49 protein-coding genes (2 of these 49 running past the window's edge) are annotated in these 57,671 nt (G+C 41.7%); 30 read left to right on the top strand and 19 right to left on the bottom strand.

Annotated elements, in window-relative coordinates; translation table 11 throughout:
- The 3 genes from DQ356_RS06540 to DQ356_RS06530 all read left to right on the top strand — a co-directional run.
- Nucleotides 1–299, top strand: the 3' end of a protein-coding gene (locus tag DQ356_RS06540; protein WP_114303672.1) for an ABC transporter ATP-binding protein. 415 nt of this gene lie to the left of the window's left edge; only the last 299 of its 714 coding nucleotides appear in the window; its start codon lies beyond the left edge, outside the window; the stop codon is at nucleotides 297–299.
- Nucleotides 296–1,063, top strand: coding sequence for an ABC transporter permease subunit (locus DQ356_RS06535; protein WP_114303671.1), 768 nt, complete (start codon nucleotides 296–298; stop codon nucleotides 1,061–1,063). The genes DQ356_RS06540 and DQ356_RS06535 overlap by 4 nt, the downstream gene beginning before the upstream one ends.
- Before the next feature lie 157 nt (nucleotides 1,064–1,220).
- Entirely contained in the window at nucleotides 1,221–1,775 is a 555-nt protein-coding gene (locus DQ356_RS06530) for a fasciclin domain-containing protein (protein ID WP_114303670.1), read from the top strand.
- A gap of 170 nt (nucleotides 1,776–1,945) precedes the next feature.
- Here the strand turns inward: DQ356_RS06530 and DQ356_RS06525 are convergent, their stop codons facing one another.
- Nucleotides 1,946–3,166 carry a hypothetical protein gene (locus tag DQ356_RS06525; protein WP_126723244.1) on the bottom strand — a complete coding sequence of 407 codons (1,221 nt, stop codon included), beginning with the start codon at nucleotides 3,164–3,166 and terminating at the stop codon, nucleotides 1,946–1,948.
- 37 nt (nucleotides 3,167–3,203) lie between these two features.
- Entirely contained in the window at nucleotides 3,204–3,809 is a 606-nt protein-coding gene (locus DQ356_RS06520) for a Crp/Fnr family transcriptional regulator (RefSeq protein WP_114303668.1), read from the bottom strand.
- A gap of 117 nt (nucleotides 3,810–3,926) precedes the next feature.
- On the opposite strand from DQ356_RS06520, the gene ppk1 reads away from it, so the two are divergent.
- From ppk1 to DQ356_RS06505, 3 genes are all read left to right on the top strand, one after another.
- Nucleotides 3,927–5,993 (top strand): polyphosphate kinase 1, encoded by a 2,067-nt coding sequence (gene ppk1 / locus DQ356_RS06515; protein ID WP_114303667.1) that lies wholly within the window; start codon nucleotides 3,927–3,929, stop codon nucleotides 5,991–5,993.
- 87 nt (nucleotides 5,994–6,080) lie between these two features.
- Nucleotides 6,081–6,971, top strand: a complete 891-nt coding sequence (locus tag DQ356_RS06510) for a Ppx/GppA phosphatase family protein (protein ID WP_114303666.1) — start codon at nucleotides 6,081–6,083, stop codon at nucleotides 6,969–6,971.
- Nucleotides 6,968–7,369, top strand: coding sequence for a hypothetical protein (locus DQ356_RS06505; RefSeq protein ID WP_114303665.1), 402 nt, complete (start codon nucleotides 6,968–6,970; stop codon nucleotides 7,367–7,369). The genes DQ356_RS06510 and DQ356_RS06505 overlap by 4 nt, the downstream gene beginning before the upstream one ends.
- 58 nt (nucleotides 7,370–7,427) lie before the next feature.
- Here the strand turns inward: DQ356_RS06505 and DQ356_RS06500 are convergent, their stop codons facing one another.
- Entirely contained in the window at nucleotides 7,428–8,522 is a 1,095-nt protein-coding gene (locus DQ356_RS06500; RefSeq protein WP_114303664.1) for a T9SS type A sorting domain-containing protein, read from the bottom strand.
- A gap of 211 nt (nucleotides 8,523–8,733) precedes the next feature.
- Here DQ356_RS06500 and pcaF point away from each other — a divergent pair, with 211 nt between their 5' ends.
- Both pcaF and DQ356_RS06490 read left to right on the top strand, forming a co-directional pair.
- Complete coding sequence (pcaF, locus tag DQ356_RS06495; RefSeq protein WP_114303663.1) at nucleotides 8,734–9,951, top strand: 3-oxoadipyl-CoA thiolase; 1,218 nt, start codon at nucleotides 8,734–8,736, stop codon at nucleotides 9,949–9,951.
- A gap of 554 nt (nucleotides 9,952–10,505) precedes the next feature.
- The gene (locus tag DQ356_RS06490) at nucleotides 10,506–11,564 is read left to right on the top strand and encodes an ATP-grasp domain-containing protein (RefSeq protein ID WP_126723243.1); all 1,059 of its coding nucleotides are present in this window, start codon (nucleotides 10,506–10,508) and stop codon (nucleotides 11,562–11,564) included.
- Nucleotides 11,565–11,669: 105 nt separating this feature from the next.
- Here DQ356_RS06490 and DQ356_RS06485 read toward each other — a convergent pair whose 3' ends face one another.
- From DQ356_RS06485 to DQ356_RS06475, 3 genes are all read right to left on the bottom strand, one after another.
- Entirely contained in the window at nucleotides 11,670–14,033 is a 2,364-nt protein-coding gene (locus DQ356_RS06485) for a hypothetical protein (protein WP_114303661.1), read from the bottom strand.
- A 213-nt stretch (nucleotides 14,034–14,246) separates the two neighbouring features.
- On the bottom strand, nucleotides 14,247–15,122 hold the full coding sequence (locus DQ356_RS06480; RefSeq protein WP_114303660.1) for a TolC family protein: 876 nt from the start codon (nucleotides 15,120–15,122) through the stop codon (nucleotides 14,247–14,249).
- 116 nt (nucleotides 15,123–15,238) lie between these two features.
- A complete protein-coding gene (locus DQ356_RS06475) occupies nucleotides 15,239–15,868 on the bottom strand; it encodes a Crp/Fnr family transcriptional regulator (protein ID WP_114303659.1) in 630 nt (209 codons plus the stop codon).
- A 250-nt stretch (nucleotides 15,869–16,118) separates the two neighbouring features.
- Between DQ356_RS06475 and DQ356_RS06470 the strand changes: the two genes are divergently transcribed.
- From DQ356_RS06470 to DQ356_RS06445, 6 genes are all read left to right on the top strand, one after another.
- Nucleotides 16,119–17,510 carry an MBL fold metallo-hydrolase gene (locus DQ356_RS06470; RefSeq protein WP_114303658.1) on the top strand — a complete coding sequence of 464 codons (1,392 nt, stop codon included), beginning with the start codon at nucleotides 16,119–16,121 and terminating at the stop codon, nucleotides 17,508–17,510.
- Between the two features lie 9 nt (nucleotides 17,511–17,519).
- The gene (locus DQ356_RS06465; RefSeq protein ID WP_114303657.1) at nucleotides 17,520–17,765 is read left to right on the top strand and encodes a hypothetical protein; all 246 of its coding nucleotides are present in this window, start codon (nucleotides 17,520–17,522) and stop codon (nucleotides 17,763–17,765) included.
- Nucleotides 17,766–17,775: 10 nt separating this feature from the next.
- Complete coding sequence (gene trxA, locus DQ356_RS06460) at nucleotides 17,776–18,072, top strand: thioredoxin (RefSeq protein WP_114303656.1); 297 nt, start codon at nucleotides 17,776–17,778, stop codon at nucleotides 18,070–18,072.
- 3 nt (nucleotides 18,073–18,075) lie between these two features.
- A complete protein-coding gene (locus DQ356_RS06455) occupies nucleotides 18,076–18,783 on the top strand; it encodes a thioredoxin domain-containing protein (protein WP_114303655.1) in 708 nt (235 codons plus the stop codon).
- Between the two features lie 37 nt (nucleotides 18,784–18,820).
- Nucleotides 18,821–19,117, top strand: a complete 297-nt coding sequence (locus DQ356_RS06450; RefSeq protein WP_114303654.1) for a hypothetical protein — start codon at nucleotides 18,821–18,823, stop codon at nucleotides 19,115–19,117.
- Between the two features lie 152 nt (nucleotides 19,118–19,269).
- Nucleotides 19,270–21,309, top strand: a complete 2,040-nt coding sequence (locus DQ356_RS06445; protein WP_114303653.1) for a dipeptidyl-peptidase 3 family protein — start codon at nucleotides 19,270–19,272, stop codon at nucleotides 21,307–21,309.
- Between the two features lie 107 nt (nucleotides 21,310–21,416).
- Here the strand turns inward: DQ356_RS06445 and DQ356_RS06440 are convergent, their stop codons facing one another.
- From DQ356_RS06440 to DQ356_RS06425, 3 genes are all read right to left on the bottom strand, one after another.
- On the bottom strand, nucleotides 21,417–23,510 hold the full coding sequence (locus DQ356_RS06440) for a heavy metal translocating P-type ATPase (protein WP_114303652.1): 2,094 nt from the start codon (nucleotides 23,508–23,510) through the stop codon (nucleotides 21,417–21,419).
- Between the two features lie 306 nt (nucleotides 23,511–23,816).
- On the bottom strand, nucleotides 23,817–24,980 hold the full coding sequence (gene alr / locus DQ356_RS06430; RefSeq protein WP_114303650.1) for an alanine racemase: 1,164 nt from the start codon (nucleotides 24,978–24,980) through the stop codon (nucleotides 23,817–23,819).
- 6 nt (nucleotides 24,981–24,986) lie between these two features.
- Complete coding sequence (locus DQ356_RS06425; RefSeq protein WP_114303649.1) at nucleotides 24,987–26,129, bottom strand: amidohydrolase; 1,143 nt, start codon at nucleotides 26,127–26,129, stop codon at nucleotides 24,987–24,989.
- A 326-nt stretch (nucleotides 26,130–26,455) separates the two neighbouring features.
- Here DQ356_RS06425 and DQ356_RS06420 point away from each other — a divergent pair, with 326 nt between their 5' ends.
- On the top strand, nucleotides 26,456–27,544 hold the full coding sequence (locus DQ356_RS06420; RefSeq protein ID WP_114303648.1) for a M23 family metallopeptidase: 1,089 nt from the start codon (nucleotides 26,456–26,458) through the stop codon (nucleotides 27,542–27,544).
- Between the two features lie 266 nt (nucleotides 27,545–27,810).
- On the opposite strand, the gene DQ356_RS06415 is transcribed toward DQ356_RS06420, so the two are convergent.
- The 5 genes from DQ356_RS06415 to DQ356_RS06395 are packed head-to-tail and all read right to left on the bottom strand — an operon-like array spanning nucleotide 27,811 to nucleotide 37,238.
- Complete coding sequence (locus DQ356_RS06415) at nucleotides 27,811–30,957, bottom strand: type I restriction endonuclease subunit R (RefSeq protein ID WP_114303789.1); 3,147 nt, start codon at nucleotides 30,955–30,957, stop codon at nucleotides 27,811–27,813.
- A 4-nt stretch (nucleotides 30,958–30,961) separates the two neighbouring features.
- Entirely contained in the window at nucleotides 30,962–33,505 is a 2,544-nt protein-coding gene (locus tag DQ356_RS06410) for a DEAD/DEAH box helicase (RefSeq protein ID WP_114303647.1), read from the bottom strand.
- On the bottom strand, nucleotides 33,505–34,389 hold the full coding sequence (locus DQ356_RS06405) for a HamA C-terminal domain-containing protein (protein WP_114303646.1): 885 nt from the start codon (nucleotides 34,387–34,389) through the stop codon (nucleotides 33,505–33,507). Before DQ356_RS06405 ends, DQ356_RS06410 begins: the two co-directional genes overlap by 1 nt.
- Before the next feature lie 31 nt (nucleotides 34,390–34,420).
- On the bottom strand, nucleotides 34,421–35,704 hold the full coding sequence (locus tag DQ356_RS06400) for a restriction endonuclease subunit S (RefSeq protein ID WP_114303645.1): 1,284 nt from the start codon (nucleotides 35,702–35,704) through the stop codon (nucleotides 34,421–34,423).
- Entirely contained in the window at nucleotides 35,673–37,238 is a 1,566-nt protein-coding gene (locus DQ356_RS06395) for a type I restriction-modification system subunit M (protein ID WP_114303644.1), read from the bottom strand. Before DQ356_RS06395 ends, DQ356_RS06400 begins: the two co-directional genes overlap by 32 nt.
- A gap of 614 nt (nucleotides 37,239–37,852) precedes the next feature.
- Here DQ356_RS06395 and DQ356_RS06390 point away from each other — a divergent pair.
- The 3 genes from DQ356_RS06390 (at nucleotide 37,853) to DQ356_RS06370 (ending at nucleotide 41,633) form a co-directional block, all read left to right on the top strand.
- Nucleotides 37,853–38,494, top strand: a complete 642-nt coding sequence (locus DQ356_RS06390; RefSeq protein ID WP_114303643.1) for a DUF6266 family protein — start codon at nucleotides 37,853–37,855, stop codon at nucleotides 38,492–38,494.
- A 707-nt stretch (nucleotides 38,495–39,201) separates the two neighbouring features.
- Complete coding sequence (locus DQ356_RS06375; protein ID WP_114303640.1) at nucleotides 39,202–39,483, top strand: hypothetical protein; 282 nt, start codon at nucleotides 39,202–39,204, stop codon at nucleotides 39,481–39,483.
- Nucleotides 39,484–40,766: 1,283 nt separating this feature from the next.
- Entirely contained in the window at nucleotides 40,767–41,633 is an 867-nt protein-coding gene (locus tag DQ356_RS06370) for a sigma-70 family RNA polymerase sigma factor (RefSeq protein WP_114303639.1), read from the top strand.
- 90 nt (nucleotides 41,634–41,723) lie between these two features.
- On the opposite strand, the gene DQ356_RS06365 is transcribed toward DQ356_RS06370, so the two are convergent.
- Nucleotides 41,724–42,509 (bottom strand): DUF4349 domain-containing protein, encoded by a 786-nt coding sequence (locus tag DQ356_RS06365; RefSeq protein ID WP_228420666.1) that lies wholly within the window; start codon nucleotides 42,507–42,509, stop codon nucleotides 41,724–41,726.
- 144 nt (nucleotides 42,510–42,653) lie between these two features.
- Here DQ356_RS06365 and DQ356_RS06360 point away from each other — a divergent pair, with 144 nt between their 5' ends.
- Nucleotides 42,654–43,286 (top strand): hypothetical protein, encoded by a 633-nt coding sequence (locus DQ356_RS06360; RefSeq protein WP_114303637.1) that lies wholly within the window; start codon nucleotides 42,654–42,656, stop codon nucleotides 43,284–43,286.
- Nucleotides 43,287–43,317: 31 nt separating this feature from the next.
- On the opposite strand, the gene DQ356_RS06355 is transcribed toward DQ356_RS06360, so the two are convergent.
- The 3 genes from DQ356_RS06355 to DQ356_RS06345 all read right to left on the bottom strand — a co-directional run bounded on the left by DQ356_RS06355 (nucleotide 43,318) and on the right by DQ356_RS06345 (nucleotide 45,244).
- A complete protein-coding gene (locus DQ356_RS06355; RefSeq protein ID WP_114303636.1) occupies nucleotides 43,318–44,040 on the bottom strand; it encodes a LuxR C-terminal-related transcriptional regulator in 723 nt (240 codons plus the stop codon).
- 186 nt (nucleotides 44,041–44,226) lie between these two features.
- Nucleotides 44,227–44,496 (bottom strand): prevent-host-death protein, encoded by a 270-nt coding sequence (locus DQ356_RS06350; protein WP_114303635.1) that lies wholly within the window; start codon nucleotides 44,494–44,496, stop codon nucleotides 44,227–44,229.
- 103 nt (nucleotides 44,497–44,599) lie between these two features.
- A complete protein-coding gene (locus DQ356_RS06345; RefSeq protein WP_114303634.1) occupies nucleotides 44,600–45,244 on the bottom strand; it encodes a protein-L-isoaspartate(D-aspartate) O-methyltransferase in 645 nt (214 codons plus the stop codon).
- Nucleotides 45,245–45,365: 121 nt separating this feature from the next.
- On the opposite strand from DQ356_RS06345, the gene DQ356_RS06340 reads away from it, so the two are divergent.
- The 11 genes from DQ356_RS06340 (at nucleotide 45,366) to DQ356_RS06290 (ending at nucleotide 56,600) form a co-directional block, all read left to right on the top strand.
- Nucleotides 45,366–46,331, top strand: coding sequence for a Gfo/Idh/MocA family protein (locus DQ356_RS06340; protein ID WP_114303788.1), 966 nt, complete (start codon nucleotides 45,366–45,368; stop codon nucleotides 46,329–46,331).
- A 27-nt stretch (nucleotides 46,332–46,358) separates the two neighbouring features.
- Nucleotides 46,359–47,183, top strand: a complete 825-nt coding sequence (locus tag DQ356_RS11325; protein WP_114303633.1) for a M23 family metallopeptidase — start codon at nucleotides 46,359–46,361, stop codon at nucleotides 47,181–47,183.
- A gap of 57 nt (nucleotides 47,184–47,240) precedes the next feature.
- The gene (locus tag DQ356_RS06330; protein WP_114303632.1) at nucleotides 47,241–49,697 is read left to right on the top strand and encodes an ATP-binding protein; all 2,457 of its coding nucleotides are present in this window, start codon (nucleotides 47,241–47,243) and stop codon (nucleotides 49,695–49,697) included.
- Entirely contained in the window at nucleotides 49,694–50,059 is a 366-nt protein-coding gene (locus DQ356_RS06325; protein ID WP_114303631.1) for a response regulator transcription factor, read from the top strand. The genes DQ356_RS06330 and DQ356_RS06325 overlap by 4 nt, the downstream gene beginning before the upstream one ends.
- Nucleotide 50,060: 1 nt before the next feature.
- Nucleotides 50,061–51,278: a YaiO family outer membrane beta-barrel protein gene (locus DQ356_RS06320; protein WP_114303630.1), complete on the top strand. Its 1,218-nt coding sequence runs from the start codon at nucleotides 50,061–50,063 to the stop codon at nucleotides 51,276–51,278.
- Between the two features lie 12 nt (nucleotides 51,279–51,290).
- Nucleotides 51,291–52,109, top strand: coding sequence for a hypothetical protein (locus DQ356_RS06315; RefSeq protein ID WP_114303629.1), 819 nt, complete (start codon nucleotides 51,291–51,293; stop codon nucleotides 52,107–52,109).
- Nucleotides 52,106–53,536: a glycosyltransferase gene (locus DQ356_RS06310; RefSeq protein WP_114303628.1), complete on the top strand. Its 1,431-nt coding sequence runs from the start codon at nucleotides 52,106–52,108 to the stop codon at nucleotides 53,534–53,536. Before DQ356_RS06315 ends, DQ356_RS06310 begins: the two co-directional genes overlap by 4 nt.
- A gap of 77 nt (nucleotides 53,537–53,613) precedes the next feature.
- Nucleotides 53,614–54,504 (top strand): 3-hydroxybutyryl-CoA dehydrogenase, encoded by an 891-nt coding sequence (locus DQ356_RS06305; RefSeq protein ID WP_114303627.1) that lies wholly within the window; start codon nucleotides 53,614–53,616, stop codon nucleotides 54,502–54,504.
- Between the two features lie 28 nt (nucleotides 54,505–54,532).
- Nucleotides 54,533–55,882 (top strand): hypothetical protein, encoded by a 1,350-nt coding sequence (locus tag DQ356_RS06300; RefSeq protein WP_114303626.1) that lies wholly within the window; start codon nucleotides 54,533–54,535, stop codon nucleotides 55,880–55,882.
- Between the two features lie 38 nt (nucleotides 55,883–55,920).
- On the top strand, nucleotides 55,921–56,163 hold the full coding sequence (locus DQ356_RS06295; protein ID WP_114303625.1) for a hypothetical protein: 243 nt from the start codon (nucleotides 55,921–55,923) through the stop codon (nucleotides 56,161–56,163).
- 5 nt (nucleotides 56,164–56,168) lie between these two features.
- Entirely contained in the window at nucleotides 56,169–56,600 is a 432-nt protein-coding gene (locus DQ356_RS06290; RefSeq protein ID WP_126723242.1) for a hypothetical protein, read from the top strand.
- A 67-nt stretch (nucleotides 56,601–56,667) separates the two neighbouring features.
- On the opposite strand, the gene DQ356_RS06285 is transcribed toward DQ356_RS06290, so the two are convergent.
- A protein-coding gene (locus DQ356_RS06285) for a TonB-dependent receptor (protein ID WP_114303623.1) crosses the window boundary here: on the bottom strand, nucleotides 56,668–57,671 show its 3' portion. The gene runs 802 nt beyond the window's last position; the window shows 1,004 of its 1,806 coding nt (coding positions 803–1,806); its start codon lies off the right edge, out of view — the gene reads right to left on this strand; the stop codon is at nucleotides 56,668–56,670.

The raw sequence follows: 57,671 nt of genomic DNA, 5'->3' as shown, positions 1-57,671 counted from the left end.
CCGTGCTGGCTTTTATGTTCAATCCGACTACGATTATTTTGGATGAACCCACTGCCGGCCTAGATCCGCTGGCTTCCGAAATCCTCAAAAATAAAATTATAAAGGAAAAAAATAAAGGCAAACTCGTCATCATCACCTCCCATCTATTGAGTGAACTGGATGACATCATCAGTGAAATTGTGTTTATGAATGAAGGGAAAGTGATCGTTCACCAGTCTGTAGACGACCTGAAAAAAGAAACCAACACCGGAAAAATCTCTGAAGGAATTGTTGCTATATTAAAAGAAATGAAGAAATGAACAAGATTGCACGTTTTATCTTATTTGATATTTTGAAAAACAAAACCATTATCCTGTACACGGTTCTGCTTTTCATTATTTCCTGGTCTGTACTAGGTCTGGAAAGTAATTTCACCAAAGCCACCCTCAGTTTACTGAATATTGTTCTACTCGTGGTACCTCTGATGAGTGTTATATTTTCTACGATTTATGTGTACAATAGTAGCCAGTTTGTAGAGTTGCTGCTCAGCCAGCCGGTTCCCAGAAGCAAAGTGTGGTTCAATATTTTTCTGGGACTTTCCACGGCGCTCGTTCTGGCTTTTCTTTTGGGTTGTGGAATTCCGATTTTGCTGTATTCATCTATAGAAACAGGAATGTCGCTCATTATCACGGGATGTTTTCTCTCGGTTATTTTTACATCACTGGCGATGCTGGCGGCCATTTTCAGCCGCGACAGAGCCAAAGGAATCGGAATCGCTATTTTTCTCTGGATTTTCTTTGCCATTATTTACGACGGAATTCTGCTGGTTTTGATATTCCAGTTTGCTGACTACCCTATTGAAGGCATCATGGCGACATTAACCGCCATCAACCCTATTGGGCTTTCCAGAATATTCGTCTTACTGCAACTGGATGTTGCTGCGATGTTAGGATATGCCGGTGCAGTGTTTCAACAGGTTTTCGGATCCGGTGGAGGAATGGGAATTTCGCTGGTGATTCTTTCAGCCTGGGCTATTGTTCCTTTTGTTTGGTCTTTGATCAAATTTAACAAGAAAAATCTGTAAATTCTGATTATTATAAAAAGATGATAAAACTCACGAAATCAATAACAAAAACATGATTCCAGTCATAAATTTGTTTGGTTTTTCGTTGTAATTTTATCTTCAGTTAAAAAGCTGTTCTCCTATACAATACCGAAAGAATTTTAAAAATATAGGTACTATGAAAAAATCTTTTTTTATTCTCGGATTGGCCACACTGGTTCTCATTTCATGCAAGAAAAATGAAACTGTGGCTACTACTTCAAACGCTGAAGTTACAGAAACACAGACCGTAGGCCAGGAAGGCGTTCTCGACAACGAAAGCACACCGGACATTGTAAAACTTGCCGCTTCCAATGAAGATCTTTCAACGCTTGTAAAAGCGGTTCAGTCGGCTGGCTTGGCTACTTCCCTTAGCAACGCAGGACCTTTTACGGTTTTTGCGCCGGTAAATGCCGCTTTCGACAAACTTCCTGCAGGCACCGTAGAGGATTTGCTAAAGCCTGAAAACAACGGAAAATTAAATGACATTCTGGGGCATCATACGTATGTAGGTGTTATCAAAACTGATCAGTTTTCTGACGGGCAAAATCTCGGTATGGTAGACGGAAAAAATATCACAATTAAAATGGTGGACGGCAAGCCTACCGTGAACGGAACGGTGAATATTATTGCATCCGTACCAGCTTCCAATGGAATTGTACATGTGGTGGACGGTGTTATTCTTCCTGAATAACTCCACTGGCGATAGTTAATTTGTTTAATGTTTTTGAATCCTTCCAGACTTTTTCGGAAGGATTTTTTAATACTGAAACGACTCAAAATCAAGAGAGTTGCACAGCAAGGAAATGTGTAAAAACTTTGCCAATGTTAATAGTGATTCTTCAGACCTGAAAAGCCCAATCTCTACTCCACTTTATCTGCCTTCTTCAACGTCAGTACCATCATCATAATTGCCAGCATCATAAGGACAGAAACGGCTAATAAAGTCTGGGCAGTATAAGGCAATGCAATGTATTTGATAGAGAAAATACCCATTAATCCGAGTACGGCTTCATTCAGAAAAATACCTAATAACAGGATTTTGAAGCTGTTCAGCACCATCGTATTCAGTTTGAAGATCTTGGAAGCAAGAATCTGATGAACCAGGAAAACTGAAATACACATCAATAGAATAAGATGGAGATAAGCAATCACCACATTTCTGAATCCGAAGGCAAACTGGCTGACCGCAGGAATATTGGATCCCAATTGAAGCGCTATTTTGACGAAAAATGCAAATCCTACATACAACAATGTAAACCGCTGTAAAGCAGAAAAATGAACCCTCAGCTGACCCCAATTTCTGCGGACAATCTGAAAAAGCTGCACCGAGGCAATGGTTTGCGCTATCGTTCCGATGACAATAAGGACGAAAAGCCAAACCGGCATTTTGAACCACAGTACTGATAAACCGTATCCTATAACACAACCCGAAAACATGAGCCAGAACATCCGCCTGTTTTCCAAAACCGGAATGGTACCACCTATATTTTTTAAAGTATTCAGCAGCAATCCAATGCAGGCAAACATGAAAAACCCGTTGTACTGAAAATGAAGATAATAATAGGTAGAACCTAAATAAAGATCCTGATTTACATTACCGGACATCATCATATAACTCAGCATAAAAACGCCTGCCGAAGAAATCACCGCGAAGAATAAACCTGCCAGAAACCAAGGTTTTGAAACGTCACGAACAGGTTTCAGGTCTCTCATCAGAAAATAGCCAAACACAAAACTTACCAGTAACGCTGCAGTGGAAGCCGCGATAGAAGCCCAGTAATAACCGCTGTACAGAAATGAAGGAATCATGGCATACGCGGAAATCATATTGATGATCAGTAAATAGTGATATTTTTTAAGCCGCTGTTCTTCCACAAAACCCTGAAGATAACGAATGATGAAAACATAAATAATTTGTGCAATCCAGCCGTAGAAAGCGAAATGCGAATGCGCTTCCTGTACATGCTTTTGGTCGACAAAAGGAAAAGAATAAGCTATTTTATAACGCATTAAAACCCCTAAGACGGCAACAATTAAAAAATTTATCAGAGAAAGCTTTAACCAATATGCTGTATTCTTCATAATAAAAATAAATTAATAGCGGAGATAAGGATGATATTTAAATGAAAATCTTTCCGCTGATGATTTCCAGTTTTCCTTCTTTTTCCATTTTTTTCACCGTACGGATGATGGTTTCAATGCGAAGCCCCGTCATATTTGACAATTCTTTCCGTGTAAGGTGGATAAAGATTTTTTCGTCTTTAGATTTTCCTTTTTCCTTTTTATAATCCAGAATCTGTTGAAAAACCCGTTCCTCGGGATTCAGAAAGACAATATTTTTAAGAGAAAGGCTTTTCCTTAGTGACTTTTGTGCCACAGAACAGGTGAATTCTAAAAGCTTTTGTGGGTGCAATAAGGCAAATTGTATGAAATCTTCGCGCTTTATTTTGACAATTTCCGCTTTTTCGGAGTACACCTCTACATTTCCGGGAAAAGGCTGCTGAAGCAACACCGCAGGTTCGCCAAAAAAATTCCCTGGCTGTACCTTATGCTGCAAAAACTCTTTTCCTTCTTCCGTAAAGTTGAATACATCCAATTCGCCTTCTTTCAGATAGAAAAAGTGCTGAGAGGTATCTCCTTCGGTCATAATCATATCGCCTTTATTATGCCTCTTTACCTCTGCCTTCGTAGCTTTTATCGTTTCATCATCAAACTGGAACGCCATTCACATGAGTTTTTTCAAATATAGTAAATCTTTAAAGTATAGAACAGAAAAATTGTCAAAAAATTTAATATTGAAACCCGTGTCAAATTCATTATTTTTGAGGAAATTCACAATATAATGCCTCATCAGTTCAATCCCCGGGATATCACCTGGCTGTCTTTCAATGAACGGGTTCTTCAGGAAGCGATGGATCCGTCTGTTCCTCTTCCGCTCAGGATCAGGTTCCTCGGAATTTTCTCCAATAATCTGGATGAATTTTTCCGCGTTCGTGTAGCGGGATTAAAGCGTGCGATGGATTTCAAAGATAAATATCTGAATGAATCGTTTTTTCGGCCACCATCAAGAATCTTGGAACAAATCAATGATATTGTTTTACAACAGCAGCATGATTTCAACCGAACATGGAAAGAAATTCAAAAGGAAATGGAAGCAGATCAGGTTTTTATTAAAACCCATCAGGATCTGACCGAAGCACAGAAAAAATTTGTCGTTCAGCATTTCGATGAAGAAGTAGAAAGCAGCATCATCCCCATCCTGCTACATGACAATACGCCGATGCCTTATATGAGAGATAAAAGCCTCTATATCGGGATTGCGATGCGAAAAAAGAAATGGAATCACCACGCTGCCTTTGCCATGATTGAAGTGCCGTCCCGAACGATGGGAAGATTCGTTCTCTTGCCTTCCTCCAACGGAGAAAAAAATGTCATTCTTCTGGAAGATGTTATCATGGCCAATCTTCCGCATATATTTTCATATTTCGGATATGATGAATTTCAGGCGCACTGTTTCAAAGTGACCAAAGATGCAGAATTTGATCTGGACAACGACATCCGGACAACGCTGGCGGAAAAAATAGAAAAAGCCGTCAAAAGCCGCCGAAAAGGAAAACCCACCCGTTTTGTTTTCGACAAAGATATGGATCCTTCCCTGCTGGAATTTCTCATCCGAAAACTGAATCTCACCGCACGCGACAGTATTATTCCGGGGCAGAGAATTCATAATTTTAAACATTTCATGGATTTTCCGGATGTATTTCCGGCACAGAAAAAACCTGAAGAAAGAGTTCCTTTTATCCATCCCAATTTCAGCGAAGGCCAGCGCGTGACCGATGCAGTTCTGAAAAAAGACATTTTATTTACTTTTCCCTATCACAGTTTTATCCCCATCATTGATCTTCTGCGTGAAGCCGCGATGGATCCTGATGTAAAAACAATAAAACTCACCGCTTATCGTTTGGCTAACAATTCAAAAATAGCCAATGCGCTGGTGAATGCAGCACGAAACGGCAAGAAGGTTACTGTACTGCTGGAACTTCGAGCCAGGTTTGACGAGGAAAATAACCTGAAATGGAAAGAACGCCTGGAAGACGAAGGAATACTGGTTCTGACGGGAATTCCGAACAGGAAAGTTCACGCCAAGCTTTGCATTATTAAGAAGAGAACGCACGGCAAAACCCTGCAGTACGGTTTTGTAAGTACCGGAAACTTTAACGAGAAAACCGCAAAAATATACAGTGACAATCTGCTGATGACGGCCAACAGAACCATTATGGCAGACATTAATAAAATCTTCCATTATTTTGAAAAACCAAAACTACCACCGGAAGAAGCACTGAAAAACATAAAAAATCTTGTGGTGTGTCCTAAATTCATGCGGGAGAAAATAGAAGCTCAGGTTGATTTTGAAATTGCAGAAGCCAAAGCCGGCAGAAAAGCGGAAATGATCATCAAGGCCAACTCGCTGAGCGACCGTGGATTGATCATCAAACTGTATGAAGCCGCTGAAGCAGGTGTTTCCGTAAAGCTGATTGTGAGAGGTATTTTCTGCGCTGTCAACAAGAAGAGATTCAAAAAACCATTCCATGCCATCAGTATTGTGGATGAATATCTGGAGCATTCCCGCATCATGTATTTTTATAATAAAGGTGCCGAAGATGTTTACATTTCCTCCGCCGACTGGATGACCCGAAATCTGGATTATCGCATAGAAGCTGCCGTGAAAATCCAACAGCGGGATCTCAAACAGGAATTAATTGATATTCTGAATATTCAGCTTCAGGATAATGTGAAAGCGCGGGTTCTGGACAATAAAATGAAGAATAAATACGTAAAAAAAGGGGAAAAAGAAATCCGTTCCCAGATTGAAATTTACCATTATCTGAACGATAAAACGAAAAGCTGACTTCTTCCGAACACCGAATAATTTTGTATTTTTGAAACCACAGCCGAAAAAAAGCAACAAAAATAAATTAGGCTGCGAAATACAACAATGAGAATAGCAGCCATCGACATAGGAAGTAACGCAGCGCGGCTTCTGATCAATGAAGTGACCCATTGCAAAAACGGCAAGCCGGAATTCACCAAACTCAACCTGCTGCGCGTTCCGCTACGGCTGGGAATGGATGTTTTCAGTTTTGGCGAAATCCGCGAAGAGAGAGAGGACATGATGATTCGCACCATGAAAATCTTTTCAGACCTGATGGATATGTACAAAGTGGAACATTACCGTGCCTGTGCTACGAGTGCAATGCGTGATGCTTCCAATGGAGCCGAAATACGGCAAAAAGTAAAAGATACCTCTGGAATTTCAATAGAAATCATTACTGGTGATGAGGAAGCCGCACTGATTTTCGAAAACCAGATTGCTGAAACCCTGGATGAAAATTTCGGATACCTTTACATTGATGTCGGCGGCGGATCTACAGAACTGATGTATTTTGAAAAAGAAAAAATGAAGTACAAACATTCCTTCAACATCGGAACCATCAGGCTTTTGAAAGATCTTGTATCAGAGGAACAGTGGAGCCTTTTAAAATCGGAAATAAAAGAAAACATCGACAAAAAGAACATCATAGGAATCGGATCCGGAGGAAATATTAACAAAATCGCTTCCATGAGCAAAACCAAAGAAGGAAAAACCATCTCCCTGAACGCTCTGAAAAAATACCATCACGACCTTTCTCAAATGACCGTAACAGAAAGAATGCACCACTATCAGTTGCGGGAAGACCGGGCTGATGTGTTGGTTCCGGCGCTGGAAATTTATACGAAAATAATGACGTGGGCAGACATTTCTCACATTCTGGTTCCGAAAATTTCAGTGGCAGACGGGCTGGTTCACAGCATTTACAATAAACTCAATAATAAAAATAAAGTATGAAAAATTTTAGTATTACCGGGCTGGTTGTTTTAGGCGTTATGGCAATGGTAGCACTCACCATCATTTTATGGGGATACCCCGAATACAGAGTGTGGTCTCAGGAAATGGAGGGAAAAGCAGAGTTTGCAAAAGCAGAACAAAACCGACGCATTAAAATAGAGGAAGCCAAAGCTAATCTGGAAGCCGAGAAACTGAACGCACAGGCGGAAGTAGAACGGGCGAAAGGTGCTGCTGAAGCCATCAAAATTGAAAACGGCGCACTTTCGGAGAAATACATTCAGTATCTTTGGGTAAGGCAGCAAAACGATCTGAACGATAAAACTGTCATTTATATTCCCACCGAAGGAAACCTTCCTATTCTGGAAGCCGGAAGAAATGCAGGAAAGAAATCTGAATAAATACAGTAAATAAAACCATCAAAAAGCCTCTTTTCACTGAAGAGGCTTTTTTCGTTCTTTATTTCTTTATAAACTTGACTGATTTCTGAGTGTTATCAATGGTCATCATCATAAAGTAAGTTCCTGGTGGTAAATCTGAAACCAGAAGGTCTGTTTTTACTTCAGACAGCTTTTTTAGCAGTTTACCGTCTGCAGAATAGACCATCACGTCTTTAATTTTTTTCTGTGAAGTAATATAAAGGCGGTCACTCACCGGATTTGGATATAGCTTAACATCAGTAGATTTTGCCTCTGAAGTGCCCATGGCAGCGGTATTAATTTTAGTAAAGTACTGGTAAGCCCCGCTGGCAACAGAGGATACTGTTCCCGTAGCGGCATCAATAGAGAACACCCCCGATCCGGTGCTGTATAAATAATTTCCATTGCCCGTCTGAATAGTACCTCTCAGTTGCCCTGCGGTTACCGGCCAGTAATTTAAAATACTCGCATCCGTAATCGATAAAACATAAATCCCTGCGTTATTACCCCCGGAATGATTCTGGAACACCGCTACAATCATATTCCCGGCATTGTTTAAGTTGATCTGTTGGGTATTTTGAAAAAAGCCGGGTGCGACAAAATTTCCGGTGACATTTCCGGTATAATCCATTTTCTGAATACCATTGTTACTGAGAGAACTGATGTAAACAAATCCATTCTTGCTGTCCAGTACATCAAATGGCGAAGTAATAGAAGGATAAAAACCTAAGAATGTTCCGGCAGTAGAGAACCGTGCAATAGAATTGGCCGTAGCACTGTTACCGCTTCCGGCGTTGGTTACCCACACTTCATTATTCACCACATTCAAACCCCGAAGGTTATCCAGTCCGCCCGTAATCACAGATGAAAAAGTCCCATCCAGATTGTAGATGTGGATTTTATCCTGAGTCTGATCTGAAATCCAGATCTTGTCTCCGACCTGAGCAATGCCTTTAATCGTTCCGGAGGAAACCGTTGACATGTCAATAAAAGCCGGATTCATTACTGTTCCATCAACCGCGTTCAGTTGCGCAATTTGTTTTGTACCGGAATTAATCACTAAGATGCTTTCCTGTGCCGATACATTACCGGCGAACAGGGCCATCAGGAAAAATAAAAAGTAGTTTGTTTTCATAAAATATATTATTTAGTGATATAAAGATATCAAAAAAAACCTATCTCACTAACAATTAGAAATATAATACTTATTGTATAACAGACTTTTTGTTTGTGGTCTTTCACTTTATTTGGATTACCACACTTCAAAATCCCTTTGATTACCGAACCGACGGAATATTTTACTAAAAAATTCCGTACCTTTTGGGCTTCAAACAACTCCATTTTTCATGAGCAAAAACGCCTATATTATCGACGGAACCCGTACGGCAATCGGAAATTTTAAAGGAAGCCTGGCCGCAGTAAGAACAGACGATCTTCTGGCTACGGTGATCCGGAATCTTATTTCCAAAAACCCTGATTTACCTTTAAACCAAATTGATGATGTCATTATCGGCTGTGCCAATCAGGCCGGGGAAGACAACCGTAATGTGGCACGAATGGCCTTGTTACTCGCCGGACTTCCGGTGACGGTTCCGGGAGAAACCGTCAACAGGCTTTGTGCTTCCGGAATGAGTGCGATTGTTCAGGCAGCAAGAGCCATAAAATCCAATGAAGGCGATCTTTTCATTGCCGGTGGTGTGGAAGGAATGTCGCGCGGGCCTTATGTTATTTCCAAAAGTGAAGGCGGATTTGCCACCGATCAGAAAATGTATGACAGCAGTTTCGGATGGCGCTTTATCAATCCGGAAATGGAAAAACTCTACGGAACTGAAGCCATGGGGAAAACCGCTGAAAACCTCGCCGAAAAATATCAGATTTCCAGAGAAGAACAGGATTCTTTCGCGCTTCATTCTCAAATGAAAGCCAAGAAGGCACAGGACAGCGGAAGACTGGCTGAGGAAATTTCACCGGTAACCATTCCCCAAAGAAAAGGGGAACCTAAGACCGTTCAGCAGGATGAGTTTATAAAACCAACATCCAGCATGGAAATTTTAGGAAAACTAAGGCCGGCTTTTGTACAAGAAAATGGCACCGTCACCGCTGGAAATGCTTCAGGGTTAAATGACGGCGCAGCCGCAGTGCTGATTGCTTCCGATGAAGCCGTTCGCGAATATAACCTGAAACCCATGGCCAGAATTGTCACTTCAGCCGTTACGGGAACCGAACCCGGCATTATGGGAATCGGGCCCGTGGAAGCTACAAGACTCGCCTTGAAAAGAGCACAGCTTACGCTGGAAGATATCGACATTATCGAGCTGAATGAAGCTTTCGCAGCACAAAGTATCGCTTGCCTGAAAGAGTTGGGACTTTCATCGGACGACTCGCGGGTGAATGTGAACGGCGGTGCCATTGCGTTGGGACATCCACTGGGAATGAGCGGTACCCGAATTACCTATTCTGCGGCATTGGAACTTCAGAAAACCGGCAAAAAGTATGCATTGGCCACCATGTGTGTTGGTGTCGGACAAGGCTATGCGGTTATTCTTGAAAATGTTGAAAGATAAATTGATTGATTCATCGTTTAGGGAATAATGGTTTAAAAGATGAAGAGGGGCAAACTCCGTGAACTTCAAACAGCGGGTTTCGTGATGATTCTTTCCGCATTGCCGCTTACTGTTTTCGGGGTTCACCTATTCATCTTTATTTAATTATAATTTGATCAGTAATCGAATTAACAACTGAATAATCCCTTGCAGAAATGAATGGGATTTCTAACAGTTGCGGAACCATTTCTAATAGTTGCGGAGCCATTTCTTACAGTTGCGGAGCCATTTCTTACAGTTTCGGAACCATCTCTAAAGGTTGCTGAACCATTCCTAAAGCTGGCAGAGTGATTTCCCTGCGCATGAGGAGCCATTTCATCAGTCTAATTGACCATTTCGTTTAACGCTGATTGATCCGTAGGATTTTTGGTAAGTTCAAAAAGAATTTAAACCTCCTGAGAACGAACCGCGTTTTCCTGAAAAACCTTACATTAGCCATACCCGACTTCGTGCTCTATCGCAGCAGTTTAAAAAAAGCGATGCAGTCTTACAGCAAGAGCCGGAGTGGCAAAAATATGCGACTGAACAACCTCTTTTATAAGATCAGCCATTGGGAAAGCTGGGACTGGCGGATTAAGTATGTGCCTATACTGCCTGTGTGGATGTGGAACTGCATCCGTGCGCGGTCGTTCTGGTTTTTTACACCTTCCAATTCCAAACTGGTTTTTGGCGGCTTCGAAGGTGTGACCAAAATGTCCATTTATGAACATCTTCCGCCGGGAAGTTATCCGAAAACCAAGCTGATCAAAGCCGGCCAACCCTTTGCAGAAGTCGAGCAGATGGTGAACAGTCATTATACCTACCCTTTTGTGGTGAAACCTGACGTAGGAAGAATGGGGTTGATGTTTCGCATCATCCGCACACCTGAAGCACTGAAAGCCTATCACGAATTTATGCCGGTAGATTATATCGTGCAAGAATTCGTTGACTATCCACTGGAGGTCAGTGTCTTTTATTACCGTTTCCCGGGTGAAAAAAGCGGTACCATCACAGGATTTATCCGCAAGGAATTTCCGGAGATTAAAGGCAACGGCGAGTCCACGATCGGGGAGTTAATGGCGGCCAGTCCGCGCGTTTGTTTCCGCCTGGACGAAATGCGCACCAAACATGCTGATAAGCTGAACGTTGTTTTAGCAAAAGGTGAGGCTTTTCGCTTGAGCAATGCCCTCAACCTGAGCCGGGGCTGCTCGCTAGTGAGTCTGGAAAGTGAGAAAGATGAGCGGTTGCTGAAATTGTTTGATGAGCTCAGTTCCTATTCAGATACACTGTATTACGGACGATACGATATCAAATGTGCTTCCCTAGAAGATATGAAAGCAGGTAAAAACTTTTCCATTATCGAGTACAATGGATGCGGTGCGGAACCTCATCATGTCTACGGCAACGGCAACACCTTTGCCAAAGCTTGCCTGATTCTCGCGCATCACTGGAATATTCTTTTCCGGGTTGCACGCCGGAATTACCGGCTAGGCGCTGAATATGACAGTTTTCAAAAAGGCTGGAAGATAATGATCCGATGTCGAAGGCATTTCGCCTTATTACGGAAACTGGATGCGATGTTTCCGGATTTTTGAAAAACGGTAACCTGGATTGCAGATTACACATTTCGCGGTCGTGTACGAGACCGCAGGAGTTAATCATGCAAGGATAACAATCGAACAGCTATTCATGTGATTCAATTATCTGCCGTGAATTCTATCATAATAATGAAGATTACCCTTCCCGTCAAATCCTATGACCATAATACGGAATGAAGATGCAACATCACTGTTTAAAAACTCTAGCGGGCTGCCGGTATGTTGTGGATTCCAATATAAGACTCCGCGCGTATCTCTTATAAGACCGGTCTGTCTGGAGGTTGTAAGATTTATTACATCCGGTGTTGCAGGCAAATCATAACCGGTTAACAGTGTTTTATTGGGCCCGGCGCCTCGTGCACCGCTACCGCCCATATATCCGCGCTTGGTGTAAATTAATATGGCTTCACCTCCATAAGTTCCTGTCCTCTGTACCTTCACCATCGCAATAGAACTGACGGGCAATGATGCTATAACATCGGCATCAGAGGGGAATTCGTCCAGAAATATTCTTGCGGGTCTGCCTCTAATCACAGGATAAGACACTCCCTGATTTCTTTCAATAATTAAACCCGACGCACGTCCCTGCAGCCAGTCCAAAATATTGCCTGCTGCGCCGACGTTCTGATCGTCATTTACGAAATCAAAAACAGTCGAACTGCCGGCCCTGAACATTCCGGATGAGAGTTCTTTATCCAATTTTTTTGTCATATCCTTCTTTTGCGCCCTCAACTTTACTTCTTCAATCAGCTGGGCATCTTTGTAGAGAAGGTCTTCATTTTGCTGCTGTGCTACTGCCAGCGCGAGTTCCGGGCTTACCTGCTCACCGGGCGTTCGCGGCACAAGACGGAATTGCGCCGGCGGTAAGCCGCCGGTATAGAGACCCGGTTTCAGCATCCGGAAACTCAGAGTCAGGTTTTGCGGCGTGCGTTCCTCTTTATTCTGTCCATCAAGAAAAAAGCTGATGTCCAGTGTTTCATCAATATAAACATTGTTAAGATAAATTTTACCTTCTTTATCCGTGGTTAGTGGGGTAAATGCAAGTCCCTCTTCAGCCCGGGTCATCAGCATTACTCTCTGATTAGGAATAGGCCTGCTGTTCAGGGCCAGTCTGCCCTCGTAGGAAAGAAAACGGTGCATTGGCCCCGATTGTTTAGGCACCTGCCCCATCAACAATGAATCCCAGTTGAAAAAAGTCCATTTTTCTGACATCAATAAGGCATCCAGCGCTTCATCATTGGCTCCAGCACCAAAATACTGAGCGGGACGGTGAACAGGTGTTTTTATATCGCCCGTAAGCCATAATGCACTCAGTAAATCGTCTTCCGGTTCGTCATTTGCGGCGGTGGCACTTTTTACTACTACCGTGGCACTACCGGCAAAATTAAGCTCCACGCTGTTTCTTTCCCGTGCACCTGTTTTTAAAGTAGCCGGCTTAACTAATGAGGTGTTGATGCCGGAACGTTTCGAGTTAATAAAAACCAATCTTTGCGCTACTACAATGTCATTCTCATTAAAAACCGAGATTTGTAGAACCCCCGCCTGACCTTCGTTGATTTTAGAAGGAATGGTTGCGTTAACCACCTGGCTTGGCTTTAAAATATTCGCCCTGTAAGCAAGCCTGTTACCGATCGTGCCGACGACTTTATAATTCATCAATCCCGGAGGCATACCCACTGCAGATAATGTGTATCCGATGCCATCCTGCTGATGTTTTACTTTTAAATGTACACCAGCCGGGGCTACGAGGGGCAAGGAAATTTCTTTAGATTTGCCCGTGTTATCCTGTACGTGTACCCTGTAATGGGCATTCGCTTTCGGGGTGAAAGTAAAAGAGCCCACATTAGCGTCCATTGCGTTAAATCTTACAATTTTCGTCTGCGGATCAGAAGTATCCGTTAAGTATCCCTCCCACTTCGCCGGAGGATTTCCGTTAGAATGCAGTCTTACAGCCACTTTTGTTTCCCTATTCTGAATCAGTTTAAAACCTTCCGGAACCGCCGTTATGTTCCAACTGTTGTCCTCAATGGGTACCAGCTTACTTTCAGATGCGGGGTTATACACCGGTATCATTTTTACAAAGTCAAAATTCCGTGGAAAATTACTCATATACGGTGTTACAGCACGCAGATAGTATATATCCTCACTGAGATCGGGTGTCAGTTTCAGAGAACCATGACCTTCCCCTTCCGACAGGGGTACTGTTCGGGAATCAATCAGTTTTTTATTACGGTCGTATAATTCTACATACACGGTGCCCGAAATTTCGCTTCTTCGGTATCCGTCAAAGGCGAACGCTTTAAACCAGATCTGATCACCGGAGATGTATTTCTCTTTGTCTGTAAGCAAGTGTATTTTTTCCTGACTGTAATTGTTTTCCAGTAAATCGATTGCTTTATCGAGCTTGTCCTGAGCGCCCACAGCAAGTGTGCATATCAGGAAGAAAAAGGTACAGAGTTTGGTCATAGTAGTTTAGAATTGAATTATGATTTAAAAGTAGATTAATTTTTTTATCTACACAACACAAATCAGTAACAGGGAATCAAATTGCTTAAGATCTTTAACAGCATGGTTTAGATTGGTCGAAATTCCCATACTTCGGACAGCATGTCTTGAGAGTTCGGACCGAGACTTCAAACCGCGTTTTATTAGAAACTACTAATAAGAAACTGAACTACTCTATCCATTAAAGCATCGCTGCGACAATGCAATGAATTGCAGACTAACCCAAATTCCAGATTGGCGAAGATGATGATTGTAAAGGGTCAGATTTTCTCTCCCTTTTAGAGCCGGGGTAAAACGAACATCTGATCCTTCGAGGGTTTCGGAAGGTTTCATCACTTTATTTTCGGGAGATTCATCCAGCAGATAAAAAAGATAGTCTGAGGCGTTCTGCACATTCGAATTTGCAAAACGGATCTGGCTGTCGATTTCTGCCACACGGACATTCATATCCAGTACATCAGATTTCTGAATCATGCCGTTTTTAAAGTAATTTTCAATAACTTTTTTATTGGCCAGAACAGTGTTTCTCGCGCCTTCCAGCACTTCCACATTTTTATAAGCCATCTGAAGCTGCATGTAGGCTTTGTTCAATTCAAATTTCAGGTATTCGCGGGAGCGCTCCTGTTTCAGTTTCAGAACTTCAACCTTTACTTCTCCGGCTTTCTTCATATACACCGCATCTTTATTGTAAATGGGTTGCTGCACTTCGAGTTTGGTGGCGAAATTGAAAATATTCTTAGGATTGTTGAGGTTGGCGGGATTAAAATCCTCCATCGTCACTCTTTCCTGATTGAGTTTGGAGCCAAAGGCCATCAGCGGATTATTGGTAGAAATCCCCGTATAGCTGGCTTTTATGTTAGGCAAATGCATCGCGCGGGACATTAGCAGATCGGCCTCGGCAGAATGTACTTCTGCAGACGCAATTTTAAGCTGAAGGTTGTTACGCTCAATCTTCTCTTCCAGATCCTGTCTGGAAACCTGCACTGTTTCCTGAGCCCAAAGGACTGTACTCAAGAACATTGCAAATGCAGTAATCAATAGTTTTCTCATGTTCCGTATAATTTTGTGCAAATGTACCTGCTATTCGGAGCAGAGAACGTAACCTGAGTTACATACAAAAAAACACGGCCGCAAGGCCGTGTGTACTGTTTTCTATATTAAATTTCTTAAAAATCCTTCAGCAACTTAATCTGGTTGCGGTAAAGCAGCACCTTACCATCGTTCTCCAATTTTTTAAGAAGCCGGCTGATTACAACGCGCGAACTGGCCAAATCGTTGGCTATTTCTTCGTGGGAGACATTCAGTACAGTTTTTCCCGTGATCTTTGATTTTTCTCTGAGATAATTGGCGAGTCGTACATCAAGACCGTTGAAAACCACCATGTCCAGTGCTCTCAGCATCTCGTAAAAGCGGTTTTGCATGGTGCGCATCACGAAACTTTTCCAGCTGGGATATTTATGCATCCAGGAATCCATGTACTCTACCGGAATCATCCACATTTCCACGTCTTCTTCGGCGATGGCCATTATTTCGCTTTTGGCTTCCTGCATACAGCAGGTGAACGACATGGCGCAGCCTTCGCTGGCACTTAGATAATACATCAGCAGTTCGCGTCCGTCGGGCTGCATCATGGAAACTTTCACGGTTCCCTGAAGTACAATGGGCATGAAGAGCAAACGCTGACCGATGTTGATGATCACCTCCCCTTCTTTGGCTGTTTTCTTTTTACCGACGGCAAGGATCTCTTCCATCAGTTCTGGCTCGAAAAGGTCTTTAATTGAATCAGTGATTTCCATTTTACAAAATTACAAAATTCTGCCGCTCTTTATCTGTTATCAGGCGATGCCAACCTTTTTAAGTAACCAATGTTACCTTTTGCTAAATTCTGTTAGAATAACTTTGCAAAAGAGGATAACAAAATGCACTGTTATCGAAATTTTCATCATGGTGAATACTATTTAAGCCTTATTTTCCATCTAAAAAAATAAGGTATCGGATTTGATACCTTTGAAAAACACAAATACCAACCATTAAAAAATATTTACAATGTTCTTTAAACACATTTATGATACAAGTTTAGCACAGGGCAGCTATTTAATCGGCTGTCAGGCAAAAGGTGAAGCGATTGTAATCGACGCAAAGCGTGATGTGGATACCTATCTGGAGATCGCTAAAGAAAATAACCTTACCATAACCCATATTACCGAAACGCATATTCACGCCGATTTTCTTTCGGGTTCACGTGAACTGGCAGAAATTACAGGAGCACAACTGTATCTTTCCGATGAGGGCGGCGTGGACTGGCAATACGAATTTCCCCACGAAAGTTTGAAACACGGCGATAAAATTAAAGTCGGAAACCTGACACTGGAAGTAATCCATACACCGGGACACACCCCGGAAAGTATTAGTTTCCTGCTCACCGATCATCCTGCAACAGATGAACCCGTAATGATTTTCACCGGAGACTTTGTGTTTGTTGGCGATATCGGCCGGCCGGATCTGCTTGAAAAAGCTGCCGGAATCACCGGAACCCAGGAAAAAGGTGCTCAAGAAATGTACCGGTCGGTACAGGATTTTTCAAAACTGCCTCCACACCTTCAGGTGTGGCCGGGTCATGGTGCGGGATCTGCCTGTGGAAAAGCGCTGGGCTCCGTTCCAAGTTCTACCGTAGGCTATGAGAAAATCAGAAACTGGGCATTCCGCTTCGAAAATGATGAGGATGGTTTTGTGGAATACCTGCTGGAAGGTCAGCCGGAACCACCGAAGTATTTTGCCATGATGAAAAAGCTCAATAAAGTAGACCGCCCTTTACTGACTGAAGTTCCGAAACATCCGAAACTGTCCGAAACAGAATTTCTTCAAAAATATACTGACGGAATAAAAGTGATCGATACACGCAATAAAGTGGAGTTCGCCAAAGGATTTATTCCCGGAAGCATCAACATCCAGAACAACAAAACCCTAAGTACATGGGCGGGCTGGCTGCTGAATTATGATGAAGATTTCATAATCGTAGCTCCCGAAGAAGAAATGGATGAAATCACCAGAAAACTCATGCGCATCGGTCTCGACAGGATTGCCGGATTTATTTCCGACGTCAATTTACCGGGCATTGAACTCCAGAAAGCCGACGTTATCGATATCGAAGAATTTAAAACCTATATTGGCAGAGAAGAAGTGCAGATCGTAGATGTAAGAGGAAAAACCGAATATGAACAGGGTCATATAGAAGGCGCGGAAAATATTTTTGTGGGAACACTTCCTCAAAACCTTGATAAAATAAGCAAAGAAAGACAGGTGGTTATTCACTGCCAAAGCGGCGACCGCTCTGCGATTGCCTACTCCGTGCTCAGAAGAAACGGGTTCAATAATGTAAAAAACTATTCCGGTGGGATGAAGGAATGGCGCGAAAAAGAAAATCCCGTAATATCTTAAAATCCAAAAATGATTCAGAATATCACCACAAACTGGAATATCTTCCGCATCCTCCGTCTGGCATTAGGCCTTTTCCTGATGACAGAAGCCATCAGGACCGGCAATTGGTTCATGACGGTATTTGCTGCGGCAATGATCATCATGCCGCTGCTGAACATCGGCTGTTGTGCGGGCGGGAACTGTGCCGTAACGGACAATAAATCATCCGGCTCGGATACGGATGAAGTAGAATTCGAAGAAGTACAATCAAAATAAAGTAAAAAACATGTCAAAATTTCAGGAACTTATCAGTCAGGACAAACCTGTTTTGGTCGACTTTTTTGCGGAATGGTGCGGCCCGTGCAAAATGCAGGCACCCATTCTGGAAGACCTTAAAAAACGGGTAAACGACCAGGCTACCATCATTAAAATAGATATCGATAAAAACCCGGGCGTTGCAGCAAAATACGGAATCAGAAGCGTTCCTACGCTCATGATCTTTAAAAACGGAGAAATAAAATGGAAACAGTCGGGGGTTTTTCCCGCCGAAGAACTGGAACGTTTAATCAAAGAAAACAGTTAAAATATGTACAAAAGCATCATCATCGCTCTTTTCGCTCTGGTCATGATCAGCTGCAGCAAAGCCCAGAACACCGCAAGCACAACATCACTTTCTGCCACCGAGTTTTCAGAAAAACTGAAAAAAACTCCTAATGCCCAAGTGGTGGATGTAAGAACCCTTAACGAATATAAAAAAGGGCACCTTCAGAACGCGGTAAACATCGACTGGAATGCTGATGATTTCGCAGAGAAAGCAGCCACTCTAGATTCGGCAAAACCTGTCTTTTTGTACTGCCTCAGTGGGCCCCGAAGTGAAGCCGCAGCAGAAAAGCTGAAGGAAATGGGCTACAGTGAAATCTATGAGATGAAAAGAGGCATGATGGAATGGCGCAGCAAAAACCTGCCCGAGTTAAAATCCACAGCAGCTACGCAAGGCATGAGTTTACAGCAATACAACGAGGAGCTGAAAAGCGACCGTTTGGTACTTGTCGATTTTTATGCTGACTGGTGTGCGCCTTGTAAAAAAATGGAACCTTACCTGAGCAAAATAGCCGCAGAAATGCCTGAGAAAGTTAAAATTGTAAGGGTAAATGCCGATGACAATACAGAACTGTGCAAAGCGATGAACGTTTCTGCCCTGCCGGTTCTTAAATTATACAGAAACAACGAAATCATTTGGGAGAGCCTTGGCTTTGTAGAAGAAGCCGAAGTGCGGAAACAGCTCCTGAAATAACCTATCAACAATACTTTAAAATGGAGAAAATTAAAATATGGTTCAGGAAAAACTGGAGCACTGCGATACTTTTTGCATTCTTCGCCCTGCTGATGGTAAGTCTCGACGCAAAAGCCTGATTCATGGGCCAGATTATTTCGACCGAAATTATGAATTCCAATGTAAAAAAACCGAAACTGCAGCCAGTGATATCAAAATCCCTAAGGGCGAGGAAGTTTCTTTCCTTGAACGAAGAATAATAAACATAAAATCCGCTTCGGTTCGCTCTGTTTTCGGGCAGGAAGATTACGATTGTACAGAAACAGATTTTCTCTTTCTTTTAGGACCGGAATAAAAAAATGTTTCTTCGAGGGCTCGGGAACGTCGAGAACCTCAACAATAAAATATCTAACCATCGGAAACAGCGAGACTCCACTGAAAACGGACTGTTGCAGCGTAGCACTAAAATAGTTTACATTTACCTATTCTTAATCAAATAATTCCAATATGAAAAGAACCAAAATTACGCTTCTTACAGTAGCTGCCATGCTGATGTTTTCGTGCACAACACAACAAAACACGACCGCAGGAACTACTCCGCAGGAACAAACGGCGACGAAGGGACAAAACAGCATCGACCGTTTTGCCGACATTGAGGTGCTGCGCTACGACGTGCCCGGCTGGAACGACCTGACTCTAAAAGAGAAAGAATATGTTTACTACCTGAGCCAGGCCGGCTATGCAGGCCGAGATATCATCTGGGATCAAAATTATAAAAACAACCTGACCATCCGCCGTGCCCTTGAGCATATTTATCAGAATTACAAGGGAAACAAAACCACGGAAGACTGGAAGAATTTCGAGATTTACCTCAAAAGGATTTGGTTTGCTAACGGCATTCACCATCACTATTCCAACGACAAAATGAAGCCGGCATTCTCCAGAGCTTATTTTAACCAGCTTTTAAAAGAGACCAACACTCCTTTGAACACTGTTGTAGCGGACATTCTCTTTAATGATAAAGACAATAAAAAGGTCAACCTTGATCTGAATAAGGGGCTGGTGGAAGGTTCGGCTGTTAATTTTTACGGCGAAGGTGTGACGGCGGACGAAGCCGAACGGTTTTATGCCAACATGAAAAGTCCGGATCCAAAGCGTCCGCTTTCTACCGGGTTGAACTCCAAACTGGTGAAAGAAAACGGCAAGCTGAAAGAAAAAGTCTGGAAGAGCGGCGGCATGTACGGGGCGGCCATTGACCAGATTACTTTCTGGCTGGAGAAAGCACGTACGGTAACTGAAAACCAGAAACAGGCGAACGCATTGGCGCTACTTATCCAATACTATAAAACCGGCGACCTTAAATTATGGGACGATTATAACGTCGCGTGGGTGGATGCCACTGAAGGCAATATTGATTACATCAATGGTTTCATTGAAGTATACAGCGATCCGCTGGGACACAAAGGTTCCTATGAAAACATCGTGCAGATTAAAGACTTCGATATGTCCAAAAAGATGGAAGTTCTTTCAAAAGAGGCTCAGTGGTTTGAAGACAATACGCCCCTTCTGCCGCAACATAAAAAAAAGAATGTTGTGGGAATCAGCTATAAAACCGTCATCGTTGCTGCTGAATCCGGAGATGCCTCCCCAAGCACACCGATTGGTGTCAACCTTCCTAATGCAGACTGGATTCGGGCGGAACACGGCTCAAAATCTATTTCGCTGGGGAATATCATCGATGCCTATGACAAAGCAGCCGGTTCTGGACGCCTTAAGGAATTCGTCCATGACGACGAAGAACTCCGCCTCGCACAGAAATATGGTGAGCTGGCGAGCAAACTGCACACTGCACTGCATGAAGTGGTGGGACACGCATCAGGACAGATCAATCCCGGAGTCGGGACACCAAAAGAAACATTGAAAAGCTATGCTTCCACATTGGAGGAAGGCCGTGCGGATCTTGTGGGGCTTTACTTTCTCTACAATGCGAAAATTCAGGAACTGGGGCTGACTGATGACTGGAAAGGTGTAGGAAAAACTGCATACGACAATTACATCCGCAACGGACTTATGATGCAGCTGGTGAGGCTGGAACCCGGAGCCGATATCGAAGAATCACACATGCGGAACCGACAGTGGGTCAGCGCCTGGGTCTTTGAACAAGGAAAAAAGGACAATGTCATTGAGAAGGTGGTCCGCAACGGGAAAACTTATTTCAACATTACCGATTACGACAAGCTGCACGACCTCTTCGGCCAGTTGCTGCGCGAAACCCAGCGTATTAAATCGGAAGGCGATTATAACGCCGCCCAAAAGCTGGTCGAGAATTACGGCGTGAAAGTAGATCAGGCGATGCACACCGAAGTGCTGGCGCGGAATGCCCAATATAAGGAGGCTCCGTACCGCGGTTTTGTGAATCCCTATATTACGCCTGTAAAGAATGCTGCCGGAAAAGTCACCGATTACGTTTTAAAATATCCGCAGACCTTTGCGGAGCAGATGCTTCGCTATTCCCTAGAATACGGATTCCTGCCGGATCAGAATTAATAAGAAAGCCGTCTCAATGAAAATTGAGGCGGTTTCTTCTTTATTGAAACGCCAAAGGTGGAATTAAAAAAAGCAAAAGGGTTGCATGAAATTACGGATGTGTAACGCTAAAATTTCATGTTCTGAATCCTTACGGCATTGAAAATGGCAAGCAGCGCCACTCCAACATCCGCAAAGACCGCTTCCCACATGGTGGCTAAGCCTCCTGCTCCTAAAATCAGGACGATGGCTTTCACCCCGAAAGCTAAGGCAATATTCTGCCACACAATCTTTTTGGTCTGCTTACCGATGGTAATGGCCATCGGGATTTTAGAAGGTTTGTCGTCCTGAATGACGACATCTGCAGTTTCAATGGTAGCATCGCTTCCAAGCCCGCCCATGGCCATCCCGACATCACTTAAAGCAACTACCGGTGCGTCATTAACGCCATCGCCAACAAAAGCAACCGACTCGTTTCGAGCCTTAATCTCCTCCACTTTATTCACCTTATCCTCCGGCAACAAATCTCCGAAAGCATTCTCAATGCCTAATTCAGCCGCTACCGCTTTTACCACGGTTGATTTATCACCGCTGAGCATAGTGGTAGTGACTCCTAATTTTTTCAGTTTCTTTACTGTGTCTAATGCGTCCTCCTTAATCCGGTCTGCAATGGTAATATATCCCGCAAATTTTTCTTCATACGCTATGGCGATAACGGTTTCTACTATTTTATTAAGATTAACATCGTATTTTATATTAAATTTATCAAGAAGTTTAACATTTCCCACAAGTAATTTGTTTCCCTTATAAGTTCCCGTCAGACCATGTCCGGCTATTTCTTCTATATGATCAATAATCATCGTGTGATCCGGTTCTCCAAGGTAATCATGTATCGCTGTGGCTACCGGATGGGTTGAAGAGTTTTCAATGACGTTCATCAGTTTCAGGATGAAGTCTTTATCAAAATCAGGTTTGATATTCACCGTCTGCACTTTAAATACACCTTCCGTCATGGTTCCTGTTTTATCCACAACCACATTTTTAACTACTGCCAAAGCATCCAGATAGTTGCTTCCTTTAAATAAAATACCGTTTTTACTTGCCGCACCGATACCGCCAAAATATCCGAGCGGAATACTGATCACTAAAGCGCAGGGACATGAGATTACCAGAAATATCAGCGCCCGGTAAAGCCAGTCCTGGAAAATGTACTGATCCACAAAAAAATAAGGCAGCAGGCAGATGGCCGCTGCAAGAAGGACAACTATAGGGGTATAAAGCCGGGCAAATTTTCTGATGAAGAGCTCGGTGGGTGCTTTCTGTGCAGTGGCATTCTGCACCAGTTGGAGAATTTTTGAAAGTTTGGAATCAAAAAACTCCGTGTTCACTTCAATCTGGGCTACCGTGTTTAAATTAATCATGCCTGCCAGTACGGTATCCCCTTTTTGTTTGGTATCCGGTTTACTTTCCCCGGTCAGCGCTGATGTGTTGAATGAAGCCGTTTCAGAAATCAGAACTCCGTCCAGTGCCAGCTTTTCTCCGGGTTTCAACTGGAGAACGGACCGCAATGGCACTTCTGCAGCTTTTACGGTCTGCGGGCGACCTTCCACCAGAACAGTCACTTCGTCCGGACGCTGATCTAAAAGTTTCGCAATATTACCTTTCGCACGCTGAACAGCTAAAGTCTGGAATACTTCACCGACCGAGTAAAACAGCATTACGGCCACACCTTCAGGAAATTCCCCAATAGCAAAGGCTCCTGTGGTAGCAATGGACATTAAGAGGAACTCAGAAAAAATATCTCTGTTCATGATGCTCTCTAACGCCTCTCTTAGCACAGGCCATCCGACGGGGAGATAGGCTGCGGTATACCACAAGATCCGCACCCAATCTGTGAACCAGGGTTGCGACAACAGGTAGTCCATCATCAGGCCGGCCATCAAAATGACGAATGAAATTCCTGCTGGTAAAAACAGCTGAAAAGCGGACTTTCCTTCAGCATCATGCACGTGACCATCATCAGCGTTGTGTTCATCAACGGTCTGATGACCGTGTTTTTCAGCCTGTCTTCCGCCGGAAAGATCTAACGCTGAATCTGCAGCACAGCAGGCTTTATCGCCCAATGTAGCTCTTAACCTTTGGTCGGCAAGCGCATTGATTTTCTTTTCTTCCGTGCAGCACAACTGCTTCCCGTGCTTATCGTACGTATGTTGGTGTTTCATCTTGCAATCAATATAAAGTCTTTCACCAGGCTATCCCGGATAGGCTTGGTAGCAGGAGGCAGAAGGATGCTCATGTTTTCTGTCTCCATTCCGGAGACAATGCCCGGAACGCTGAATGTTAACCTACACAAAATCTGCCAAAGAAGGAGGTATTGATAAGAGCGTGCTTGATAAGGGAGGCAGATTAAAACAAAAAAGATTGAAAATGGGTTCATCGTCCCGAGGCACCAAGGTAAATCCTTATTTTTTCATTTTATTTGCTTATTTACTCATTTGCAAATTCGCCGACCACTGACCACCGCTTCCCTATTTCACCGTCCTTGGAATGTTGTGTGGTATTCTCGTGAGCAATTCATAATTCATCAGATTGCTCATTTCACAAAAAGAAGCAATGGTGATCACCTTCTCATCCTGATGCCCGATCAATACAACTTCGTCTCCTTTTTGGACATTTTGGATATGCGTAATGTCAACACACATTGCATTCATATTGATGATTCCACAAATGGGCGCTTCTTCTCCGCCAATTAATACTTTTCCTTTATTGCTTAAAGCTCTCGTATACCCATAAGAATAACCAACCGGAATGACCGCGATCGTCATGTCATTATATGCCTGATAACTGTTACCATACCCGATAAATTCTCCCTTTTCAACCTTTTTAACCGACATTACGGTGGTCTTCCATTCCAATAACCGGCTCAGTGCCTTACTGGTATCTAAAATGGAATCCTCTGTAACCTGATCACTATACCTGATCAAAGTTTCTTTATTAGACCAATAACCATACTGCATAATGCCCACTCTCACCATATTACTCATCGTTTCGGGATAATTCATCATCGCTGCCGAACATGCACTGTGAATGTATTCCGGATCTAAACCGTAAGATGAGATTTCCTCAACCGCCTTATTGAAATTCACGATCTGCTGCTGCACACGCTCATGGTTGACATAACTTTCTGAACCGGCATAATGCGTACAAACCCCTTTCAGGTAAATATGATCCTGATGAGCTTTTACGTAATTGCACACCTTTCTGAGATCACTCCGCTCAATCCCCGTTCGGTTCATGCCCGTTTCGATATCCAGATGAATAATGCATTTCTTATTCTGTGATTGTGCAACTTCTACAGCAGCCTCCAGGATTTCGATATCAAAAACAAAAAACTCCACCTCATTCGCTATCGCCCAGTGTAAGGATTCACCTGCCACCATCCCCATAATCATAATGGATACATTTTTTGTGAGTGTTTTTTTAATTTCAAAGGCCTCATCTGCAGCATAAACACCAAAGTAATCCACACCGCAGTCCGCAGCCATGGCGACGAAAGGAGCAATACCGTGTCCGTAGGCGTTGCCTTTCACAATACTGCAAAATTTGACCTTTTCACCAATGTGTTGGCGTATGAATTTCAAATTGTTTTGGTAAGCACTTTTATTGATGGTTAATGAGGTGGTTTCAAACATATTTTTTTACTTCAGTTGGTTTTTAATGAGAGAGGTGAAAATCGCAATCCCTTTCGGAATCAATTCATCGGGAAAATCATAATCAGGATTGTGGAGCGCGGGCTGATCTTCTCCCGAACCCAGTCCAAACATACAGCCCTTAAATTCTGTTGTCATGATTCCAAAATCCTCACCCCATTTGAAAGGAAAAGACTGTTCCAAAATATCCAGCGCTGCTGATTCCGCTGCATTTCTGACTGCATCGACACATGATTGATCATTTTCATTCGCATAAAAGTGAGCTAAAAACTCATGATCAAAAATTAAATGATGTTTTGTACAAACTTCTTTTGCCAATTGAATAACGTTACGCTCTAACTCCGCCAATCCTTCATTCGTCCAGCTTCTCAGCGTTAAATGAATTTCAGCATCACCAGCGGATATCCCGTAATCCTGACTGCCCATGGTTACATACACCGGTGTAATCAGTCTGAAGTCTGCTAATTCGGGATTATTATTCTGAAAGGTTTCCAGTCCGTTCAGGATTTCCGCAACGGCTAATGATGGATTCAGTCCTTTTTCAGGTTCAGCCGCATGAGAAGTTTTTCCTTTTATTTTAATGATGATGCTGTTCACTGCTGCGGTAAACGAGTTTTCCTTTACGACAATCTGACCTAAAGGATAGCCCGGCAGATTGTGTAAGGCATAGACCTCATCAAATTTCAAGCCTTTGAACCGCTCATCCTTCATGACGGCTTTGGCACCTTCCCCGTTCTCTTCGGCCGGTTGAAAGATCAGATGTACTTTTCCCCTTTTCGGTGGATTTTCGGACAGCCAGGCTCCGACACCGGCCAAGATGGTTAAGTGCCCGTCGTGCCCGCACTGATGTCCCTTTCCTTCATAAACGGATTTATAGTGTAAATCACCTTCCTCCTGAATGGGCAAACCGTCTAATTCTGCTCTGAACAATAATGATTTCCCCGGTTTTCCTGAATCAAAAGTAACCAGCACTCCTGTTCCGCCCACCTTTGTTTCGATATGGGAATGTTTTAAATCTTTAAAAAATGCCACCACTGCCGCAGCGGTGTTGACTTCTTCTCCGGAAATTTCCGGATGTTGATGGATTTGTCGGCGTAATTGAATTAACTGATCTAAGACTGGGTTTTTCATGATCGATGGGTTTGGGACTGACTCATTTTGAACTGCTGAATCATTGCAGAGGAAACCTCGCGCAATTTGTCAATAGAGATTCAAATATAACAAAAACCATAGCGGTTGAAGAAATCTGGAAATCTTCAGGTATAAAAAAATTGAATACATCGGCGGCTGGGCGAAGATGATGCCACCGGGAAGATATGCGGCAGTGAAAATAGTCAGAATGATATTTTGGTTTCGAACTGAAATGGGTAGGCATCAGACTGCCGGGAATCGTGATCCGGGTTAAGGATATGCGTTGAAAATGAACTGTGCGGCAACATCTTTGCTTATAAATTATCATGTTCAGGTGTAAAAATGCTTTTTTCTTTGTCATCTTACTCACTGTGGTATCCTGCGACGGATTTGTAAAAAACCTATTCGATACCTCCGAGCGTGCAAAATATGAGCGCAGCTTCAAGGGATCTGATAGCCTGATGACCCGATGGAAAACAGAATTCAGTACCGCAACACAAAATAACCTCATCATCACAGACGGATATTCCGCTTCTATCCCGGCAAGCGGACTGTATGCGCTGGGCTATTCCATTGAATTAAAGAAAGGAGATCAGTTAATGATTGAGGCCGAATTGGAAGATCCGGAAACCCTGATATTCATCGATGTCTATGAACAATCTTCCACAGCAGAACCAACCAAGACCAAACTTCTGAAGAATGGCCGCTTCAGCCGCTTCACCGAAAACAGTGGAATTCACAAAATGATCATTCAGCCTGAAATCGAATATCAGGGAAACTTTACGTTCAAAATCTACACGCAGCCCTCACTGGGATTTCCGGTGGCCGGAAAAGGCAACCGGGATGTGCAGAGTTTTTGGGGTGCCAGCCGAGACGGTGGCGGAAGGAGCCATGAAGGCATCGATATATTCGCCCGCAGAGGCACACCCGTTTTGGCGGTTACCAACGGTTATATTACGCAGACCGGGAATTCGGGACTGGGCGGTAAACAGGTTTGGCAGCGCGATGGCCTTCTTGGAAATTCGATCTATTATGCGCATCTCGACAGCATTATGGTGCAGGGCGGCACAAAGGTGAATACTGGGGATACCCTGGGACTCGTTGGCAGCACCGGAAACGCCGAAGGTGGTGCTCCTCATCTGCATTTTGGCATTTACACGAGAGGTGGAGCTGTGGATCCCTATCCTTACGTCCGCCAACGTGCGGTACCTGCTTATAAAAAATCTGTGATTTCCGGTGAAAAGTCGGTTAAAGCAGGTTCCAATCTGAGAGCAGGGCCCGGAACGCAGTATGAAACCCTCCGTATATTGGATCAGAAAACAACGGTGATGATTATCGCCGGCGATGGTGAATGGTTTCACATCAAAACCGACAAAGGCGTTGAAGGATTTGTGAGTGCTGCAAGGCTCGAATAATTCCGGATTTTTTAATGGGTAATGCTATTCTGCTCATCATTATTTCTGTTCATTTCAACCTAAAAACACAGGATTGACACACAAAAAACTATATGCTGATAACCAGCTTCGGGAACCGTTGATTTTCCCATGCATAAAAATTCACAACTTTAACTTCAGAAAGAAAGTGATACCTTATTCAGGCTGAAAATATAATAGAAATAAGGCGTATTTTTTACGATGATTTCGGGTGTAAGGATTTCGGTCATTTGTTTTTGGTGTTTTGTTTAATATCTATTCCTCTTAAAATTCTCCGCCTGCTCCAGCACATTCTTATACACCTCATCCTGTGTAATCGGCGGATAACCGAACTCATGTAGCTTCACAATGATCTCCATCTTCAGCTGAGCTTTAATGTCGTCTCTGTCGCTCCAATCCGGAAATCTCGTAGTGTCGTCTACAATTTTCTTAATTTCCCTGGCCAGCTCCAGCATTTTTGTTTTGTCGAACTCAAAACCATATTGCTTACACACCATATCCAGAATATCGTAGAAGGCTTTCTCTTCGTAGTTGATGCCGAGGTCTTCAAAAGATGCCATTTCGGTACGCAGTTTTAGAATTAAGTCGAGAATCTGTTCCGAAGTATCTGCCTGTATGGCGTCGTAATCCAGAAGGTCGGCTTCGCTGCGCTCGTTGTAGCTGTTGATGATTTTTTGCAGTCTTTCCGAAAACTCGATGCCTTTTACTTTGTTTACTTTCTTAAAATCAGTAATAGCCTGCTTCAGTAGCCGCTCAAGGATTTTGATCTTGGTATTCGGCATTTCAAGCGCGTTGATTTTCTCGAGGAATTTATCGTTAAACAAATTAATAGCATTGGCTTTGTTGTCATCCAGTTTAAAAATCTCTTCCACGCCTTCCGAAACGATGGCATCTTCTACCATTTTGCTCACTTTGGCATTCATCTGTGCGGTGTCGGGAGCTTCGCCTTTTGTTAGCTTGATGACAATCGATTTGATGGCAAAGTAAAAATGAATCTCATCGGTCTCGTTTTCATTAAAAATTTCCGAACCGCAGGTCAGGTTGTAAGCTGATTTCAGTTTTTTGGTAACATCCACAAAGAATTTCTCGGATTTTTCTGTGAACAGCACCAGTTCCGATGCACGGTTCAGGCAGTTAAGTTGTTCAATAGGTGATCCTGTAAAGTAATCGGTGCTGTCAAAGTCATAGAAAAACTGTCGCAGTAAATCCACCTGATCTTTTACAATAATCACCGCTTTGTCAAGGTCTTCAAAATCATCGGCTGCAGTGGTGTTATTGAATAAGCCCAAAGCGTGGTTCAGGTTTTTCTTGATGCCGATGTAATCGACAACGAGACCTTTGTCTTTGCCTTCAAATTTTCTGTTCACACGGGAAATCGTCTGAATCAGATTATGCGTTTGCAGCGGCTTATCAATATAAATCGTGTCCAAAAACGGAACATCAAAACCTGTGAGCCACATATCGACTACGATGGCAATTTTGAAGTTGGAGTGCATCTGTTTAAACTGTCTGTCCAGTTCTTTTCGGTCTTCTTTTGTTCCGAGAAGATTCCAAAGAATTTCTTCATCATCCTTGCTCCTTGTCATCACCATTTTAATGCGCTCAATGGGCTTAATTTCTTTCTGCTCTTTCTCGCTCAGATGTTCCGAAATGGTTTTCTCATTCCATTCAGGTCTAAGTCTGATGATTTCTTTGAATAATTTATAAGCAATCTCCCGCGAAGCACACACAAACATCACTTTTCCGGCAACAGTCGCTTTCTCCTCGATTCTTTTTTCATAGTGACTGATAAAATCCTGTGCAATGGCTTCTATCCTGTCTGGATCGCCGAGAATGACTTCCATTCTGGCAATCGCTTTTTGGCTGGCTTCCACGTGGTATTCCGAAGCACCTTCTGCAACCGCATTTTGATAATACTGTTCAATCTCCACCACTTTCGAATGGTTCAGATTGACTTTTGCAGCACGACCTTCATATACGAGGCGTACGGTGATTTCATCCACCACCGATTCAAACATCGTGTAGGAATCTACCACGGGACCAAAAACATCCAGCGTTTTATCAATCGGCGTTCCCGTAAAGCCTACATACGTCGCATTGGGAAGAGAATCGTGCAGGTATTTTGCAAAACCGTACGATTTTTTTACACCATCTTCATCAATGCGGACTTTCAAATCCAGATTCACCTGTGACCGGTGGGCTTCGTCGGAAATACAGATAATATTGTTGCGATCACTTAAAATCTCGCTGTCTTCTGCAAATTTCTGAACGGTTGTCAGAAAAACGCCACCACTTTCTCTGCCTCTCAGTCTTGCCCGAAGATCGGCTCTGCTTTCTATATTGATAATATTTTCATCGCCAATAAAATCCTTGGCATTGGTAAAATCCCTCGACAGCTGATCATCCAGATCTGTTCGGTCGGAGATAATAATGATGGTCGGACTTGCCAATTGCGTAGAACGCATCAGCAGTCTCGACAGATAAAGCATCGTATAACTTTTCCCGCAACCTGTCGCTCCAAAGTAGGTTCCGCCCTTTCCGTCACCTTCCGGTTTGCGGTGCTTTTGGATATTGCTAAACAGTTTGTTAGCAGCATAATACTGCGGATAACGGCAAAGAATTTTTTCTTCTTTTTTAGAAGTATCTGGAAACAGGATAAAGTGATGCAGAATATCGCAAAGCCTTTCCCGGTTTAGCATCCCGTGGACGATTGATGTGGCGGTATGAATGCCCGTCAGTGCTTTCTTTTCTTCGCCTGTTATTTTATGCCAACCGTAGAAGAAATCGTAAGGCGCAAACAGAGAGCCTGCTTTGTTGTTCACGCCATCGCTGATGATGCAGAACGCATTGTATTTCATCAGTTCCGGAATATCTCTTCGGTAGCGGATGCTCAGTTGTTTGTAAGCATCATAAATGGTAATCTCTTCTTCTATCGTTGTTTTAAACTCAAAAACCACCACCGGAATCCCGTTGATATAGATAATTAAATCGGGAATCCGTAATTCTTTTCCCTGAATCTCCAGCTGGTTCACAATTTTAAACCGATTGGTTTCCAAAAGACTGGTTGAATCTATATCGATGTATCGGATGTGCAAATCTTTTTTAGAAGGATTGTTTCTCTTAAAAATCAGACCGTCTGCCAAGAGTTTCCCAATGTATTTATTGCTGTCGTAGAGATTGGAAGCAGGTTGATACGCCAGTTCATTGATAAGAGTTTCCAGTTCTATCGTTTCCAAATCGGGATAACGCAACAGCAAAAAATTACTCAAATCTTCCCGAATCAAAACCTCCTGATTCGAAGCACGAAATACCTCCTTACCGTTCACGTATTCATAGCCTTCGCTTTTCAGGAGATGGATAAATGATTTTTCTAATTGGGATTCGGTGTATTTCATTTGTTTATAATAAATGTTGTAACTGTATTCTATTCCAAAAATCAATATCATTGATATTTGATTTTATATATGCTTTTACAAAAGCATCGTCCAGACTTTGAATATTAATATTTAATTTAGAGAAAATCGTCTCACTTAGTATTAGTGCAACTTCTCTCGGAATATTTAAGCTAATTAACTGTAGCGTTAACGATTTATATCCGCCCATTTCAATACAGCTTAAAATACTTGACTCTGAATTTTTAATGGAGTAAAAGGGCTTAAGCATTGAAGTTAAATCAAAACATATTTTCTTTTGTATTGTATCAATTTTTGAATCAATATTATTAGAGTCATTAAAATAATCACCTGAAAGTATTTTATTAAGTGGTTTTTCTCTCATCCAGTGACTAACTGTATAAAAAAAAGACTCCGACAAATCACCATCAAAATAATTGCTGTAATAATTAGGATACTTAGATTTTATTTGACCAACAAGCTTAAAAAAATGATGAGATAAATTGTTTTCATTAATATTAGTTGGAATAATAAAAGAATTTATATTTAAGTAGATATCATTTATTACTAGGGGGTCTATATATCTGTTTTTTAAACAGATTGTTGAAGGGACTTCGAGTTCTTTCTCAAGTTCATCTTTTATAAATTTTATATCCTCGTTTGTAAAATCAATACCAACAGAATTTAACCTTTTCACGCAATTCATACCGTGCTTTAAAATATTATATCTGATATAGGTTATTAGAAATTTACTATCCTTTCCAACATCACTTCGCAAGTTTTCATTACTCATATTATTGAATACCGCATCAGTTATATTTGATTTATTGCTCGTAAATATTTTACCATATCCACTCTGCAGATCTTTATTTTCATCTTTAAACAAATCACCTTGTTTTTCGGTTTGATTATCAAAAGCATTTTCGTCCAAAACAAAAGTTCTACCTACAAAATCTTTTAAAAGTCTTCCAGCACGTCCTCTTAAATTAGAAATCTCATAATTCGTTAGTTTCGGCATTTCACCCTGAATACTTCTTGTCGAGAGATATCCATTCCGCATTATAACATTTTGAGCCGGTAAATTTACACCTTGCATCAATGTAGTTGTACACACAATGGTGTCAATCATTTTCTCTTTGATAGCAAACTCTAAAACATTTCTTATGTGTGAAGGTACTTTTCCGTGATGGTATGCAATACCATTATTTAAAGTTTTACATAAATCATAATTAGGATGAACTGTATTAGAAACGTACTTTATTAAATCCTCTAATGACAGCTTAGAATTTGCAATTGCATTTTTATTTGCTAACTCTATGGCTATTTTTCGAGCAGTTCCAGAAGTTGGTGAGAAAATAATATTTGTACTATCAACTCCTAATTTATTGATGATGATACTTAGGTATGACAAATACTTATCATCATACTGTTTACCACCAATCTTGAGATAATCAGTATTTTGAATTTCAATTAAAGAACAATCGTTGTTAATCTGGGAGTATTGTTTAAAAAAGTACTTGTTTCCTTTTTTTAAAATACTATATGTGAAATTTGTCACAGGAGATGATATTGCACTCAACTCATTTGAGTTTACTTCTTGAAAAATATCAAATCCTAAACTTTTGAGTCCTGTTACACGTGGGCCACTGAAAATAATTAAATCAGGACTATAACTAAAACTTAACTCAATTAAACTGTCAAATAATATTTTTGATCTCTCATCTTTTTCATTTTCTAGGCGTTCAATATTTTGTATTTCGTCAACAATAAACGAATTAACATCACCAAAAGGTTTATCATTTTCGTTGTATGCGGAAATGGCTCTTTCTGGAGTTAGAACATAGATAATATTACTATTTCTGTTTTCATTGTATGTTGTCAGTATTTCATAATGATCTAAAGAAAACTCTTTGAGTTTATCGTGAAAGTCATTTACAACTTGATTAATCAAACTTAAAGTTGGTACAACATAAACAATATTTCCTCCTCTTTTGATAATATTATCTATGCATTTTAAAAGTATAACAAATGATTTCCCAGCAGAGGTTGGTGCAGATATTCCTAAAAACTTAGATTCAGTACTAATGTCCCAAATACTTTTTTGAAAATCCGTTAGAAGATATAGTTGATTATTTATAAAGATCTCATTTTTCAATTGATTCAGAGTTGTGCTTATTTGACTGATAAAGCTATGTAAGGCACTAAATGTATTATTTTCATTATTGTAATTTTCATCAACCATAATAGCTGATGGGGCAAATCCAATCCGCGATAAAACAATTACTAAAAACTGATTTAGCCCTGTCCAATGATTCTGTTTATAAGTATAGAGAATTGATGATAGAACAATCACAATTTGTTTCGATTCTTCGTCAGAATTTCTCGAATAATAATCTATTACACCAATGGCTTGATACAACCTATCTTCCGTAATTGCTATATCAGATTCTTCAATTAAACCCAATTTCATTGCTATTGCTTGGTGTTCAAAATTCAGCAAATAGCAGATTAAGTCATTGTGCTTATCAGTTTTGTTTAGTAAAAGTACCATTATGAACCAACTTTAGATTGAAATGCATCTAACAATACATCCAATTCCCAAATCGGGAAAACGATATAATTTATTCGAGTCAACAAAGCTTCATTTATAATTTTGAATTTTTCCTGATCAAAACTTTTGCAACGATTTTTTATGATTGTTTTTATTGCTTCTTTAATACTTTTTTCATTCTCTCCAGTAATTTTAGTAGTTTCATTGTAAACAACCATACAAACCAATTCAAATTTCACATCTGGTAATTTTCCTGCTTTGTATGTTTTAACAACATCTTCTAATTCAGGCTCTAAAAAATCATCATAGAGATACAAGTCGATTTCTTTATCTAACAAATCAAAAGTAGTTACAACACTGTTTAATGATGTTTCAAATGCTGAGCTGAAAGAATATTTGCTCTCATAACATTTAGATTCTCCTAAAATAAAAACATTATCATCTCCTTGTTTTTTGTAGTGGATAGCATCAGCTCCAAACCTTTCGTGACCAACAGAAGTTGTTATTCTCTGTTTTCTTAAAATAGGAACAGCTTTATAATAATGCTGTATCAAATTGAACAATAATAGTTCTCCAAATTGCCCTTGAGGATATCCTTTCCTAAATTTTTTATAAGCTTGATTGGTTAAAAAATTCGCCGCATTTCCGTAGTCACTAGTTTCAGCAAATCTCTTATCAAATAAATCTTTAGATTTACTATTGTTGTAAACCCAACTAACAACTGTGTTTGTTAATTCCGAAAGGAAATCGTCTTTTCTTTCTTTCAAATCTGTATAATTTATAGATAATCCATAATGGTCTTTCTTTGGTAGCGTTTCCAAATCTTCATAAAACCAATAAATATGATTTACCAATTTCTCAGTATTAGTTAGATATTTGTCCATAATTCAAACTTTCTGTTATTAGTTTTTTATTTTAAGCACTCACTTCCTCCCCAACCGCCAACCGCGACAACAACAAACTTTGCAGTTGCGTGAGTTTTTGGTTTTGTTCTTTATAATTTTTAATTATTTCAAACTTTGTATATATTTCTTTGTTAAATGCCAACAATAAGTTCTCTGAAGGTTTTATAATCGACAGATTATTTAAGTTACCTTGGTTAATTTTTAATTGAACTCCACCTGTAATTATATCAGAAACATTTGTGTTTTTTAGCAAAAGATAAAGTGAGTTCTCATCAAATCCATTTTTACCTTTTAAAACGTGTGCGTGATTATTAACCCAAAATTTACCCCAAACATATTGTAATACTGGGCTGCCATCATTATTCATAACTGTTCCATCCTCTCCTAAAAGAATATAAGTTCCATCAAAAATATAATCATCAATATAATCCATTAGTGCAGCTGCTCCATAATATGGATATAATCCTTTTTCTTTGATACGATCTGATGCAGTTATGGGTTTTCGTTTAGAATCAAAATTATCAAAAATGTCTTTTAAAATCCCAACTTCCCATCCCTCCGGAATCTCCTTCCCAAGTTCCTCATTCCAAACCATTTTACCGCCGGAAGATTTGTAGCCTTTTTGCTTGGTAGCATATAAACTTGTTTCCTCGGCAACCAAGGCAGGGATTGCTTTGTCGTTCGTTCCGCTCTCCTCGCAATGACCGACCGGAAATTCAAAATCCACAAACCAATGTTTATATAAAGCCTGCGCAGTTGCTTCCAGTTTCTCGCAAATCTGGTCGTTGACTTTTATTTTGTTGGCTATGCTTTGGTATTGCGCAACAATCTGTCGCTGTTCTTCGATGGTGGGAATAGGTAATTCAACTTCGCACATATCTGCCCAATCAAAAGTTTCTCTCGTACTGCCGTGAGAATGAAATCTTACATATCTGTCAAACTCAGGTCTGGAAAACCACATCATTAAATATTCAGGAAGTAATTCTTCCGTATCAATCACTTCAAAAACGACATAGATTTGAGAAACCAATGCTTTATCATACTGATCGGATAAAGCAATGGAGATCTTATCTCCGTTTCTGGACGTTACAGTTCCGTAGGCAAATTGTCCTTTTTCAATGATTTTATAGGTGGACATGTCCGTTCCTATCACATTGGCAATTGATGGAATCAGTTTTTTAGTAATGCTAACCCCTAAAAGAACTTCGGTTTCCAAATCCTTGTTCCGAACATTAACCTGTTGAATATAATTTCCTAACCTTTTATAACTCATATCCCAAAGTTTTAAAAACATTGGAAACCTCTTCTTTCAACTGGCTTTCCTGCTGAAACAAATCTTGCAAATCAGTCCGTAAACTTTGCATCTGCTCAGCATAATCCAGACTTTCATCACGGTTGACAAACTCAATATATTTACTCGGCACCAAAGAATAATCTTTTTTGCGGATGTCTTCCAGACTGGCACTGTAAGAATATTCAGGAATATCCTGATACGTTTCCTGCCAGTCTCGCTGTTGCCAATTGTGATAATGAGTCGCTATTTCAGTAATCTCTTCTTCGCCAAACTGAATAAACTTCTTTTCAAACGGCTCCCCTTTCTGCCTCAGATCCATAAACAGAACTTCGCCTTTTCGGTTACGGTAATTTTTAATGCCGTCGTTCACTTCAAAAGTTCTTTCGTTTTTATTGCGGTTCAGAATCCAGAGCGTCACCGAAATATCGGTGGAATAAAACATGGCTCTTGGTAAAATCACAATCGCTTCCACCAAATCGTTTTCAATAATCTGCTTCCTTATCTTATATTCTTCGCCACCACCGCTCAGCGCCCCGTTTGCCAAAATAAATCCGGCAACCCCATTCTGAGAAAGCTTGGAGACCATATTCAGAATCCACGCATAGTTGGCATTGGATTTTGGGGGTACTTCATAGCCTGCCCATCTTGGGTCGTTAGTCAGTTCGTTTTCCGCACGCCAGTCCTTTAAATTAAAAGGTGGATTCGCCATAATATAGTCGGCTTTCAGGTCTTTGTGCTGGTCGTCGCTAAAGGTATCAGCCGCTTTATTCCCCAAATTGGAAGAAATCCCACGGATGGCGAGATTCATCTTTGCCAGTTTATAGGTTGTGTTGGTCAACTCCTGACCGTAGATAGAAACATCTTTTTTGTTTCCCTTATGCTTTTCAATAAACTTCAGCGACTGTACAAACATACCACCCGAACCACATGAGGGATCATAGATTTTTCCTTTGTAAGGCTCTATCATTTCAGCTATCAGGTTAACAATAGATTTTGGCGTGTAGAATTCCCCTTTTCCTTTCCCTTCGGCAATGGCAAATTTGCTCAGGAAATACTCATACACCCGCCCCACAATATCGTGGGCTTCATCTCGTAGCGTATCAATATTATTGATGGTATCCAGCAAAGCCGAGAACTTCGACTGATCCAGTCCCAGACGTGAAAAGTAATTGTCGGGTAAAGCTCCTTCCAGCGATTTGTTGGTGCGCTCAATGGTTTTCAGGGAGGAATCTACAATCAGGGTAATATTTTCCTGCTTGGCATTTTCCATAATGAAAGTCCATCGTGACTCCTCGGGAAGATAGAACACATTTTCCGCCTGATAGAATTCGGGAATATCCAGAAAAGCTTCTTTGTGTTCGTTGATCAGTTCTTGTCTTCGTCTCAGAAATTTGTCATTCGCAAACTTGAGGAAGATCAGGCTCAACACCACATGTTTATATTCGGACGGTTCTACAGAACCTCTTAATTTATTGGCGGAATCCCAGAGGATTTCTTCGGTACTTTTTGTTTTTGCAGCTGTTTTCTTTGCCATGAATAATGTTCGGAACGGTTATTAGCGATGTTTCTATCTTTTCACTCAACGTAATGGAAAGGACCACTTCAGTCAGCATATATTAATAGAAATTCAAATATAACAAAAAAACCGCATTGTTTTTACGGAATCTGTTAAGAGTCAGGAATAAAAAACAAGCAGAAAAAATGAGCGACCCAGCTCTCCGAAGCCGCCTCACTTCGAAGCGGTCATTAATTATCAAACAACGGTCAGAACTTCTTTACCAATCTTTCTGGCTGTTCAGTAGGGCTGAAGAACACAGCCGTGTCAAATAATATTGGAAGGGTCTATATACCAAATAAAATGAATATTTCTCGAAAGGTTTCTGTTCGGGTCTTGCTCGGGATTCGTTCGGGTCACCTTCGGAAAATAACGGTGTTTTCCGAAGCGCATCCGAAGAACATGCGAACAACGCTTGAACGATTCATGACAAAACGGGTTTTCCTGCCCTGTTTAAAATAAGAAAATCCTGATTACACTATACAGTTTACCCGCACAAACAGTAAATAACATGAAAAAACAGGCGAAGAATTCTCTTCCGTTGCACGCCGCTATACATTTGTCCCAATATTAACCCCCAAAAAATTTATACAATGGGAAAGTTACAAAAGGGAATCCTCGGTGGATTCAGTGGTACCGTAGGTACCGTAGTAGGTTCTAACTGGAGAGGCAAGGATATTATCCGAAGCCGTCCGAAATCGTCAGGCAAAGCGCCGACGGAAGCACAGCTGCTTCAGCGGCTGAAATTCAAGCTGGTAATCGGCTTTGTAACTCCGCTACAGAGTATTCAGCGGCAGTTTTTTGCCGGCAACTCAGGAGTGAAGTCACGGATGAACAAGGCCGTGTCGTATCACATCCGCGAAGCCGTGGAAGTACTGAACGGTGAACCCTTTTTGATGTACAGCAAAGTACTCATCACCAAGGGTGATCTGGCTGATCCGCAGAATGCAGTGGTAACCGCTGCGGCAGGCGGCCAGCTGAATTACAGTTGGGACGACAACAGCGGCCAGGCCAATGCGGCGGCAGATGATGTGTTCTGCACGGTAGTATTCTGTGAGGAACTGGGCACTTTCGCCCTCTATGACAGTTCAGTAACCCGTGCTGATGCGCTGGCTGCACAGTCTGTTCCCGGCACGATGACGGGCAAACCGGTTCAGGTGTATTGTTATTTCCGGAATTCTGTGGGCGGCAGCGCCAGCAACTCGGCTTATCTGGGAGAAACAGTGATTCTGTAGGAAACCAATGTTGAACGGAACCGCAGGAGAGCAATCTTCTGCGGTTTTTTTGACTAAAAAAGGCCAAAAAAATGGAAGTCGGAAAGCCTTTTTATATAACAAAATAGTTTGTATTGCCCATCATAACGCCCAAACAGAAAAGGAATGTCCTGACAGAATTATTTTAACACATTCAATAAATCGCACACGCCAAACACAATTCCCTCTCATCCAAGCCTTTACTGCTAACAATCATGCAAAAACTGTCCTTTTTTTTCATTGTAAGATGCAGTTTTGTCCACGAAATGATAAAGAGACCAACAGGAATTAAATTCTATCTACCGGAAATAATAAAATGAAAATGAAGAGCCGGAACCGATATAAAAGCGATCTCCGGGTATGTAAGTTTGATAAAAAGCTTCAAATAACCCATGCCCAGGGCGTACCACTTTTTTTTGTTCCGGTTAGTCAACTTTGAATCATACCAAAAAATAAACAATGAAAACCAAATTTTTCTGATTTGGCGTAACACTTTTATTTATCAGGGCGGGTCAAATTTGTACGATAGCCACGATTAAACTGATAAGCAAATACATTATGAAAACCAAATTTTTCTGATTGCGCGTAACACTTTTTTTTATCAGGACGAGTCAAATTTGCACTATTACAAGGATTAAACTGAGAAATGAAAAAGAAATAATGATAATCAAATTAAAAAATCAATAATAATGAAAAACATTAAATGGATGAAGAAGCCCCCTGTTTTAAGAAACACTGATTCAAAATTATTTTCTAACCTAAAAAATAATAATCTTATGAAAAAACCAAAACTTTTCATTGACCCTGTGGATTATATGAACATCCACGGCTGTTGTCAGACCACGGCACAAAGGAAACTAGCCCAATTGCGCAAACAATATGGTGTGCCACCACGAAAACCGCTCCCCATACAGGTTTACTGCCGGCATTTCGATGTTGAAATAGAAGATGTTCGTCGGCACTTCGCCTGAAATCTGTTCCGAAGGATGATACTTTTGACAGACGATTGAGATGCAATAACGGCCCGAGGTCAGGAGACCTCGCACAGCGAGTGATTCCAGGACGGTCATTTTGTGCAATCCTTCGGATACTCTTCGGGTCGTGTTCGGTAAACCTTCGGTAAATGCCCCTTTTTACCGAACACGACCCGAACACGACCCGAAGAACAACCGAACAAATACAGAAATGGTTAATTGGTGAATCGGTAAATCGGTTAGAAGGGCTGATTTGGTGATGTGTGGATTTGCCTTCTTCGCTTATATGATTATTTTGACTTGTCCTAAATAGGTTTACACAAAAAAGTGCAAAAATGAATAAAAAAAGTAAAGCCATTTCAGGACGGGTTATGGTCAGGAAAACTAAGGAGGAAGAACTATAACAGAAATTTTAGTCATGAAAATACGGCTGTATAGTTCATTTAGGATTATCAACTATATTTGTATAGTTATATCAGGATTAATTTATAACCTGTATCGTTATTTCAGGACGGGTCAATAAGGTAACTACGGGGTATATACGGGGTATGTACGGGGTATGTACGGGGTATGTACGGGTGAAGTATGGAGGTAAAGAATTTTGGAGATGCAAAGTCCCTGTTTTAGCGGTTTTAGGGGAGCTAAGACACGGATTTGAACTACCATTAAACGACCAAATGCTTTGAAGTATGAAGCATCCCAACCGTCAGCCATCAGCCGTTAGCAGTTTTGCAAATCAGCAAATCAGCAAATTCGCAAATCACCACACCCACTCCCCTAAACAACTAACCAATTAATCAAATAACCTTCTCAAACAAATAACCATCTCAACGCTTTGCCTTTTCATCTGCGAAAATCTGCGAAATCCGTGAGAACTAAAATCCGCGCTGGCTTCGAGAGCCTCAGCCACCCGAGCCGTCCGACCCAACCTTCACCATTCACCATTCACTAGTCAAGCCTCTTACCTTTTGCCTTTTTACCTTTTACCTTAGAAGAGCAAATCCGCAAATCCGCTCCCTAAATAACTAACCGATTCACACACTCTCCATACCCGAACTTCGTACCTCGCATCACTTTCTCGTTTACGGGGTAAAAGAAAATCTGTTCCTGTCCGCCATAAACAATTAACCGATTAATCTGCTTTCACCAAATTCGCAAATTCGCTCCCTAATCAATTAACCGTTTAACCAATTAACCGATTAACCCTTTTTGTAACCTTTCAGGGTATCGCATCGTATATATAATTAGAGCCCGTTTAAAAGAGGGGTAAATTTTTGTAAATGAGACAGTTAAAAATCACAAAACAGGTTACCAACAGGGAAACCGCATCGCTTGACAAGTATCTTCAGGAAATCGGTAAAGTGGAACTGATTACTGCAGACGAAGAAGTAGATCTGGCACAAAGAATCCGCGCCGGCGACAGGGCCGCACTGGAAAAACTCATCAAAGCCAACCTTCGTTTCGTAGTGTCTGTATCCAAGCAATACCAAAACCAGGGATTGTCGCTTCCGGACCTGATTAATGAAGGCAACCTCGGACTGATGAAAGCGGCCAAAAGGTATGACGAAACCAGAGGTTTTAAGTTTATTTCCTACGCCGTATGGTGGATCAGGCAGAGTATTCTTCAGGCCCTTGCAGAACAGTCGAGAATTGTAAGGCTTCCTTTGAACAAAATTGGTTCCATCAATAAAATCAACAAAGCGTACGCCCACCTGGAGCAGGAAAACGAAAGACCTCCTTCCCCGGAAGAACTGGCAGAAGTGCTGGATATGAGCGAAGAAGACATCAAGGAATCCATGAAAAACAGCGGCCGTCACCTTTCGATGGATGCCCCACTGGTAGAAGGTGAAGATTCCAATTTATACGATGTGCTGCGTTCCGGCGAATCGCCAAGCCCGGATAAGGACTTGATGCTGGAATCTCTTCAGATTGAAATTGAAAGAGCACTGCAAACGCTGACCCAAAGAGAAGCGGATTTGGTGCGCCTCTATTTCGGACTGAACGGAAAGCATCCGATGACGCTGGAAGAAATCGGAGAAACCTTCGACCTCACCCGTGAGCGCGTTCGCCAGATTAAAGAAAAAGCGATCAAAAGGCTGAAACACAATACGAGAAGTAAAATCCTGAAGTCGTACTTAGGGAAATAAATCTTCAAAAATAAAGAGCAGAGCAGGTTTTCATAAGCCTGCTTTTTTTGTGAAAAGATAACAAGAATAAGTAATTCACCTTGTCTTCTTCTATCTTTTTCTTCTTCGGTATCTCCGGATGCCCCATCCTGCGAGGATTCCCAGCAACACGAAAGGCCAGATGTTGACGAGCATCACGAAAAACCAGATCAGGTTATCCCAACCGTTTCGGAACCCGTTCCGGAATTTCTGCCCGAACACTGTTTCGTGCGGCACATTTTCATAGAAGGTAACGGAGAGCGTTGAGAAGGCCACATTATTCTGAAGGTATTTCAGGCGGCCTTCGACAGATTCTATATCGGTGCGCAATTCATTCGCCTGCTTTTCAATCTCTACGATTTCGGTAACGTTTTTAGCTTGTTTCAGCAAATCGATATAGCGCTGTTCCAGTTCTTTTTTGGTTTTGAGTCTGGCTTCAATATCGACAAACTCTTCGGTAATGTCGCGGACGTTAATTTCCTTGTTGTCAAATTTTTCCACTCCGGTTGTTACTTCTTTCAACAGCTGATCAAACTGATTTGCAGGAACCCGGATCACGACAGTATTGCTGATACGGCCGGGCGATTTGTATTCCTGATCCGAGGAAATATAACTTTTGTTCTTTTTCACTGCTTCCGCCACGGTTTTTCGGGTTTCTGCCATATCGGAAGTTTCAAACTCCACCCTGCCCTCTTTGATCAGTTTTCTCTCCGGCGATTCACCATAGTTCTCTTCAACCTGTGGTGCCGCCATGGCTTTCTCAGGCAACTGGAGTGCCATTTCACTGCTTTCAGCATTTTGTGAACAGGAGGAAAAAATCAGCAATACAATGATGAACAGTAAACGATGGTATTTCATGATGGTAGGTTTCTTCAGTTTATTCACAAATGATGATAAAGCTACAAAATAAATCGAATAGGACAATAGAAATGTATTGCTATTTAATATTTATGTTTGGTCTGATTTTCGTGCCAATTTTGAATCCTTTTAAAATCCAAAGCTATGAAACCAAAAGAAATTCCGGGTGTTCCCCGACATGAAAAAGGAGGTTTTCATGATACGGAAAGTACAGCAAAGACCTCCGCGAACCTTGTGGATGAAAAATTTGAGATTCTGAAACAGCGTTTTTTGGATGTTAATTCATGGAAAGAAAATAGTGCGGTGGGTGCTTCCGAATTTAAACTCTTTTCTAAAAACGGCCAACCCGCAAACCGCCGTCCGGAAATCGGGGACAAAATCAGAATCAACATTCCGGGACCTGGAGGTATACAGACCGACAGCTATGACTGGGTGGATGTCATTGATTACAGAGAAACCAAAAATGCAGATGAAGGAACCTTCAGTATTGTGATGACCTGCCGCCCAGCTCATCCTCCCCGCCAGGAAAATGAGGAAAACATTGCGCATTTTTATGGTGATGATGCAACGTCTACTTTTAGGATTACCAAAGGTAAAGATTATGTCATGGCCTCCGTGCACGGCCGGAATGAAAAGCCGAATACGAAGAAAGCCGGTTGGCTGGACGCGGTCCGCAATTTCTTCATCGGCAGCGGCGGAATTCTGGGCGCAGGGAAAGCCCAGTGGAAACTGCTGACCGAAGGTTTGATTTCCGGGCTGGAGGATGAAGATAAGTAACCTACTTTTAACAGAAATCAAATGATTGCGGTCACACCCATCCTTCTTTCGTTGCTTTCACCAGAAGATCCTGAACATTGATACAGCCGGACTTTTGTAAAATATTTTTCCGGTGATTGCGCACCGTGTGGATGCTGCGGTTCAGTTTCTGTGCGATGGCTTCGCTGGTGAGGCCCTGCACCATCATAGCGAGTATTTCTTTTTCCTTTTCTGAAAACGGATGTTCCTCACTCATCACATTGTAATACGAAGGTTGTCCCTCTAACCCAATGAAATGCAGCTGAGAATCGCTCTGGTTTTTTACATGGGAAATATCCGAATGGATGACTTTGGTTTTTACTAAATTTCCATCCACCATCTCGGAGGCAAACGCCTGCTGCAATATTCGGACATAAGCTCCGGAACTGGTTTTCAGCCTGAAATCATGCACGATGTAATACTGATCCTGAAGTTCGGTTGGCAGTTCGCGACAGAATTCCAGGGCTCTGGTTTCGTGAGCGATGAACTTTTCTTTATCTTCCGGATGAATGATCTCAAACAGAAATTCGATGGTGAAGTCTTCCGGTTCATAGCCCAAAACCGTCTGTATTTCGGGGCTTACAAAATCGATCCTTGCGGTGATACAATTATAGATAAAGGAATAAATCCGGAACGGAACAATATTTTTACTGGTCAGAATCCCATGTTCGAAATCAGGATTATTTTCATGCGCAAAAATTTCAACTCCCTTTTCTAATAGCTCCTTCAGTTTCATTATGTGCCGATTTTAAATATAGATGTTCGCCCGAAAGCATTCCTCTTGTTAAAGTTTCTGATGATGAAAAGACTACTCTGCGTTATAAGGGTTCAATATATAAAATTATTTATAGAAAAAAGGAAAAGCAGTTAAATCTCATAAAACAGCCTGCAACATGGCTGCAGGCTTAGGTCTTATATACTCTTATTCCCCCGGATCTTCCTGATAATTTTTATTGTTTTCCCAGGCATCATCGTAGGCTTTGTGCTGGTTTTCCCACGCATCGGGTGGTGATGCATTCTTCATGGTGTTCAGGAAACCGTCGCGGGTCGCTTCCTCATTGCGGCTGCGCATTTCGCGAAGATATTCCTGCGCTTTCTTATTGTATTCTTCCATGGACTGGTTCGGGCTGTTGGCTTTATTGCTTTCGATATTGCTGAAGTCCTGTGACCGCTTAAACTGATTGTTATCCATAATGCTATTATTTTATAATTGTTCTGTAAAAATAGATCTACAAAAACAATTTTCATTACAGCATCTTTTTGAATCGTTACAGTATATTCAGCAAAGAATAAAGTTATTGGGTATTGTTCAGCATGGGAACGAACTTGTAAATTCCGAACGCCTCCTTTTCGATTTCGGTTGCGGATATTTTGGTAAAACGGTACAGCACCTGCTGATCCTGTGCACCTAAGGGAATCACCATTTTCCCACCAATCCGCAATTGTTTAAGGAGTTCCACCGGAAGTTCTTCAGCACCACAGGTCACGAGAATTTTGTCGAAAGGCGCAAAAGTGGGCAGTCCGGCGAAGCCGTCACCAAAACTCTGAAACCGGGGTTTCAGGTGCAGTTCTGAAAGTTTTTTCCGGGAAAAATCAAAGAGGTCTTTCTGCCTTTCCACTGTGAAGACCAACGTTTTCATGGCCACCAATACCGCAGTCTGGTAACCGCAGCCGGTTCCAATTTCCAGCACTTTTTCCCCTTCCTTTAATGCTAAGAGTTCGGTTTGTTCCGCAACCGTTGAAGGATGGGAGATGGTTTGCTGCGCTGCAATCGGAAAAGCCCGGTCTTCGTAAGCAAAATCTTCAAAAATACTCTCTATAAACAAATGCCTCGGCACTTCATTCATGGCCGTCAGTACTTTTTCATCTGAAATCCCTGCCCCCCGTAGATAGGCAATCAGCTGTTTACGTTTCCCCTTGTGTAAAAATGAGTCCTGCATGATGATCAAAAGCTTACAAAATAACAAAACTAAACCTTTTCCCACGGAAAAGCAACTTCAACTTTCGCTGGTCTGCTTCTGCAAATCGCCTCAATTGATTATCTTTGGGCAAACTAAAAATATGCTGAAAGCAGGCTTGGTGGGCGCAGGACATTTGGGTAAAATTCATTTGAAACTGCTGGCCCAATCGGAAAAATACGAACTCGTGGGTTTTCATGATGTGGATGCAGACAACGGCAAAAAACTGGAAGCCGAATTCGGATACCGGTATTTTGACGATTTCGACGAGCTGTTACAACATATCGATATGCTGGATATCGTAACGCCAACGTTGTATCATTATGATTACGCCCTGAAAGCGATTGAAAACCGGAAACATTTTTTCATTGAAAAACCCATTACCCAAACCCTGGAAGAAGCCGAAGAGATTCTTCAGAAATGCCGAGAATTTGGCATTAAGGCACAGGTAGGCCATGTGGAACGCTACAATCCGGCTTTTATCGCCACGAAAGAATACATCAACAACCCGATGTTTATTGAGATTCACCGTCTGGCAGAATTTAATCCGCGCGGAACCGATGTTTCAGTTGTTCTCGATCTGATGATTCACGATCTGGATATTCTGTTGAGCCTGGTAAAATCGAAGGTAAAATACATTCATGCTTCGGGAGTTTGTGTGGTTTCCAAAACGCCTGATATCTGCAATGCCCGCATTGAGTTTGAAAACGGCTGTGTCGCGAACCTTACCACTTCCAGAATCTCGATGAAAGCCATGAGAAAGTCGAGGTTTTTCCAGCAGGACGCCTATATTTCCGTGGACTTTCTGGAGAAAAAAGCAGAAGTGATCCGGATGAAAGAAGCGCCTGAATTTCCCACGCCTTTTGATATGATTATTGAAAATGCCGACGGAGAGAAGAATCAGATTCTTTTTGAATATCCGAATATTCAGCCGAACAACGCCATTCTGGACGAACTGAACTCTTTTGCAGATGCCGTAACCGAAAATAAAAACGTAGAAGTTTCGTTAGAAGACGGTACCGAAGCTTTAAAAGTAGCTTTGGAGATTATGAAAATGATTTCATACTAATTAAAAATCTTATTTTAAATCCTGCGAATGCTCAAGAATGTTACAGCCTTTTTATTTATTCTGATTTCAGGTTTGGTTTTCGCTCAACAGCAATGGAACGTTCGTTTTTATCATGAAACTGAGGGTCAGGAAGCTGTTATTTATGCTGATAATCCTGAGATCATGCCGATGTCGGCTCAGCTCAGCTATACACTGCAGAATATGAAATCCACGCTTCCTTCCGGAACTACGGTGGTGCTTCCGCCATTATCTGAAAAGACAGAAATCATGAGGCTTACGAAAATAAAACAAAATGCCTCCAACCGTTTTTCATATCAAACCTTGATCAATTTCGGTAATGTACTTCTGGAGGAATATGATGAAGATCATCTATATACGCTGCCGTTTGAAAACGGAAAAACCCAGCTGATTTTCCAGGGATACCGAGGAAAACTTTCTCACCATAACGCTGATGCTTTGGATTTTGACTTGAATGTGGGCGATAAAGTATTCGCGGCGCGCGGCGGTCTGGTCGTTGAAGCAGTGGAAAACAACACCCGAAACTGTCCGGATATTTCCTGTGCGAAATTCAACAATTATATCCTGATCCTTCACAGCGACGGCACCTTTGCCGAATACAGCCATCTGAAACACAACGGTTCCGAAGTGCTGAAAGGCGATGTTGTGCAACAGGGACAATTCATTGGATACAGCGGAAATACAGGGTATTCTACAGGTCCGCATCTCCATTTTTCGGTTTTTATCAACCGTATTGACGGGAAAAGAGATTATCTTAAAACAAAATTCCGGACAGCGGAAGTTCCTGAAGGCGAATTGCTGAAAGAAAAACAAAAGTATCGGCGGGATTACTAGAAATTCCTTATCTTCATACCGTCGTATTGTTTATATCTCTTATCATTTTCATTATTCATGAAGCAAATCCAAAACGATATTTCACGCCTGCAAGATCTCCTTTCCTACCAGATTATGCACACCCGGGAAGAAGAGTGTTTTAATGAACTGGCTCAGCTGGTATCTTTTATCTGTGATGTTCCTGCCGGGCTGATAACTTTTATTGATGATAAAGTACAGTGGTATAAAGCCAAAGTAGGTACCGAAAATACAGAAGTTCCCTATGAACAGACCATCTGTCAGTATGCTCTCATAGAAGATGATCTGTTGGAAATTCCTAATACACTGGAGGATGCACGGCTGTTGGACAATCCCAATGTACAGCAGGAAAACGGCGTACGGTTCTATATTGGTGTTCCGCTGCGCAGTGCTTCCGGACATATCATCGGTACGGTATGCGCGTTCGATATGGTGCCGAAAACACTGACAAAGGAACAGAAAGAATCCCTGAAAATCGTAGCCCGGCAAACGATGCATCTCTTGGAACTCACCAAAAGAAACCGGGAACTTGAGAATGAAATCAGTCAGATTCTGGAAGAAAAAATAGAAAAAGCACAGGTTCAGATCAGGCAGGTAGAAGAAGCTTATAACACGCTGTTCCGCGCCATAGCTAAATCCAACCCGGTTATTGAATTTTCTCCTGAAGGTACAATACTGTATGTGAACCGGCAGTATGAAGAAATTCTGGGATATACTTCAGAAGAACTAATAGGCATGCCCCACAGTATACTCCTTATGGAAGAAGATCTGGCTCACAATACTGGTTTCTGGGAAGCGCTACAACGGGGAGAATTTCAATCCGGAATATTCCGAAGGCTGCATAAGGACGGTTCTGTGCTCTGGATTTACGCTACTTACAGCCCTATTCTGAATGAAAATGACGAAGTGATCAAAGTAACCAAAATCGCCAGAAACATCACCTTGGAAATTGCTGCCAATGAAAATCTGCAGGAATCTAAAAGACTTGCAGACGAGCTGAGTATTCAGAAAGATCGCTTTATTGCCAATATGAGTCACGAAATCCGCACCCCCATCAACGCCATCCTGGGTTTTACCGAAATACTGCTGGAAGAAGAAACAGAAGAAAAGAAACTCAATTATCTTAAATCTGTAAAAAATGCAGGCGATAATCTTCTGTATCTGGTGAACGACATTCTGGATTTTTCTAAGATTGAAAGCGGACATTTTCAGGCAGAGAGCAAAACATTTCCTTTATGCAATACCATTAAAAATACTTTTTATCTTCTGGAAGTATCGGCAAAGAAAAAAGATATTATATATCAATATTTTATAGAAGAAGATGTGCCAGACTGGATCACCGGCGACCGCCTAAGGCTGTCACAGATTCTGCTGAATCTTCTGAACAATGCCATCAAATTTACTGCAGAAGGCGAAGTAAGTTTACGGGTTTCACTTCTAGACAACTCCACCTTGAAATTTGACATCCGGGATACTGGTATCGGCATTCCGGAAGATCAGATCGACACGATTTTCGACCGGTTCCGTCAGGCAGAAGAAAGTACTTCAAGAAAATATGGCGGCACAGGTCTGGGACTCAATATTTCAAAACAGCTGGTAGAAAAACAGAACGGAAGGATATGGGTAAAAAGCGAACTGGGAAAAGGGTCTGTCTTTTCCTTCATTCTACCTTTCGAAAAAGCAGAAGACAATACTGAAGATACAGAAGAGAAAAAGGAGAGTTTACCGAAGCTGAAACTCGGAACACGGGTGCTCCTCTGTGAAGATAATGAGCTGAACCAAAAACTCATGCGCGCCCTGTTTACCGATACCGACTACCTCCTCGACATTGCAGAAAACGGAATAAAAGGTTTGGAACTGCTCCGCAATAACAGTTATGATCTGATACTGATGGATATACAAATGCCCGAAATGGACGGGTATGAAACCACCAGAATTATTCGCGATGAAATGAAATTAAATCTTCCTATCATCGCAATCACCGCTCATTCCACTGAAAATGAAAAGGAGAAATGTCTTAAAATCGGAATGAACGAATGCCTGTCAAAACCTTTTCAGAAAAAAGTACTTTTTGATCTTATCCATTATTGGTCCCATCAGCCAACTATTGCGGATCATGAAAACCGGGAAGTGCTCACATCTGAAGTTCCGGTATTACAACTGGATTATCTGAAAGAAATTGCGGTGAATGATGACGCATTTATTGCATCCATGCTGGAAACCTTCACCGTAAACAGCGTGCAAAGTAAAGAAAACATGCAGAAAGCTATTGAAGAAAATGACGCTGAAAATATCCGGAAAACCGTTCATTCTTTGAAATCATCTTTTGGGGTCATCGGTTCGGATGATACGCTATTGCAGGCCATTGAAAGTCAGATCATCCTCCAGGAAGATCCCTCGGTTTTACCTTTAATAATGCCGCTTTTGGAACAGCTTTTTCAGCGGATAGACCAAATAAATGAGGAAATCAGTTTTTATTTATCCAAAAAGTCATGAAGAAAATTGTATTGATAGAAGACGAAGAGATTTTAAGGAAATCCTTAGCCCATTTCCTTACTTCCAAAAGTTATCTTGTTTTGGAATTCGACAATGGTCTGGATGCCATCAGTTATATTGAGAAGGAATACCCGTCCATTGATCTCGTAATAACCGATCTGTTTCTGCCGTTCAAAGGTGGCCATCAGGTGGTGCAGGCCTGCAAAGAAATTGAAGGAGCCCAGATGCCGGTGATGGTACTCACAGCCTCCGGAGTAGAAGAAACAGAACTCGATCTGCTGAATATGGGCGCTGATGATTTTATTACCAAACCCTTCAGCCCGTCTGTACTTTTAAAAAGAATTGAAAAACTCATGGCTTGAAATGAAAGATATTAAAATTTATTTTGTTGCCGGTTTTCTGGCACTATCATCAGTTCTTTCCGCACAGGAGAATCCTGATATGGATTTTAAAAAAGCGCAGGAACTGGCCAAAGAACAGCGGTTTTCAGAATCTATTGCACTGATTCAGCCTCTTCATCTCCGATTCCCCGACAATGCAGATTACACCGTGTATCTGGCATCGCTTTATTTCTGGAGTGGAGATTATGACGCTGCGACAGAATTGCTGAAAAAACTGCGTGCTGAAAACGGATCCAGTAAAGAGGCATTCGACCTGCTGCTGAGAGTACGGATGGGGAATAAAGAATATCATACTGCAATCCAAATGGCCAAAGAAGGGAAACAGAAATTTCCGGAAACTGTCGATTTCTATATTTTGCAGGAAGCTGTGGCACTTGAAAAAACAGGAAAATATTCGGAAGCCCTGACGCTTTTAGACGACCTCAGCAAAACTTCACCGTATTTCAAAGATGCAGAGTATCTGCAAACCAAACTCGATAAGAAGAAAAAAAACAATATTGTTCTCGGACATTTTTTCACCGATTACGACAATTCTCCTCAGGCATATCACATCACTCATCTTGAATATTCACGCCGGTATGAGCGGTTTACTCTGGCAGGCCGCATCAATTATGGACAATCCTATACCGATGAAATACAGGGAGAAGCAGATGCTTATATGAAACTGAATCGTGAAGGTTACTTTTATCTGAATGCGGGCATATCAGGAGGAAAAATATTTCCGCAATACAAACTTGGCGGCGAATATTTTCATGAATTCAAGAAAATAACCGCTTCGCTGGGCGCCCGGTACCTTGCCTTTAATGAAAATAATAAAACACTTTTGCTCACCGGACATGCCGGCTGGAATATAGACACCTGGAAACTGGAATACCGTCATTATCTTTCGGAAAACAACAGCGAATGGCTGTCGTCGGGAATCGTCAACATCAGAAAGAATTTTGAAGCCACAGAATCCTACGCACAACTCGAACTGCAGTACGGAACACTCCCCTATTTCTTTTTGAATAATGAATCCTTACTTCGGCTGAGTGCCTACAGAATCGGAATCAGCTCAAAACTCCGTATTCAGAGAAATTTTTTCATTCATCCCGTGATCATGTATGAACGAGAAGAATTTGTTCCGGATGAATTCAGAAACAGAATAACTGCGCAGCTCAGCCTCAGCAAACGTTTTTAAAAATAAAGAAAAGTGAATCAGTTTCAGCATTACGATTTTCAGTTACAGCTCATTCTGGCGCTTTTGGCGACCTTCATTTTGATGTTTGCTTTGTTTTTTTTTCTGACTTATTACAGCAGATATCGAAGAATTAAAAAAAGCAGAACAAAAATATACTATCAGGAAATTATCGATAAAGTCTTATTTGATCTTCTTTTTGATGAACATACCGATCCGAGCACTGCTGCCGCTATTTTTAAAACGAAAACACAAAACCACCGAATCGCATCGAAACTCGGCTTGAAATCTCTTATGGTTCTTCACAGGAATTACAGCGGCCAGCTGAGATTAAAACTGGAAAGTTTTTACGTACAGAGCGGACTGAGCCAATATTCTTTCAATAAACTCAATTCCCGCGACTGGTCTAAAGTAGTAGAAGGCATCCGCGATCTCTCCACGATGAATCATCAACCTGCCTACAAGGCCATTTCAGATCAGCTTCGGCATCCCAAATTGGTAGTGAGAAGTGAAGCCTTCATTGCTCTTGTCGTATTAAGGGGAACAGAAGAGTTGCAAAAGCTGCGAAACAGTGATCTGTATCTGGATGACTGGGCACAAAGTAATATTCTCTACAACCTGAAACGAACCGCCATGAAGCCACCCACCCATCCGCAGCACCTCCTGGAAAGTCCGAATGAAACCATCCGGCTGCTTGCTGCAAGATTAATAGAATATTATCAGATGTTTCAACATACCGGTGCGATTGAAAATGCGATTGTCACCACGGGAAATAACACGCTGAGAAACAAACTACAGATCGTATTAAACCGAATTAAAAATGAACAGCCATGACAGGTATTGATTGGGTAGATTCCGGAATTTATATTTTCAACTACGTCATTCTTGCATTTGCTGTGAGTGTGATGCTTTCGTATATCATTCTGGCTGTTATTTCTGCCACAGCGCTGAAATCATACCATAAGAAAAACCGGTTCGTCAATTACAATGCGTTGCTCTCGCTGAAAGGGGCTCCGTGGATTTCAATTGTCGCGCCGGCGTATAATGAAGGAGTCGTTATTATTGAAAGTATCAACTCACTTCTGTCGATTAATTACAATAATTTTGAAGTCATCGTAGTGAACGATGGAAGCAGCGACAATACAATGGAACTGCTGATAAACGCTTATCAGCTGGAAGTAACCGATCGTCCGCTCACCTCCGCTATCCCATCCAAAAAAATAAAGGCAGTCTATAAGTCGTCTAACCCAGCGTTTTCCAAACTATTGGTCATTGATAAAGAAAACGGAAAAAAAGCAGATGCCATCAATGCCGGAATTAATGTCTCCAATATGCCCTACGTTGTATGTATCGATGTAGACTGCATTATGGATAAAGATGTACTGCTGAAACTGGCCAAACCATTTCTGGAACAGCACAGCAAAAGAATTATTGCGACCGGTGGCGTGGTGCGTATTGCCAATTCGTGTGTCATTAAAGCCGGAAAACTGATCAAAGTGAACGCTCCCGACAATCTCGTCGCCAGAGCTCAGGTTCTCGAATATCTTAGAGCCTTCCTGTTGGGACGAATGGCCTGGGCAAAACTCGACGGGCTGCTGCTTATCAGCGGGGCCTTTGGGATGTTCGACAGGGAAATTGTCGTGAAAGCCGGCGGTTATGATACCAATACCGTAGGAGAGGATATGGAACTCGTGGTTCGCATGAGGAGATATATGATTGACAATAAACTCGAATACGATGTGAAATATATTCCGGATCCACTGTGCTGGACCGAAGCGCCGGAGAGTTACGAAGTGCTTCGCAAACAGCGCAGCAGATGGACCCGCGGAACAATGGAAACTCTGTGGATTCACAAAAAAATACTGCTGAATCCAAAATATAAAGTTATCGGAATGGTGAGCTACCCTTACTGGCTTCTGTATGAGTATTTGGCTCCCCTCCTTGAGTTTGCCGGCATCCTGATGTCAGTGCTTTTCGTTTCGTTGGGCATTCTGGAATGGAAATTTTTCCTTCTCCTTTTTGCGATGGTGTACGCTTTTTCAGTCATGTTCTCCATGATGGCGATTTATACCGAAGAAGCCACCTTCCGGAGATACACCACCTTCCGGGATCTTAACAAACTGGTGGCGATTGCTTTTCTGGAACCGCTCTTTTTTCATCCATTCACGGTGTATGCCGCACTGAAAGGAAATTGGGAAAAAATGAAAGGACAAAAAGGTTGGGGAGAAATGTCACGGAAAGGTTTTAAGACATCCAGCTAAAAGAATCGTATCCCCTCATTTCTCTAAACCCTTCAATTTTATTATCTTTAGGCCTTTCAAAAATCAAATATAAAAACATGAAGAATATTGTTGTTATCGGTGCCGGAACTATGGGAAACGGCATCGCACACACTTTTGCACAAACCAATTTTAAAGTCAATCTGGTGGATGTTTCGCAGGAAGCGCTGGACAAAGGCCTGAAAACCATCAGCACGAATCTGGACAGAATCATTGCCAAAGGCAACCTTACAGAACAACAAAAAAACGAAACACTCGGCAACATCACCATCTTCACCCAGCTTTCTGATGCCTGCGGAAATGCAGATTTAATCGTGGAAGCGGCGACCGAGAATCAGGAATTAAAACTGAAAATCTTTACGCAGATGGACGAACTGGCTCCTGAAAACTGCATTCTGGCGACCAATACTTCTTCTATTTCTATTACCAAAATTGCTGCCGCCACCAAAAGACCTGAAAAAGTGATCGGAATGCACTTTATGAATCCTGTTCCGATCATGAAACTGGTAGAAATCATCAAAGGATATTCTACTTCAAAGGAAACTTTCGATGCGGTATACGAAATGTCGAAAACCTTAGGGAAAGTTCCGGTAGAAGTGAACGATTATCCCGGATTTGTAGCCAACAGAATTCTGATGCCGATGATTAATGAAGCCATTGAAACACTCTATAACGGCGTAGCCGGCGTTGAAGAAATTGATACCGTCATGAAACTCGGAATGGCACATCCAATGGGGCCGCTTCAGTTGGCAGATTTTATCGGTCTGGATGTTTGCCTGGCTATTTTGAACGTGATGTACGACGGTTTCAAAAACCCGAAATACGCTCCGAATCCTTTGTTGGTGAATATGGTGATGGCCGGAAAAATGGGGGTAAAATCCGGTGAAGGTTTCTATGATTATTCTGAAAGCCGAAAAGCCGAAAAAGTTGCGAAGATGTTTTTGAAATAATCTTCTTTTTCCCTTAAATCCTTCTGAGATGAACGGTCTTTCCGGGCTGAACAATAACAAAAAGTTGCAACGCGACCACTGGATCATTATTTCAGTGGTTGCGCTCACTATTGTCATGATTGTTCTCCGGATTTTCCTGAACGAAAAAGGTAGAATTTCTCCGGATTCTATACGATTTATGCGTTTTGCGAACGTGCTGCCCGTTATTGATAATACCACCACGCCGCTCGGTTATCCGCTGATTTTAAAATTCTTTTCCTATTTCACCTTCAGTGAGTTTTGGAGCAGCAAAATTGTAGGCATTTTATCCTATCTTTCTATGGTCTATTTTGCCTGGAAGAAGAATTTTTACTTCCGTGAAGTGGTTCTGACAGGCGGATTGTTCAGTTTTGTGTCCATTTTCGCAGCTACATTGAGCGAATCTTTCACCCTGCTTTTTGTTTTTCTTTTGCTGTATGTTTCGCAGGGCGTTATTCATCAGAAGTATAATTTCAGGAAAGGAACGCTTTTGTTAACTCTGGCATTACTCGCCATTTTCAATGTCCGCTACAGCGGCTTATTCATCATGGGAGCGAGTTTTCTTTTCGGAGTTCTGAGTGTGAAAAAGAGTTATGGCAAACAATTTATCATCAGCTCACTCATAGGTTTTATATTTATAGTTTTGTACAAATTTCTGTTCATTGATACGTTTAATGAAACCTATCTGGATGGTGCTTTGGAAATTGCCCACTATCCTACTTCTAAACTGATTCCTGAATTTTTTGCAGGTGTCGCCACTTCTTTTAATCCTTTTATTCACATGACGGATCCGGGTGGAAGTATCCTGAATATCGGCATTTATGGAATCGGTGCTTTCACAGTGCTGGTTCTGATTTATTTTATGATAAAGAAAAGGGGGACAAAACACGAAATGTTTTTCATCATCACCGGTGTTTCCGGAATTCTCTGTTCCTTTTTTATACAGTATTTTTATGTGGTTGATCCGATTAATTACCGGTTAATATCCATGTTTACTTTGCCTTTGTGGCTGTTCTTTTTCTCTAAAATAAAGCCAATTTTAGGAATGAAAACTTATCTGATCACCTTTTTAAGTATGGGAGTCGGTGTTGCTTTTATGTGGATGGCACGAGGAAATTATCTTGAAAACCGGGCTGAAGCGGCACGCTATCTGAAAGCGGAAAATCTGGAAGAAACTCCTTTGCTTTTCTATGCAGAAAATTATGAAGACGGAGAAGCCATTGATCTGGCAGAACTTTTTTCTACTGTACAATCCAATCTTACCCTTACTTTCAAGAAAGAGGATACGCTGCAGCGGAATACGTTAACAAAGCACAAAGTTTTGCAAAAGATTACTCTGGACGAAAACAAATACAGATAAATTATTTATATTTGAAAAAGTTTACAAAACCCAATAAAATGAAATTACCAAAGTTTTTATTAGCAGACAATTCTGAAATGCCAGAGGATCTTTTTGTGGTGCATACAGAATATCCAAGATTCATCCTGAATGTGGAGGAAGAAGAGGTAGAATGGCTGGATGACCTGGATGGAGATGATGAAGAAACCATCGCCAACGAAGCTACCGAAGTGGTAGGAATGGCTCTTAACTGGTGTGACGAAGAACTTGCCAAATACGACGAAGAAGACGAGGAAGACTAATACATATGAAACGTATTGCACTTTCCTGTCTGTTGCTTTTTGCGCTTTCCTGTAAAACGGAAACAGAAGATGACGGCCCGGTGGTAAAATGTGACCAGACGACCCTGATTGATCAGTCTGGCTATCCTTCTGCTCCCATTGGAAATGCAACCGTTTCCCAAGCTGTAGTTTCCGGAAACTGCCTGAAAATTTCCTACAGCAGCAGCGGCTGTGATGGCAGTTCGTGGCAAGTACAATTGATGACGGATGGCACTGTGGATCTTTCTACAATTCCTGCAACCAGAAAATTAAAATTGGTTCTGCTAAGTCAGGAAACCTGTACTGCCGTCATCAATAAAGAGAAGAGTTTCGATATTTCAAATCTTCAGGTCAGTGGTGCGCAATCAGTCGCGCTGAATATAGAAAATAACGGACAGGTTGTGGTGTACCAGTATTAAACACTTAAAAAAACTAAGCCGGAATCCAAAAATTCCGGCTTTTTTATGCTTTAATAGCAACATCGGATTATTGTTTTATAGTGTAGTTTACTCCAACATGAAACCACCTTCCCGGCATTGGAACGCCGAAAGCCTCTGTGTACTGCGTATTGGTGAGGTTATTAATCAGCACAAAAACATTCAGATTCCGGAATTGATAACTCAGTTTTTCATCCAAAAGATGGTAACTGTATCCGTTGGCCCTTTCCTGATAACGATACACCAGCTGATTGCTGAAATTTTTTAGAAAACGGTTCTCCATTTTGGCTGTGAACTGATGTTTCAGATGATCCATCGCATATCTGGAAAACTCCGTTTGTGTTTTCATCTCAATATCCAGAAAAGTATACCCCGCAGAAATCGCACTTAGAAAACCGTCAAAACGCTGCTCAACTTCCGCTTCGATTCCTTTTGTAGACATTTTCCCAATATTCTCGGCCTGCCATTTTTCGGCAGATTCATTTTTCACCCAATCGATACTGTTGTTTGTTTCACGGCCGAAAAAACTGGTTTTCAGTTGCGTTTTATTTTTCAGAAAACGATAGCCGGCCTCATACGAAATGGCATTTTCAGGTTTCAGATTGGGATTTCCGGCTTCTGTTCCGCTGACGTAAAACAAATCCGTAAAAGTAGGGATACGGTGCACTTTGGCAATATTTCCAAAGATTTTATGCTGGTCATTCAGCTCAAAACCGACATCCATTCCCGGGTAGAAAAAATCTCCCGTGTTGGAGAAATGTGCCCAGGAAATTCCGGGTGAAATATGTAATCTGTCGTTGATGAAAGAAAAATGATGTTCGGCAAAAAGCTGTGTTAGGAACCGCTCTCTTTGTCCAAGGTTATTGCTCGCCAGAAATTCTTTTCGCAGTTCAATGCCTATTCCAGTAGTTCCCAACGCAGATTTATAATTTCCGTTGATTTCCCCGCCAACGTTGTTTCCGATATGCATATTGCGGTAAATCTCCGGCTTTTCTCTGTTGAAAAGATATAGGTCTTGCCCGCGACGCCAATACACATTGGAATTTACACTGA

It is taken from the genome of Chryseobacterium lacus (genome assembly GCF_003336205.1).
GTDB classification, from domain to species: Bacteria; Bacteroidota; Bacteroidia; order Flavobacteriales; family Weeksellaceae; genus Chryseobacterium_A; species Chryseobacterium_A lacus.
Note: the sequence above shows the minus strand (reverse complement) of the source record. Positions and strands in the feature narration are given on the sequence as shown.

Coding starts and splice junctions, on each gene's coding strand:
- DQ356_RS06535 (WP_114303671.1), top strand. CDS start 296: ATGAACAAGATTGCACGTTTTATCTTATTTGATATTTTGAAAAACAAA.
- DQ356_RS06530 (WP_114303670.1), top strand. CDS start 1,221: ATGAAAAAATCTTTTTTTATTCTCGGATTGGCCACACTGGTTCTCATT.
- DQ356_RS06525 (WP_126723244.1), bottom strand. CDS start 3,166: ATGAAGAATACAGCATATTGGTTAAAGCTTTCTCTGATAAATTTTTTA.
- DQ356_RS06520 (WP_114303668.1), bottom strand. CDS start 3,809: ATGGCGTTCCAGTTTGATGATGAAACGATAAAAGCTACGAAGGCAGAG.
- ppk1 (WP_114303667.1), top strand. CDS start 3,927: ATGCCTCATCAGTTCAATCCCCGGGATATCACCTGGCTGTCTTTCAAT.
- DQ356_RS06510 (WP_114303666.1), top strand. CDS start 6,081: ATGAGAATAGCAGCCATCGACATAGGAAGTAACGCAGCGCGGCTTCTG.
- DQ356_RS06505 (WP_114303665.1), top strand. CDS start 6,968: ATGAAAAATTTTAGTATTACCGGGCTGGTTGTTTTAGGCGTTATGGCA.
- DQ356_RS06500 (WP_114303664.1), bottom strand. CDS start 8,522: ATGAAAACAAACTACTTTTTATTTTTCCTGATGGCCCTGTTCGCCGGT.
- pcaF (WP_114303663.1), top strand. CDS start 8,734: ATGAGCAAAAACGCCTATATTATCGACGGAACCCGTACGGCAATCGGA.
- DQ356_RS06490 (WP_126723243.1), top strand. CDS start 10,506: ATGCGACTGAACAACCTCTTTTATAAGATCAGCCATTGGGAAAGCTGG.
- DQ356_RS06485 (WP_114303661.1), bottom strand. CDS start 14,033: ATGACCAAACTCTGTACCTTTTTCTTCCTGATATGCACACTTGCTGTG.
- DQ356_RS06480 (WP_114303660.1), bottom strand. CDS start 15,122: ATGAGAAAACTATTGATTACTGCATTTGCAATGTTCTTGAGTACAGTC.
- DQ356_RS06475 (WP_114303659.1), bottom strand. CDS start 15,868: ATGGAAATCACTGATTCAATTAAAGACCTTTTCGAGCCAGAACTGATG.
- DQ356_RS06470 (WP_114303658.1), top strand. CDS start 16,119: ATGTTCTTTAAACACATTTATGATACAAGTTTAGCACAGGGCAGCTAT.
- DQ356_RS06465 (WP_114303657.1), top strand. CDS start 17,520: ATGATTCAGAATATCACCACAAACTGGAATATCTTCCGCATCCTCCGT.
- trxA (WP_114303656.1), top strand. CDS start 17,776: ATGTCAAAATTTCAGGAACTTATCAGTCAGGACAAACCTGTTTTGGTC.
- DQ356_RS06455 (WP_114303655.1), top strand. CDS start 18,076: ATGTACAAAAGCATCATCATCGCTCTTTTCGCTCTGGTCATGATCAGC.
- DQ356_RS06450 (WP_114303654.1), top strand. CDS start 18,821: ATGGTTCAGGAAAAACTGGAGCACTGCGATACTTTTTGCATTCTTCGC.
- DQ356_RS06445 (WP_114303653.1), top strand. CDS start 19,270: ATGAAAAGAACCAAAATTACGCTTCTTACAGTAGCTGCCATGCTGATG.
- DQ356_RS06440 (WP_114303652.1), bottom strand. CDS start 23,510: ATGAAACACCAACATACGTACGATAAGCACGGGAAGCAGTTGTGCTGC.
- alr (WP_114303650.1), bottom strand. CDS start 24,980: ATGTTTGAAACCACCTCATTAACCATCAATAAAAGTGCTTACCAAAAC.
- DQ356_RS06425 (WP_114303649.1), bottom strand. CDS start 26,129: ATGAAAAACCCAGTCTTAGATCAGTTAATTCAATTACGCCGACAAATC.
- DQ356_RS06420 (WP_114303648.1), top strand. CDS start 26,456: ATGTTCAGGTGTAAAAATGCTTTTTTCTTTGTCATCTTACTCACTGTG.
- DQ356_RS06415 (WP_114303789.1), bottom strand. CDS start 30,957: ATGAAATACACCGAATCCCAATTAGAAAAATCATTTATCCATCTCCTG.
- DQ356_RS06410 (WP_114303647.1), bottom strand. CDS start 33,505: ATGGTACTTTTACTAAACAAAACTGATAAGCACAATGACTTAATCTGC.
- DQ356_RS06405 (WP_114303646.1), bottom strand. CDS start 34,389: ATGGACAAATATCTAACTAATACTGAGAAATTGGTAAATCATATTTAT.
- DQ356_RS06400 (WP_114303645.1), bottom strand. CDS start 35,704: ATGTTTTTAAAACTTTGGGATATGAGTTATAAAAGGTTAGGAAATTAT.
- DQ356_RS06395 (WP_114303644.1), bottom strand. CDS start 37,238: ATGGCAAAGAAAACAGCTGCAAAAACAAAAAGTACCGAAGAAATCCTC.
- DQ356_RS06390 (WP_114303643.1), top strand. CDS start 37,853: ATGGGAAAGTTACAAAAGGGAATCCTCGGTGGATTCAGTGGTACCGTA.
- DQ356_RS06375 (WP_114303640.1), top strand. CDS start 39,202: ATGAAAAACATTAAATGGATGAAGAAGCCCCCTGTTTTAAGAAACACT.
- DQ356_RS06370 (WP_114303639.1), top strand. CDS start 40,767: ATGAGACAGTTAAAAATCACAAAACAGGTTACCAACAGGGAAACCGCA.
- DQ356_RS06365 (WP_228420666.1), bottom strand. CDS start 42,509: ATGAAATACCATCGTTTACTGTTCATCATTGTATTGCTGATTTTTTCC.
- DQ356_RS06360 (WP_114303637.1), top strand. CDS start 42,654: ATGAAACCAAAAGAAATTCCGGGTGTTCCCCGACATGAAAAAGGAGGT.
- DQ356_RS06355 (WP_114303636.1), bottom strand. CDS start 44,040: ATGAAACTGAAGGAGCTATTAGAAAAGGGAGTTGAAATTTTTGCGCAT.
- DQ356_RS06350 (WP_114303635.1), bottom strand. CDS start 44,496: ATGGATAACAATCAGTTTAAGCGGTCACAGGACTTCAGCAATATCGAA.
- DQ356_RS06345 (WP_114303634.1), bottom strand. CDS start 45,244: ATGCAGGACTCATTTTTACACAAGGGGAAACGTAAACAGCTGATTGCC.
- DQ356_RS06340 (WP_114303788.1), top strand. CDS start 45,366: ATGCTGAAAGCAGGCTTGGTGGGCGCAGGACATTTGGGTAAAATTCAT.
- DQ356_RS11325 (WP_114303633.1), top strand. CDS start 46,359: ATGCTCAAGAATGTTACAGCCTTTTTATTTATTCTGATTTCAGGTTTG.
- DQ356_RS06330 (WP_114303632.1), top strand. CDS start 47,241: ATGAAGCAAATCCAAAACGATATTTCACGCCTGCAAGATCTCCTTTCC.
- DQ356_RS06325 (WP_114303631.1), top strand. CDS start 49,694: ATGAAGAAAATTGTATTGATAGAAGACGAAGAGATTTTAAGGAAATCC.
- DQ356_RS06320 (WP_114303630.1), top strand. CDS start 50,061: ATGAAAGATATTAAAATTTATTTTGTTGCCGGTTTTCTGGCACTATCA.
- DQ356_RS06310 (WP_114303628.1), top strand. CDS start 52,106: ATGACAGGTATTGATTGGGTAGATTCCGGAATTTATATTTTCAACTAC.
- DQ356_RS06305 (WP_114303627.1), top strand. CDS start 53,614: ATGAAGAATATTGTTGTTATCGGTGCCGGAACTATGGGAAACGGCATC.
- DQ356_RS06300 (WP_114303626.1), top strand. CDS start 54,533: ATGAACGGTCTTTCCGGGCTGAACAATAACAAAAAGTTGCAACGCGAC.
- DQ356_RS06295 (WP_114303625.1), top strand. CDS start 55,921: ATGAAATTACCAAAGTTTTTATTAGCAGACAATTCTGAAATGCCAGAG.
- DQ356_RS06290 (WP_126723242.1), top strand. CDS start 56,169: ATGAAACGTATTGCACTTTCCTGTCTGTTGCTTTTTGCGCTTTCCTGT.